The following is a 56,412-nucleotide window of genomic DNA, read 5'->3' as shown; positions in this document are numbered from 1 at the left end:
CGTCGACGATGCGGTGGTCGAACGAGAGCGACAGGGTCGCCACCTTGCGCACCGCCAGCTCGCCGTCCACCACCCACGGCAGGTCCCTGATCTGGCCCACGGCGAGGATGGCGGCCTCACCGGGGTTGATGATCGGGGTGCCGGTGTCCACGCCGAAGACGCCGACGTTGGTGATGGTGATGGTGCCGCCGGACATCTCCGCCGGTTGGGTGCGCCCCGCTCTGGCCGTCTCCGTGAGCTGGGCCAGGGCCGTGGCCAGGGCGGGGAGCGACAGGGCCTGGGCGTCCTTGATGTTGGGGACCAGGAGGCCGCGGGGGGTGGCGGCGGCGATGCCGAGGTTCACGTAGTGCTTGACCACGATCTCGCCGGACTGCTCGTCCCAGGCCGAGTTGATCAGCGGGTGGCGTCTGACCGCCGTCAGGACCGCCCTGGTGACCAGGAGCAGCGGGGAGACCTTGACCTCCGCGAAGTCCGCCATCGTGCGCAGGCGGCGGACCGCTTCCATGGTGCCCGTCATGTCCACCTGGAGGAACTCGGTGACGTGCGGGGCGGTGAAGGCGCTGGTGACCATGGCCTGGGCGGTCGCCTTGCGTACGCCCTTGATGGGGATGCGCTCTTCGCGGCGGGGGGATGTCGTGGGTGCCGGCTCCTCGGCCGGGGCCTGGGCAGCGGCGTGGACGTCGTCCCGGGTGATCGAGCCCTGGGGGCCCGTGCCTGTCAGGGAGGCCAGGTCCACGCCCAGGTCCTTGGCCAGTTTGCGGACCGGGGGCTTGGCCAGGACGGCCACCCGGCTGGGCGCCGTGCCGCTTTTCGCCGGCCCGGCGCCGGGAGCGGCCGCGACACCCGCGCCCGCCGCGCCTGCTTCCTCTGAGGGGGTGGAGGGCGGGCCGTCCACTTCCACGCGGGACGGGTTGGCGACCGGGTTGGCGGCGATGCCGCGGGACGGTTGCTTGCGGGGGCGGCGCTTGGTGGTGCCGGTCTTGACGCCGTAACCCACCAGGACCGCCTGGCGCTCCTCCTTGGGGGCCGGGCTGCCGTGGGCGCCGGGCTCCACCGCGCCCTCCGCCGGCGGCTTCGGGACCATGTCGTCCGCCAGGGCGGCGAGGTCGCGGGAGGCCTGGGCGGGCGTCTCGGCGCCGGACGGCACCCCCGAGGCGGAAGGAGCGGCGGGTGCGCCGCCCTCCTCGGTGGTGTCCACGGCGATGATGGTGACGCCGACGTCGATCGTGTCGCCCTCCTCGGCCATCAGGCCGGCCACCACGCCGTCCCACGGGATGGGCAGCTCGACGATCGACTTGGCCGTCTCGATCTCCACCACGATCTGGTTGACCTTGACCGTGTCGCCCGCCTTGACGTGCCAGCGGACGATCTCGGCCTCCGTCAGCCCCTCGCCGACGTCAGGAAGCTTGAACTCGCGTCGCATCGCGCAACCCCCTCAGTACCCGAAGGTCCGGTCGACGGCGTCGAGCACCCGGTCCAGGTCGGGCAGGTAGTGCTCCTCCAGCTTGGACGGGGGGTACGGGGTGGAGAAGCCGCCGACCCGCAGCACGGGCGACTCCAGGTGGTAGAAGCACTGCTCGGTGATCCGGGCGGCGAGCTCGGCGCCGAAGCCGCTGTTGACGGGGGCCTCGTGGACGACCACGACCCGCCCGGTGCGGCGTGCGGAGTCCATCACGACGGGCTCGTCCAGCGGGTTGAGCGAGCGCAGGTCGATGACCTCCAGCGAGCGCCCGTCGTCCTCGGCCGCCGTGGCCGCCTCCAGGCACGTCTTGACCATGGGGCCGTAGGCCAGCAGCGTGACGTCGGATCCGGGACGGACGACCTTGGCGGCGTGGAGCGGGGTCCACCAGTCGGTGGAGGAGGTGTCGATGTCGGCCTTCTCCCAGTAGCGGCGCTTGGGCTCGAAGAAGAGCACCGGGTCGTCGCTGCGGATGGCCTGCTGGATCATGGTGTACGCGTCGGCCGGGTTGGAGCAGGCGACGACGCGCAGGCCGGCCGTGTGGGTGAAGTACGCCTCGGGCGACTCGCTGTGGTGCTCGACCGCGCCGATGCCGCCGCCGCAGGGGATGCGTACGACGACCGGCAGCTTGATCGCGCCCAGCGAGCGCATCGGCATCTTGGCGAGCTGCGTGATGATCTGGTCGGCGGCCGGGAAGACGAACCCGTCGAACTGGATCTCGCACACCGGCCGGTACCCGCGCAGCGCAAGCCCGATCGCCGTGCCGATGATGCCCGACTCGGCCAGCGGCGTGTCGATCACGCGGTCCTCGCCGAAGTCCTTCTGCAGCCCGTCGGTGACGCGGAACACGCCGCCCAGCTTGCCGACGTCCTCGCCCATGATGAGGACCTTGGGGTCGTCCTCCATGGCCTTGCGCATGCCCTCGTTCAAAGCCTTCGACAACGAAAGAACGGTCACTTCTCGAACCCCTCCAAGTACGCGGCGAACTGGGCGCGCTCCTGGTCGATCAGGGCGTGGGGCTCGCGGTAGACGTGGTCGAAGATGTCGAGCGGCTCGGGATCCGGCATGGCCAGGCAGCGCCTGCGCAGGTCCGCGCCGAGCTGGTCGGCCTCGGCGTCGACGGAGTCGAAGTAGGCCTGGTCGGCGTGCTCGTTCCTGAACAGGTACGCCTTGACCCGCTCGATCGGGTCCTTGAGCTTCCACGCCTCCAGCTCGCTGGCCACGCGGTACCGCGTGGGGTCGTCGGTGGTGGTGTGGGCGCCCATCCGGTACGTGTACGCCTCGATGAGCGTCGGCCCCTGCCCGGTACGGGCGGCTTCGAGCGCCTTGCGGGTCACCGCGAGGCAGGCGAACACGTCGTTGCCGTCGACCCTGATGCCCGGAAAGCCGAACCCGGAGGCCCGCCGGTAGAGGGGGATGCGGGTCTGCTTCTCCAGCGGCTCGGAGATGGCCCACTGGTTGTTCTGGCAGAAGAACACGATCGGCGCGTTGAAGACGCTGGCCCAGATGAACGACTCGTTCACGTCGCCCTGGGAGGTGGCGCCGTCGCCGAAGTAGACGATGGTGGCGGCGCTGGCGTCGTCGCGCTGGATGCCCATCGCGTAGCCGACCGCGTGCAGGGTCTGGCTGCCGATCACGATCGTGTACAGGTGGAAGTTGTGCTCCTTGGGGTCCCATCCCCCGTGGTTGACGCCCCTGAACAGGCCGAGCAGCTTGACGGGGTCGACGTCGCGGCACCACGCCACGCCGTGCTCGCGGTAGGTGGGGAACGCCATGTCGGTGTCGGTCAAAGCGCGGCCCGAGCCGATCTGGGCGGCCTCCTGGCCGAGCAGCGAGGCCCAGATGCCCAGCTCGCCCTGGCGCTGCAGCGCCACGGCCTCCAGGTCGATCCGCCGGACGAGCACGAGGTCGCGGTAGAGCGACCTGATCTCCTCCGGGGTCAGGTCGATGTCGTAGTCGGGATGCTCGACCCGCTCGCCCTCGGGGGTGAGCAGCTGGACGAGCTCAGGAGATGCTCCCGAGGCGTCTATGGTCATGCGCCACTCCTGCTGGTCAGGGGCCGGACTATGGATGGGGTTGCCACCTTAGGCCAGCCTTACCTAACGACGAACCGCTAGGTGGTGGTTCGTACGCGTTTGGGGCCATCGTGGCAGACGTCACAGCCCTGTGCGCAAGCCCCATGTCCTCCCCGTTCCCGTTGTAGTGACAGCCACACGCGCCGGTAGGCTGTGCTTCCCATCCACCCACCGCTCCCAGGAGGAACGCAGTGGCCCGCGTCATCGTGGACGTCATGTTGAAGCCCGAGATCCTCGATCCGCAGGGCCAGGCCATCGCCAGGGCGCTGCCCAGGCTCGGCTTCTCCGGCGTCTCGGCCGTGCGCCAGGGCAAGCGCTTCGAGGTCGAGCTTGACGGCCCGGCCGACGAGGCGGCGCTCGACGAGGTGCGCAAGATGGCCGAAACGTTGCTCGCCAACACGGTCATCGAGGACTACAGCGTCCGGGTCGAGGGCTAAGGCACATTTGCCGCCCCGATTTCCCCTGGGGCGGTTAAAGCCCGGTTGTGACGTGCCACAATGCCACGGGCGTGCCAACACTAAATAACAACAACGTGATTTTGCGGTTAGCCCCGTTTTCTCAGGGAAACCTACTCCAGGTGAGATTCCGGCACCCGGAGGAGTCCGGTGGATATTGAGTTCTCGTTGGCACTGCCTCGGGATGCGATCGGCATACCGATGGTCAGGCGAGTGCTTGGCGACGCCATGCGTTCACTCAACGTGAGCGAGACGTGCATCGCCGACATGCTGCTCGCCGTGTCCGAGGCGTGCTCCAACGCGGTCCGGCACGGAGGGCCGGCCAACCGGTACGAGGTGACGGCCGCCATCGGCGCCGGCCAGTGCGACGTGCGCGTGGCCGACAACGGTGACGGTGTCCCGACGATGCCTCACTCCTTTCCGCCTCCGGACACCGAGAACGGCCGCGGCCTGCTGATCATGCGCTCCGTCGTGGACGAGATCTCCTTCGGCGTCACCCCGGGCCGGGGCACCACGGTCCACCTGCGCAAGCACCTCGCCTGGGACGACGGCGCCGACGCCCGTCCCCGCGAGCTGGCCGCCGTCTGAGCCGGCCGTCTGAGCTGCGCGTACGCGTGCCGGGCGAGCCGATGCGGACCACCTGGGAGCACCCGATAACCTGAAGACACCGCCGTCCGCCCCGAAGGGACGGTGGTGCGCGCGCGCATTCCTCCGGAGGGGACGACAGTCATGAGCGCTGCCCGTGTGGGCGTAGTCACGTTTCCAGGAACTCTCGACGACCAGGACGCCGCCAGAGCCGTGCGCCTCGTGGGCGCGGAGGCGGTCCCGTTGTGGCACGCCGACCACGACCTGAAGGGAGTCGACGCCGTCTTCCTGCCCGGCGGCTTCTCCTACGGCGACTACCTGCGCTGCGGCGCCATCTCGCGTTTCGCGCCGCTCATGGAGGAGCTCGTCCCGGCCGCCAGGGCGGGGCTGCCCGTGATCGGCACCTGCAACGGGTTCCAGATCCTGTGCGAGGCGCACCTGCTGCCCGGCGCGCTGACCCGTAACGCCTCGCTCCACTACGTCTGCCGCGACCAGCGGCTCAAGGTGGAGCAGACCGCGACCGCGTGGACGAACTCGTTCACGCCCGGCCAGGAGATCGTGCTGCCGGTCAAGCACGGCGAAGGCCGCTACGTGGCCTCCGACGACACGCTGGCCGCGCTGGAGGCGGGCGGCCACGTGGTGTTCCGCTACGTCGGCAACCCCAACGGCTCGCTCAACGACATCGCCGGCATCCGCAACGAGGCGGGCAACGTGGTCGGCCTCATGCCGCACCCCGAGCACGCCGTCGAGGACCTGGTCGGCGCCCCGAGCACCGACGGTCTCGGCATCTTCACCTCCATCCTGAAGAACCTGGTGAACGCATGACAGACAGTGTGAAGCGGGCGGCGGAGACTCCCGACGAGCCGATGCCCTTCGCCGAGCTGGGGATGAAGGAGGACGAGTACGACCGGGTCAAGCAGATCCTGGGCCGCCGTCCGACCGGCTCCGAGCTGGCCATCTACAGCGTCATGTGGTCCGAGCACTGCTCGTACAAGTCGTCCAAGGTGCACCTGAAGCAGTTCGCCACCAAGGCGCCCAAGTCCGAGGCGCTGCTCGTGGGCATGGGCGAGAACGCCGGCGTGGTCGACATCGGCGACGGCTGGGCCGCCACGTTCAAGATCGAGTCGCACAACCACCCGTCGTACGTCGAGCCGCACCAGGGCGCCGCCACCGGCGTCGGCGGGATCGTGCGCGACATCATGTCGATGGGCGCGCGCCCGATCGCGGTCATGGACGCGCTGCGCTTCGGCGCCGCCGACGCCGTGGACACCCGCCGCGTGCTGCCCGGCGTGGTGGAGGGCATCAGCAGCTACGGCAACTGCCTGGGCCTGCCGAACATCGGCGGCGAGGTCGTCTTCGACCCCTGCTATATCGGCAACCCGCTGGTCAACGCCCTGTGCGTGGGCCTGCTGCGCAAGGACCAGATCAAGCTGGCCACCGCGCCCGGCCCGGGCAACAAGGTCGTGCTGTTCGGCGCGTCCACCGGCCCCGACGGCATCGGCGGCGCGTCCGTGCTGGCCAGCGCCACGTTCGAGGACGAGTCGCAGGCCAAGCGGCCCGCCGTGCAGGTGGGCGACCCGTTCATGGAGAAGCTGCTCATCGAGTGCTGCCTGGAGCTGTACGCGGCCGACGTGGTCGTCGGCATCCAGGACCTCGGCGCGGCCGGCGTCTCCTGCGCCACGACCGAGCTGGCCGCCAAGGGCACCGGCGGCATGAACGTGGACCTCAACCTGGTTCCGCTGCGCGACCCCTCGCTCAGGCCCGAGGAGATCCTCATGAGCGAGTCGCAGGAGCGCATGATGGCCGTCGTCCGGCCCGACGACATCCCCGCGTTCATGGCGATCTGCGAGAAGTGGGACGTGCCCGCCACCGTCATCGGCGAGGTCACCGACACCGGTCGCCTCGTCATGACGTGGGACGGCGAGATCATCGTGGACATCCCGCCGGGCACCGCCGCCGACGAGGGCCCCGTCTACGAGCGCCCCTTCCACGAGCCGGCCGGGCAGGCCGCGCTCAACTCCGACACGCCCGACCGGCTGGAGCGGCCCGCCGACCTGCGGGCGACCCTGCTCAAGCTGCTCGGCTCGCCCAACCTGGCCTCCAAGGCGTGGGTGACCGACCAGTACGACCGGTACGTGCGCTCCAACACCGTGCTGGCCCAGCCGGCCGACGCGGGCATGCTGCGCATCTCGGAGGCCATCGAGGGCGCCGAGCCGACCACCCGGGGCATCGCGCTGTCCACCGACGGCAACGGCCGCTACGCCAAGCTCGACCCGTACGCGGGGGCGCAGCTCGCGCTCGCCGAGGCGTACCGGAACGTGGCCGTCACCGGCGCCAAGCCGCTGGCCGTCACCAACTGCCTCAACTTCGGCTCCCCCGAGGACCCCGAGGTGATGTGGCAGTTCGCCGAGGCCACCCGCGGGCTGGCCGACGCCTGCAGGGCGCTCGGCGTGCCCGTCACCGGCGGCAACGTCTCCTTCTACAACCAGACCGGCTCCACGGCCATCCACCCGACGCCCGTCGTGGGCGTGCTCGGCGTCATCGAGGACGTGGCCAAGCGGGTGCCGTCCGGGTTCACCGGCGAGGGGCTGCGGGTCGTGCTGCTCGGCGACACCGGCGCGGAGTTCGGCGGCTCGGAGTGGGCCCACGTCGAGCACCGCCACCTGGGCGGGCTGCCGCCGCACGCGGACCTGGAGGCCGAGCAGGCGCTGGGCACCGTGCTGGTGGAGGCGGGCCGGCGGGGGCTGCTGGAGGGCTCGCACGACCTGTCGGACGGCGGGCTGGCCGTCGCGCTGGCCGAGTCCTGCCTGGCGCGGGGCGTCGGGGCGGAGGTCGAGCTGACCGGTGACCCGTTCACCGACCTGTTCAGCGAGTCGGCGGCGCGGGCGCTGGTCGTGGTGCGGCCCGAGGCCTACGACGAGTTCGCCTCGCTGTGCGGGCGGCACGACGTGCCGTGCTACGGGCTCGGGATGACCGGCGGAGAGTCGCTGGTCGTCAAGGACGTGTTCGAGGTCTCCGTGGAGGAGCTGCGGGAAACGCACACGGCCGCGCTTCCCGCGCTGTTCGGCTGAGGCCTTCCTGGAGGGCCGGCACGGGGTTCCGTGCCGGCCCTTCGGCGTTACGCCTTCTTCAGGCAGACGACGTAGATGTTGCCGCTGACGCTGGTGCCGTTGCCGCCGTGGCCGTAGGTCTGCGCGTCCTTCTCGGCAGGGGCGTTCGTGGGCGAGGCCGACGGGGCGGCGGCCTGCCTGTCGTAGTCGTTGCCGCCGCCGTTGTCGTCCTTGGCCACGGTGACCGTCCAGCTGGAGGCGCCCGAGGGCGCGCTGCTGGTCACGATCGCGTTCTTGAACGTGGTGAACGAGAAGCCGCCGCCCGTCACCACGCCGTTGCCGCAGCTCACGGTCTCGGTGCCGGTCCCGTTGACGAACTCCTTGACGACGTGGGTCGTGTAGGTGGCGCCGTTGCCGGGCTCGCCCTTCTCCCCCTTGTCGCCCTTCGGACCCTGAGGTCCGGCGGGGCCGGTCGCGCCGGTCTTGCCCGGCTCGCCCTGCGCGCCGGTCTTGCCGGGCTCACCCTGTGGGCCGGTGGCGCCCGTCTTGCCCGGCTCGCCCTGCTCGCCCTTGGGCCCCTGCTCGCCCTTCGGCCCTTGCTCGCCCTTCGGGCCCTGCGGGCCCGCGACGCCCTGCTTGCCCTGCGGCCCGACGGGCCCCGTCTCGCCCTGGACGCCCTGCTTGCCCTGAGGGCCGGCCGGGCCGCGCTCGCCCTGGCGGCCCTGCTCGCCCGTCTGGACGGTGGTGGTCGAGGTGCCGGAGCCGCCGATCAGGATCCGCTCCTCCGTCTTCCTGCACTTCGTCGCCGGGTTGACGATGCGCGCGTACCGCGTCTTCTTGTGCACACAGGCGTGCACCTCGGCGGCGGTGGCGGACGACGCGGTGGCGACGCCACCGACGGTGAGGAGCGAGGCGGCCAGCGCCCCGACAGCGGCGAGCGTGATCGCGCGCCCGCCACGAACCTTGATAGCCACGGCTTTCCTTCCCAGGGAACGAGTGATGCTCATGTTGTGCATGAGATTCACGCTTCGAACGTTCCAAGGGATGACAGGAACTACATAACGTATACATCACGAAACAGAGCGTTACTGACCGGATTGACGGATTGTCTCCGACTTGGGTGAGTAAAAGGACGCATTGGAGACACCGGGCGCCCGTGGATAATCAGGTCTGTGCCAACGCGCGGTTCCACGCCCTACCTTCCCCCGGCCACCCAGCCCGTACGCGGCGTGGTCTGGGCCATCCATCTCCTCCTGCCCCTGCTCGGCCTCTGGCTGCTGCTGGCCCAGCCGCACATCAACGTCTTCTGGCAGCACAACGCGAGCCACTTCTGGCTGATCCTCCTGGTCGCCGGCGTCAACGTGGCGCTCGGCGTGCTCATCAGCGAGGCCTCCAGGCGCCGGCAGGACGCGCGGCTGTTCCTGGTCTCCATGGTCTTCCTGAGCAGTGCCGGGTTCTTCTTCCTGCACGGGCTGGCCACGCCGAAGGTCATCCTGCCGACCGGCTCCATCGGGTTCGACCTCGGGCAGCAGGTGGGCCTCACGATCGCCTCGGCGTTCGCGTTCGCCTCGGCGCTGCCGCTGCGGGAGCAGGCCGCCAAGGCCGTGCTCGGGGCGCAGCACTTCGTCCGGGGGGCGCTGGTCGGGTTCATGGTGCTCTGGGGTGTGGTGTCGCTGGTCCCGGGCCTGACGGCGCTCAGCGAGCCGCCCATGGTCTCGCCGATGGACTGGCTGGTGTGGGCCTCGGTGCCCGGCCTGCTGCTGTACGTGGCGGCGAGCGTGATGATGTTCCTGCTGCACCGGCGGCGGCCGGCGGCCATGCTGATCAGCCTGATCACCGCGTACGCGCTGCTGGCCGAATCCATGATCGCGGGCATGTCGCAGCTCAACTGGCACCTGTCGTGGTGGGAGTGGCACATCCTGCTCACCCTGGCCTTCGTCTTCGTCGCCTACAGCGCGTACCTGCAGTTCAGGCGGGAGGGGTCGAGCGCGGGCCTGTTCGACTCGGTGGCGCTGTCGGCGACCGTACGGCGCATCCAGCGCGACTACGACGAGGCGCTGGAGGAGCTGGTCGAGCACGTACGCCGGGGCGAGCCGCTGGCCGCGACCCGGCTGTCGGGCAAGTTCCGGCTCAACGAGGGCCAGGCCGCGGTGCTCGACCGGGCGGGCGAGGCGCTGGCCAACGAGCGGGAGCTTTCGGAGCGGCTGGCCGCGCTGGTGGCGGTGAGCGCGCAGACCAAGGTCGGGCTGCCGGAGAACGAGCTGCTGACGGTGTCGCTGGAGCGGGTACGGCAGGCGTACGGGGACGTCAAGATCGCCCTGGTCTCGGAGGGCAGGACGCAGATCGGCTCGCGCGACTACGCGTTCACCGACGGCAACCCGATCAGGCGCGACCAGCTCCTGGCCTTCCCGCTGACCGTCAAGGGCAACCTGGCGGGCGTGCTGGAGGTGCCGATCGGGCGTACCAGCCAGGACGAGGCGCTGGCCGCGACGCTGGCCGGGCAGCTGTCGATCTCCCTGGAGAACGCCCGGCTCTACCAGGAGCTGCACACGCTCTTCCACCAGTACATGTCGCCGGACGTGGCGCACGCGCTGCTCGCCGACCCCGCGCAGGCGGAGCTGGGCGGCCAGCTCAAGGAGCTGACCGCGCTCTTCGCCGATCTCAAGGGCTTCACCACGTTCTCGGAGAAGGTCACCCCCGGCGAGATCGTCGAGATGCTGAACCGCTACCACACGGCCGCCGTCCCCTGCATCCTGAACAACGGCGGCACGATCGTGCAGTTCGTCGGCGACGCGCTGCTGGCCCTGTTCAACGCCCCCGCGTCGCAGGACGGGCACGCGCGGCAGGCCTGCAAGGCGGCGCTGCAGATGCAGCAGGCGGCGGCCGAGATCGCCGAGGAGATGGCCTGGAAGGTCGACACGGTCGAGTGGCCGACGTTCCGGGTGGGCGTCAACACCGGGCCCGCCCTGGTCGGCAACATCGGCAGCCCGGAGCTGCGCGGCTTCAACGCCATGGGCGACGCCGTGAACGTGGCCGCCAGGCTCCAGACCCTCGCCGAGCCGGGCACGGTGGTGATCGGCGAGACGACGTACGGGCAACTGGGCGAGGGCGCGAAGGTGAAGCCTCTGGGGCCGCTCAACCTCAAGGGCAAGGAGGAGCTCGTCACGGCCTACGTTCTGACGGAAATGACATAGTAGGACGGTGCAGGTACCGACATAATCGGGCGCATGGATTCAGAGCCCGGAGAGTTCCTCACCATGCTGACGGCCGAGGAGGTCGAGGCGCTGCGCTCGGCCGGCAGGCTGCGGCGCTGGGACCGGGGCACGACCATCATGACCGAGGGCGACACGTCCGACTGGGTGCTCGTGCTGATGGAGGGCAGGGTCAAGTGCTCCTCCCACACGAGCGGCGGCACCGAGGTGGTGCTGGCCGTACGCGGGCCAGGCGCGCTGCTCGGCGAGCTGTCGGCCATCGACGGCTCACCCCGCTCGACCACCGTGACCGCGCTGGAGCCGATCGCCGGCCTGGTGGTACGTGACTTCCCCGGCTTCCTGGAGAGCCACGGCCGCATCGCCGTCCTGCTCATGCAGCTCATCAGCAACAAGCTGCGCGACTCCGACCGCAAGCGCATCGAGTACGGCGCCTTCGACACCACGGGCAGGGTGGCGACGCGGCTGCTGGAGCTGGCCGACCGGTACGGCGAGAAGACCAACAGCGGCGTACGCGTGGCGCTGCCCCTGTCGCAGGACGAGCTGGCCGGCTGGACCGGAGCCTCCCGCGAGGCCGTCAGCAAGGCGCTGCGCACGCTGCGCGACCGGGGCCTGATCGAGACGGGCAGGCGGCGCGTGGTGATCCACGACCTGGAGGGGTTGCGCAAGAGAGCAAGGTGACCCCTGGGGAGAAACCGGACGTACGCCGTACGTCATAGTGGAGGGCATGGTCGCACTCACCCCCCAGGACGACACCCGCCTGCGTTACGCCTGGCAGGTGTGCGCGGTCACCAGCCTGGGCCTCGTCCTCATCGGCATCGCCGGCAGCACGCTGAACGTGGCGCTGCCGACGGTCGTGCGGCACTTCCGGGCCGACGCGCTGGAGTCGAACTGGATCCTCCTGTCGTTCCTGCTGGTCAACACGGCGAGCCTGGTGCTGTTCGGCCGGGTGGCCGACCTGCTCGGCAGGCGTGAGGTATATCTCGCGGGGTTCGCGCTGTTCACGGTGGCCTCGCTGCTGGCCGGGCTGTCACCGGACGTGTGGTTCCTGATCGCGATGCGGGTCCTGCAGGCGATCGGCGCCGCGATGATCCTCGCGAACGGCACCGTGATCATCACTGACGCGTTCCCGCCCGAGCGGCTCAGCCAGGGCATGGGCGTCTACATCGGCACGCTGTCGGTGGCCCAGCTCGCGGGCCCCACGCTCGGCGGCCTGATCGCCGAGGCGGCCGGCTGGCAGTGGATCTTCTGGGTGAACGTGCCCGCCGGGCTCCTGGCGCTCGGCGTGGGCGCGGCGATCTTACGCAAGATGCCCAGGCAGCCGAAGGAGCCGGTGGACGCGCTGGGCAACGTCCTGGTGTTCGCGGCGCTGTCGGCGCTGCTGCTGGCGCTGTCCACGGCGGGGTCGAGCGGGCTGTCCAGCCCCGTGGTGCTGGCGGGGGCCGGCGCGTTCGTGGTGCTGGTGCCGCTGGTCGTGCTGGCCGAGCGGCGGGCCCCGAACCCGGTGCTGGACCTGCGGCTGTTCGGCGGGCGGCTGCTGGCCTACGCGAACCTGGCCTCGTTCTGCAACGCGCTGGCCCGCTCGGCGCTGATCCTGGTGGTGGCGCTGTACTTCCAGGCCGCCCGGGGCGTGGACGCGTTCACGGCGGGCCTGAGCGTGCTGCCGGTGCCGGTCGGGATCGGGCTGGCCTCGCCGATCGTGGGCATGCTGGGGCAGCGGGTGTCGCCGTACGCGCTGTCGATCGGCGGCGCGGTGCTGAGCGCGGCCGGGCTCGGCACGCTGATGCTGACGGCCGATCCGGCGACGCCGTACTGGGTGATCGGGATCGGCCTGTTCGTGGCGGGCTGCGGCAGCGGGACGTTCCTCACGGGCAACACCACGCAGGTCATGCGGGCGCTGCCGACCGGCAGCCTGGGGGTGGTCAACGGGTTCCGCGTGATGGTGATGAACGTCGGCATCGTGATCAGCGTCGGCCTGTCGCTCAGCGTGCTGACCGCCTCCGTGGGGCCCGGCGTGCGGGCCCAGGTGTACGCGGGAACCCTGTCCACGCTGTCGCCGGTGGCGGTGGGGCAGCTCATGGACGGGTTCCAGCGGGCGTACGCGGTGCTGTTCGGGGTCGCGCTGCTCGGCGCGCTCCTCGCCGCCCTCGCCCGGCCTCAGAGAGCGGCGGCCAGGCGGGACTCGACGTCGCGGTAGCGGGCGACCGGGACGAGGTGCACGCCGGCGAAGGCCCCGGAGTCGCGCAGCGCGAGGACCTGCTCGCAGGCGGCCTCCACGCCGGCCATGCGGTCCGCGGCCACCCTCGCGACCAGCTCCTCCGGCAGGGCGATGTCCGGGATCGCGGCGGCCAGGGTGCGCGCGTGCCGCTCGCTGGCCAGGACCATGACGCCGGCGTAGACGGGCACGTCGACCGGATGCTCCTCACGCCACCGGAGCTGCTCCTCCACCGAGAAGCTGACCTGGGAGAACAGGAAGTCGGCCGTACGCTTCCACGCGGGCAGCGCCCGCAGCCCGGCGGCGGCCCCCACGCGCAGGTCGGGCGAGAACCCGCGGGCCTCCTCGATCATCGAGCGCACGTTCAGGTCGCTCGTCCGGTTGCCGCTCGTCGGCTTGTCGCCGTAGACGAAGAGGAACTGGTCCACCCCGTACGCCGCCGCCGTCAGCAGGTCGCGGCGGAAGCCGAGCAGGTTGCGGTCGCGCGAGTTGAGGCAGGCGATGCCGCGCCCGCCCATCGCCTCGACCTCGTGCGCCACGGCCACGCTGGAGACGGTCGCGCGGCCGATGTGGTTGTCGGGGATGAGGAACGCGTGGGCGATCTTGCTCAGGGTGCCGATCTGGTGCCGTACGTGCTTCAGATCGGGCTTGGTGGGCGGTTCGATCTCGCAGATCAGCTCAAAGGGCATGATCTGGACTCTAACGTCCGGCCGCGAGCGCCTCTATGCCGGCCAGCACGAGATCGACCCCGAACGTGTCGTACAGGGCCGGGTCCATGTCCCCCGCGAGCGGCGAGGCCATCTCCACGAGGTGCGGATACCTCTCCAGGGGCAGCGTCTGCAGGCCGACCTGCTTGGTCCTGATCCGCTCGCCCCATGCGGGATCGGCCCGCCCGTGGACCGGCGCGTCGGCGATGGCGATGGCGCTCTGCAGCAGGTACTTGGTGATCAGGCAGCTCTCGTCCACGCTGAAGCCCGCCGAGCGGGCCAGCCCGAGCGCCCGGTCCCAGACGGCCAGGAAGTGGGGGACCTCGACGGGATCGATCTGCTCCAGCACGTTCTTGGCGCAGGGGTGCGTGCGCAGCGTCCTGATCAGGCCCTCGGTCAGCTCGCGGAGCTGGGCCTGCCAGGGGCGCTCGTCGGCGGGCGAGGGCGCGAAGCCGCCGATCAGGTGGTCGGCCATGCCGACGAGCAACTGTTCCTTGTTCTTGTAGTGCCAGTAGAGCGCCATCGGGGTCACGCCGAGATCCGTGGCCAGGCGGCGGATGGTCACGGCGTCGAGGCCCTCGGTGTCGCCGATCTCCAGGGCTCGCTCCGCGATCGCCTGCGCGGTCAGTTTTCCCATCACGGTTGACAACTATACGTCGTACAAGTTCCACTATACGGCGTACAAGTACGCTGTATAGGAGGGAATCACCATGCGATGGTGGGCACTGGCTGCCGTGACCCTGGGCACGTTCATGACGTATCTGGACAACAACGTGGGCAATGTCGCGTTGCCGACGATCCAGCGGGACCTGGGGCTGACGATCTCCGGGCTGGAGTGGATCGTGAGCTCGTACATCCTGGTCTTCGCCGGGCTCATGCTGGCCGGCGGGCGGCTCGCGGACGTGCTGGGCGCCCGCAGGGTCTTCCTCGCCGGGCTGGCCGTCTTCACGCTGGCCTCGCTCGCGGCCGGGCTGGCCACCTCCGGCGGGATGCTGATCGCGGCGCGGGCCGTGCAGGGCGTCGGCGCCGCGCTGCTGACGCCGACCACGCTGTCGCTGATCAGCCAGATCTTTCCCGACCCCGCCGAGCGCGGCAGGGCAGTGGGCATCTGGAGCGCCTCGGGGGCGCTCTCCATGGCCCTCGGGCCCACCCTGGGCGGCCTCATCAGCGAGAACCTGCACTGGGGCTGGATCTACCTGATCAACGTGCCGATCGGGGTGGTCACGGCCGGCCTCGCGCTCTGGGCCGTGCGGCCGGCCGTCACGCGGGTGCGCCACAGCCTCGACCTGCCCGGTCTGGCCCTGTCGGCGCTGGCCCTGTTCGCGCTGACGTTCGCGCTCATCGAGGGCGAGGCACTCGGCTGGGGCTCGGCGCCGATCCTGGCCGCGTTCGGCGTGTTCGCGGCGGCGGTCGCGGGCTTCGTCGCGGTCGAGGCGCGGGCGGCCGAGCCGATGATCGCGATCTCGCTGTTCAGGTCGCGCGTCTTCACCGGCGGCGTGCTGACCAGCGGCATCTGGACGTTCGGCGTGTTCGGGATCTACTTCTTCAGCGCCCTGTGGCTGCAGAACGTGCTCGGCTTCACCCCCACCCAAGCAGGCGCGTCCTTCGTGCCGATGGCGCTGGTCATGGGCGTGGTGGCGATCCTGTCGCAGCAGGTCAGCGCGCGGCTCGGCATCGGGCGCACGGTCGCGCTCGGGATGGCGCTCATGGGCACCGCGATCTACCTCATCTCCCGCGTCGGCGCCGGCGCCGGCTTCGCGGACGTGGCGCCCTGGTTCATCCTGTACGGCCTCGGCGGCGGCCTGCTCGTCCCCCTGACCTCCGCCGTCGTCAGCGGCATGCCCAGGGAGCGCTCAGGCGTCGCCTCTGGCGTGCTCAACGTCTCCCGCGAGGTGTTCGGGCTGCTCGGCATCACCGTGCTGGGAGCGCTGCTGACCGCCAGGCAGAACGCGAGCGGCCTGGCACCGCTGCCCGCGTTCCTCGACGGCTACCGGTTCACGCTGGTCGTCGCCGCGGTCGTGGTGCTGGCGGCCATCCCGCTCGCGCTCTACTCGCTGCGCCCCCAGCAGGCGCCGCCCGGGGAGCCTCAGGCCGCCGCGACCCCGGAGACCGTCGGGTCCTCGAACTGAGTGCGGTACAGCTCCTCGTAGCGGCCCCCGGCGGCGAGCAGTTCGCCGTGCGTGCCGCGCTCGACCACCTGGCCGTCCTCGATCACCAGGATCAGGTCGGCGGCGCGGACGGTGGACAGCCGGTGCGCGATCACCACGGCCGTCCTGCCCTCCAGGGCCTCGCCCAGCGCCGCCTGTACCGCCGCCTCGGAGGTGGAGTCGAGCGCCGCGGTGGCCTCGTCCAGGATCACCACCCTCGGCCTGGCCAGCAGGAGGCGGGCGATCGTCAGCCGCTGGCGCTCCCCGCCGGACAGCCGGTAGCCGCGCTCGCCCACGACCGTGTCGAGCCCGTCGGGCAGCGACCGGATGAGCGTGGCCAGCCGGGCGCGGGTGAGCGCGTCCCAGATCTCCTCCTCGCCCGCCTCCGGCCTGGCCAGCAGCAGGTTGGCGCGGATCGTCTCGTGGAAGAGGTGACCGTCCTGGGTGACCATGCCGAGCGTGTCGCGGATCGAGTCCGCGGTCAGGTCGCGTACGTCCACGCCGCCGAGCCGTACGGCGCCGGAGTCGACGTCGTACAGCCTGGGCAGGAGCTGCGCGATCGTGGACTTGCCCGCCCCCGACGAGCCGACCAGCGCCACCATCTGCCCGGGTTCGGCCCGGAACGAGACGCCGTGCAGCACCTCGACGCCGCCGCGCGTGTCGAGCGTGGCGACCTCCTCCAGCGAGGCCAGCGAGACCTTGTCGGCCGAGGGGTAGGCGAAGCGCACGTCGTCGAACTCCACCGAGACCGGGCCTTCCGGCACCTTCCGGGCGTCCGGCTTGTCCTGGATGAGCGGCTCCAGGTCGAGCACCTCGAAGACGCGCTCGAAGCTGACGACCGCGCTCATCACGTCCACGCGGGCGCTGGCCAGGGCCGTCAGGGGCGCGTACAGGCGGGTCAGCAGCATGGCCATGGACACCAGCGCGCCGGGGGCGAGCTGCCCGGCCAGGGCGTAGAAGCCGCCGAGGCCGTACACCAGGGCCAGCGCCAGCGCCGAGACCAGCGTCAGCGCGGTGACGAAGGCCGACTGGGTCATGGCAGAGCGCACCCCGATGTCGCGCACGCGGCGGGCCCTGCCCGCGAACTCGGCCGACTCGTGGGCGGGCCGGCCGAACAGCTTGACCAGCGTCGCGCCGGGCGCGGAGAACCGCTCGGTCATCTGGGTGCCCATGGCCGCGTTGTGGTCGGCCGCCTCCCGCCGCAGCCGGGCGATCCTGGTGCCCATCCGCCGGGCCGGCAGCACGAACACGGGCAGGAGCAGCAGCGCCAGCAGCGTGATCTGCCAGGAGATGCCGATCATCGCGACGAGCGTCAGCATGAGCGTCACGACGTTGCCCACCACGCCCGACAGCGTGTCGGTGAAGGCGCGCTGGGCGCCGATCACGTCGTTGTTCAGCCGGCTGACCAGCGCGCCGGTGCGGGTCCGCATGAAGAACGCGATCGGCATGCGCTGCACGTGGTCGAAGACGGCCGTACGCAGGTCGAGGATCAGGTCCTCGCCCAGGCCCGCTGACAGCCACCGGTTCACCAGGCCCAGGCCCGCCTCCGCGATCGCCAGGCCCGCGATCGCCAGCGCCACCGTGACGACCACGCCGAGCGGCTCGCCGGCGAAGACGGCGTCCACCACCCGCCCCGCCAGCAGCGGCGCTCCCACCGCCAGGCCCGCCATCACCACGCTGAGCAGCAGGAACAGCGCCAGCCTGCGCCGGTGGGGGCGCGCGAAGGCGCCGATACGCCTGAGCGTCGCCCTGGATACAGAGCGACGCTCAGGCCGGTTGTTCATCGAGTACAGCTGATGCCAGGCGGTCACTTCCATGCTCATGGCATGGACGCTATGGCCTCAAGTTAAGTTGAGGTCAAGACCCGATCTTCTTGTTCCTGGCGTGCCAGACCACGGCCACGGACGGGCGGGGCTGGCTGCTGCCGCCGTCGGGCCAGTGGCTGCTCGGGGTCTCCGGGCTGGCGTCGTCCGTCTCGCCCGGGTGCTGCACCGCCACGAAGACGCTGCGCTGGTCGCTGGAGACGAGCGGGCCGCAGGTCTCGGCGCCGACCGGCACGGTGAGGAACTGGCGCACGTAGCCGCGCTCCTTGCCCCTGACCGGCATGACGAACAGGCCGTCGTTCTTCTCCAGGGCGTTGCCGTCCGTGGAGATCCAGAGGTTGCCGTCCTTGTCGAACGTCACGTTGTCCGGGCAGGAGATCGGCGAGACCTTGGACTTGTCGAAGCCGGCGAAGTAGGTGCTGGCGTCGTTCGGGTCACCGCAGACCAGCGGCAGCGACCAGGCGAACGTCTTCTCGCTCGCGTCGTTGCGCCGCTCCACGATCTCCAGGACGTGGCCGTGCTTGTTCGACGGGCGCGGGTTGGCCTCGTCCACCTGGGCCGCGGTGCGGTTGGTGTTGTTGGTCAGGGCCACGTAGACGCCGCCGGTGACCGGGTTGCGCTCGACGTCCTCGGGGCGGTCCATCTTCGTCGCGCCCACCTTGTCGGCGGCCGAACGGGTGTAGACCAGCACCTCCTCGGCGGTCATGCCGTCCACGAACGACCTGTCGCCCGAGACCAGCGGGATCCACTCGCCGGAGCCGTCGAACTGGCCGTCGGCGGGCAGCTTGCCGGAGCCGTCGATCTCGGTCTTCGGGCTGTCGCCGGTGAACTTGGCCACGTACAGGGTGCCCTCGTCCAGCAGCTCCCGGTTGTGGCGGTCGAAGCCGGGGATGTAGCGGTCCTTGGAGACGAACTTGTAGATGTACTCGAAGCGCGAGTCGTCACCCATGTAGACGACCAGGCGGCCGTCGCGGGCCAGCGTCGTGGTGGCGGCCTCGTGGGCGAAGCGGCCGAGCGCCGTGCGCTTGATCGGCGTGGAGTCGGGGTCGAACGGGTCGATCTCCACGATCCACCCGAACCTGTTGACCTCGTTCGGGTGCTTGGCCAGGTCGAAGCGCTCCTCGACACGGTCGAACCGGCGGCTGGAGGAGGGGGTGCCGGTCGTGATCGCGTAGCGGGCGATGTACGGCTTCTGCGCCTCGGGCACCTTGTCGCCGTTGACGAAGTACTGGTTGAAGTTCTCCTCGGCGGTCAGCACCGTGCCCCACGGGGTGGTGCCGCCCGCGCAGTTGTTCAGCATGCCGATGGGCGTGCTGCCCTTGGTGTCGGCGGCCGTCTTGAGCAGGTCGCTGCCCGCGGCGGGGCCGCTGAACCGCATCTCGGTCTGGGCGGTGATGCGGCGGTTGTAGCGGCGGCGGCCCCTGGTGACCAGCTTCCACTCGCCGGTGTTGCCGGCCCGCTCGATCTCCACGACCGAGCCGCCGTGAGCGGCCAGGCCGATCTTGATCTGCTCCTCGGTCGCCGCCGCGCCGCCGGTGTAACCGCGGAACATCAGGCTCTCGTCGGAGTACTCGTGGTTGACCCACATCAGGGCGCGGTCCCGGCCCATCGGGAAGACGGTCACGAAGTCGCAGTTGTAGCCGAACTGCTTGCTCTGGGCGTCGGCGGTCTGGTTGTCGAAGTCGAACTCCGGCGCGTCGGGCAGCACCGGGTCGCCCCAGCGGACGACCACGGAGGACTTGTAGCCTTCCGGGACGGTCAGCTGGTCGTCCGTGTTCGGCTGAACGGCGGTGAAGCGGATGTCGCTGCCGCCGCCGCCGTTCCAGCCGTGCTTGGCGGCCGCCTCGGGCTCGTCGGCCAGGGCCGGCACCGCACCCGCCACGCCCGTGCCCACCACGATCGCGCCGAGCGCGCCCGCGCGCAGCACGCCACGGCGGGACAGCGCCTCCTTCACCACGTCGCCGAAGTAGGCGTTGTCGGCGGTGTTGGCCACGTCATGCGCGCACGCGTTTCCGCAGCGGAACTGACAGGTCAACGCGGAACGGCCACCTTTGTGCGGGGTGGAAAGCAGCGGCAGTAGCCGCGGCCCCGCGTTGGGGTTCGCCACAGGTCCTCCATATATGTGCGCGGTTGTACCGCCGGGAGGCTACGTTCGCCGTCGAAACCGGAGGTGAACGATGACCTCCGTCTCGATGAACGCTTCCCGGGAGAGAATGGCAGGGTGCCACCACGCAAGATGGATCAGGAAAAGCTGAGAGCGGCCCTCGACGGCCAGCTCGTCGCGCTCGACGAGCCCCCGTACGACGGGCCCGCGTCCGCGCTGCCCGACGCGCTCGTGGCCGCCGTGCTGGCCGCCTACGACCGCGGGCTCCAGCCCGAGCGCGACGCCGGGCGGATGGCGGTGCGTCACCTGCTCGACCGGCTGGCGAGCGCGGCGCCCGGGCGGACGGTCGAGGTGCGCGTGCCGCCGTACGCGGCCGTCCAGGCCATCGCCGGGCCCCGGCACACGCGGGGCACGCCGCCGAACGTGGTGGAGATGGACGGGCGGACCTGGATCGAGCTCGCGCTCGGGCGGTTGACCTGGGACGAAGCCATGGCCAAAGGCGCGGTGTCGGCCAGCGGCTCCCGAGCCGACCTTTCCGAATATCTGCCGCTTTAGCGGGTGCCGCTCATCCAGGGAAACTTGTCCTCGAAGCACCGGTCGGCGAGCTGGCCCGGCAGGTGGGCGCACTCCTGGACCACGTTCCAGAACCAGATGGCCACGATCGCGAACAGGATCAGCGACAGGACGCTGATCACGATGCCGGCGATGGCCCGGCCCTTGCCCGCGCGCTTCACCAGTGCCACCCAGCCGAAGACGATCGACAGGATCGCGGTGATCAGGCCGGTGAAGCAGACGAACACCAGGAAGGGGCTGGCCACGCCGAGGACGAGCGAGGCCGTGGCCAGGCCGCTGCCGGGCTTCGGCTGCTCGTACTGGCCGTAGGGGCCGTACTGGCCGGGTTGGCCGGGTTGCCCGTACTGGCCGTACTGGCCGGGTGGGGAGCCGTAGGGGGCTCCTGGGGGCGGGGGTGGCGGGTAGCCGGGCGGGCCGCCGTACGGGCTGGAGGGCGTCGTGCCCGGCACCGTCGGGTCCGGCTCCTGTCCCGGCGGAACGGTGTGCTCCCGGTCGGGCGGCCGGCCGGGCGGCGTGCCCTCCTGACCGCCCTGGGCCTGCGCGCCGGCTACCGGTATCCCTCCGGGCGGCGTGCTCTCCCACGCCGCCGGGCCTTCCCCTGACGGGGTTCCCGCCCCTGGCGGCGCGAAGTACGGCTGGTCGCCCTGCTCGTAGCGCGAGGGCCCCTGCCTGGCGGGCGGCTCCTCCTGCGGCGCTCCGCCCCAGCCCGGATAGGACGGGGTGGCGCCGGGGATCGGGTACACCTGGGTGGCCTCCGCGTCGCCGCCCGTGGGCTCCGGCGTCTCCGGCGAGGTGGGCAGGTCGGGATGGGACGGCTCCCCGGCCGGCCTGGGCTCGTGCGTCGGCGGCACGTCGGGACGGGGCACCACGGGCGGAACGGGCGAGATCGGCTCCTCCTCCCCCGGCCCGTGCCCGGGCACACCCCCAGGCTCCCGCTCAGGCGCGCCCCCCGGAGGCTGGTCGCCGCCCGTGGGCCCGCCCGCGTACGGCTCGTACGGCCGGAGCGCGGGCGGCCGCTCGTCCTCCGGCAGCGTGCCCTCGCTCCACCACTCGGGCTCGTGCTGAGGAGGTGCGCTCTCGGGTTGGCCCTCCCGCGGCCGGTCCTCGCGCGGGCGCTGCCCCTCGCGGGGCTCGTTCGGGTCCTCAGGTGTGGTCACGTCTGCGTCTCCCGAGGGTCTGCATGCCGGATACTTCACCCTTTCGCGGAAGCCGTCGGCTAAACCACGCGACACGGTAAAAGGCGCCTCATCCTTGGGTCACCATGCGCCAAAGCGCCAGGCGGGAGGCAAGATGAGTGCATGCTGGACGAGACCCTGACGTACGCGCTCATCAAGCTCATGAAGGCCCACCGCAACCAGCTCGCCGCCGCGCTGATCCCGCTCGGCCTGCACGTGGGCCAGGAGCTGCTGCTCAACCAGCTGTGGCGGGAGGACGGCCTGACGCAGGGCGAGCTGATCGCCAGGCTGGGCGTCGAGCCGCCGACCGTCACCAAGACCCTCCAGCGCCTGGAGCGCTCCGGGATCGTCTACCGCGCCCCCGACCCCGACCGCCCCCGGATCGGCCGCGTGTACCTCACGGAGACGGGCAAGGCCCTGCGCGAGCCGGTGGAGGGCATCTGGGCCCAGCTGGACGAGGACCTCCAGCGCGGCTTCACGGCCGAGGAGCGCGAGCTGCTCGCCCGGTTCCTGCGCGCCACGCCCCGCTTTCACTGCTAGCGAAACGCCCTTGTCCGTTCGGCAGCACATGCACTTAGCTGGCTAATTAGTCGGCTAATAAAGGAGTTCACATGCACGTACTCGTCACCGGCGGCTCGTCCGGCATCGGCGCCGCCACCGCGCTCGCGTACGCCAGAACCGGCGCGGACGTCACGATCACCTACAACACGGGCGCCGACCGCGCCGCCGAGGTCGTCAAGCGCATCGAGCAGGAGGGCACCCGGGGCGCGGCCGTCCACCTCGACCTGGAGGACCACGCCACCATCGCGCCCGCCGTGGCGCAGGCGGGGCCGGTGGACGCGCTCGTCGCGAACGCCGTCCGCTGGGGGAACGTCCAGCCGGGCAGCATGGCGTTCGAGGACGTGCCCGCGGCCGAGTGGTCCGCCGCCATGCACGCCAACGTGGTCGGCAACGCCCTGCTCGTCCAGGCGGTGCTGCCGGAGATGCGGCGCAGGCGGTGGGGGCGGATCGTGCTCGTCTCCTCCGGCATCGCCGAGGAGGGCGTGCCGGGGCCCGGCCCCTACGGCACCGCGAAGATGGCCCTGCACGGCCTGGCCAGGGCCCTGGCCTGGGAGGCGGGCAGGGACGGCATCCTGGTGAACGTGGCCGTCGCGGGCCTCACGGTCACCGGCGTCCGCGAGTTCCCGCAGGACGTACTCGACCGGCTCGCGGCCCGCACGCCCACCCGCCGGCTGTCCACCGCCGACGACATGGCGGCGCTGATCGTCTTCCTCGGCTCGGCGGCCAACCACAACCTCACGGGAGAGATCATCCGAGACGGTTCGAATGCGGGCAGGTCAGCCCACGCCATCTGATCTCACCCCGGGTGTGCGAGCACGGAAGCGGCCGACCTAAACTGAGGCATGTGCTGAAGGGCGACGGCCGGCTCGGCCATGACCTGGACCCCCATGACCGCGCTCCTAAAGACGCCTGCGGTGTCTTCGGCGTCTGGGCTCCGGGCGAGGAAGTTTCCAAACTCACCTACTACGGGCTGTACGCGTTGCAGCACCGCGGCCAGGAGTCCGCGGGCATCGCGGTCAGCGAAGGCAGCCGCATTCTCGTCTACAAGGACATGGGGCTGGTCGCCCAGGTCTTCGACGAGTCGGTGCTCAGCACCCTGCGCGGTCACCTGGCCATCGGCCACTGCCGCTACTCCACGACCGGATCCAGCGTGTGGGAGAACGCGCAGCCCACGCTGAGCTCCACCGAGGTGGGCGGCCTGGCGCTGGCCCACAACGGCAACCTCATCAACACCCCGGAGCTGGCCCAGCGCCTGGCTCCCGGCTCCATCCGCGCGACCACCGACACCGAGGTCCTGACCACGCTGCTCGCGCAGGACCGCAGCCGCTCGGTCGAGGACGCCGCCGCCGAGCTGCTGCCGCAGGTCAAGGGCGCCTACACGCTGGTCTTCATGGACGAGAAGACGCTCTACGCGGCCCGCGACCCGCAGGGCATCCGCCCGCTGGTGCTGGGCCGCCTGGAGCGCGGCTGGGTGGTGGCCTCGGAGACGGCCGCGCTCGACATCGTGGGCGCCACGTTCGTCCGCGAGGTCGAGCCCGGCGAGCTGCTCACGATCGACGAGCAGGGCGTCAGGTCCCGCCGCTTCGCGCTGGCCGAGCCGAAGGGCTGCCTGTTCGAGTACGTCTACCTCGCCCGCCCCGACACCACCATCGCCGGGCGCGGCGTCCAGGTCACCCGGGTCGAGGTCGGCCGCGTGCTGGCCCGCGAGCACCCGGTGGAGGCCGACCTGGTCATCCCCACGCCGGAGTCGGGCACGCCCGCCGCCGTGGGCTACGCCCAGGAGAGCGGCATCCCGTACGGCCAGGGCCTGGTGAAGAACTCCTACGTGGGCCGCACGTTCATCCAGCCCTCGCAGACCATCCGCCAGCTCGGCATCCGGCTCAAGCTCAACCCGCTGCGCGAGGTCGTGGAGGGCAAGCGCCTGGTGGTCGTGGACGACTCGATCGTGCGCGGCAACACCCAGCGGGCCATCGTCAAGATGTTGCGCGAGGCGGGGGCGCGCGAGGTGCACGTACGCATCTCCTCGCCGCCCGTGAAGTGGCCGTGCTTCTACGGCATCGACTTCGCCACCAGGGCGGAGCTGATCGCGGGCTCGCTGTCGGTCGAGGAGATCCGCGCCTCGCTGGGCGCCGACTCGCTCGGCTACATCTCCCTGGAGGGCCTCACCAAGGCCACCACCATCCCGGCCGACCGGCTCTGCCGGGCCTGCTTCACGGGCGAGTACCCGATCCCGATCGACCAGGACAACGTGGGCAAGTTCGTGTTGGAGAGCAAAGCGTGAGTTCCTATGAGGCCGCCGGCGTGGACATCGAGGCGGGCGAGCGGGCCGTCGAGCTGATGAAGGACAAGGTGGCGCGCTCGCGGCGGCCCGAGGTGGTCGACGACGCCAGCGGCTTCGCCGGCCTGTTCGACGCCTCGGCCCTGCTGAAGTACCGGCGCCCGCTGCTGGCCACCTCCACCGACGGCGTGGGCACCAAGGTCATGATCGCCCAGCGGTACGGCAAGCACGACACGATCGGCATCGACCTGGTCGGCATGGTCCTCGACGACCTGGTGGTCTGCGGGGCCGAGCCGCTGTTCATGACCGACTACATCGCCTGCGGGAAGGTGGTGCCCGAGCGCATCGCCGAGATCGTCGGCGGCGTGGCCGAGGGCTGCCGCCTGGCCGGGGCCGCGCTGGTGGGCGGCGAGACGGCCGAGCACCCCGGCGCGATGGGTCCCGACGAGTACGACCTGGCGGGGGCGGGCACCGGCGTGGTGGAGGCGTCCGCCATGCTCGGCCCTGAGCGGGTGGCCGCCGGGGACGTGGTGCTGGGGATGGCCTCCTCGGGGGTGCACTCCAACGGCTACTCGCTGGTCCGCCACGTGCTGCGGGAGAGCTCCCTGTCGCTCGACACCGTCCTGCCCGAGCTGGGCCGGCCGCTGGGCGAGGAGCTGCTGGAGCCCACGCGCATCTACTCGCTGCCCTGCCTGGAGCTGGCCCGGGCGGTCGAGGTGCACGCCTACGCGCACATCACCGGGGGCGGGATCGAGGGCAACCTCTCGCGTTCGCTGCCGACGGGGCTGGACGCGCTGCTGGACCGCTCGTCGTGGACGCCGCCGGCGATCTTCGGCGTGCTGGCGTCGTACGGGAAGATCGCGCAGCGCGACCTGGACCGCACGTTCAACCTCGGCGTCGGCATGGCTGCCGTGCTGCCCGCGGATGCGGCGGACGCGGCCATCCGGTTGCTGGCCGGTCACGGCCTGGACGCCTGGGTGATGGGCGAGATCGTGCCTGGCAGCGGGCAGGCCCGCTACCGCTGAGCCCTCGGCGGACGCCGGGCCGGGCGCACGGACGCCGGCCCGGCGCACGCGGGGAATCCACGAGCGCCCGAGCCCGTGCACGCGGAACAGGACGCATCACTCAGGTGATCGTGATGCGTCCTGTTCGCTGCTTTCCGACCCACGTGACGAAAGCCCCACGGTTGCCCGTGGGGCCCGACGAGCGTGAGCGAGGATCCCGGCACCTGCGCCGCCGGGCCCCTCGGCCACCTCACTCAGGAGAACGGCTATCGGCGGCCGGACGTACGGCCATCGTCGTCGTCTCCGGCACCATAGTCATCGGCGTAATCGGCATAGCGATCCGCCAGCTCATCGTTGAGGTCGTCGGCGTCGTCATTGCGGCTGGAGTCTCCGACCCCGAGTTCGTCGCGAAGACGGTCAAGATCCGTGCCACCGCTGTTGTACTTCAGCTGGCGAGCAACCTTGACCTGCTTGGCCTTTGCTCGGCCGCGCCCCATTGGCTCGACCCCCTCGTGTGGGGTCGTCCCCGACCCCTCGTCGCTAACGCACCACACACTGACGCCGCCTGACTACGGGCGTCAGCCTATCGTTCGCCTATTACCGTACCTGTTTTGTGCCCAGCTCGGTACGCCGTATGGGCGCGGGGCGTCAGCGGCCTAGCCAAATGGACCGAATACGCCCGACTTCCGACATTCTGCGCTCGGCCAGCCTATCTGCTGCGACCGCGGGTGGAACGCCCTCATCGGCCGCGATTCCGAAGATCTTCAGAGTCGTGTCGTAGATCTGGGCAGCCTTCGACCTGGCCCGATCCATGTCGAAGCCCTCGATCTCGTCGGCGACCTGGATCACCCCGCCGGAATTGACGACGTAGTCGGGCGCGTACAGGATGCCGCGCTCGGCGAGTTGCTTCTCCACGCCGGGGTGGGCGAGCTGGTTGTTGGCCGCGCCGCAGACGATTTTCGCGCGCAGCGTAGCCACCGTGTCGTCGTCGAGCGCCCCGCCCAAGGCGCACGGGGCGAAGACGTCGAGGTCGGCGGCCATCAGCGTGCGCGCGTCGGCCACCACGTCCACCTCCGGATGGCGCACCCGCACCCGCTCCACCGCCCTGGGGTCGACGTCGCAGACCACGACCTCGGCGCCGTCCTCGCGCAGGAGCTCGACCAGGCGGTGGCCCACCTTGCCGACCCCCTCGACGCCCACCCGCCTGCCGTGCAGGGACGGCGTGCCGTAGACCCGCTCGGCCGAGGCCCGCATGCCCTGGAACACACCGAACGCCGTCAGGATCGAGGAGTCGCCCGCCCCGCCGTGGGCCAGCGTGCGGCCGGTCACGAAGCGCGACTCGCGGGCCACGATGTCCATGTCCTCGCTGTAGGTGCCCACGTCGCAGGCGGTGATGTAACGGCCGCCGAGCGACTGGACGAACCTGCCGTACGCGCGCAGCAGCGCCTCGCTCTTGTCGCGGGCCGGGTCGCCGATGATCACGGCCTTGCCCCCGCCCAGGTCGAGGCCGGCCAGCGCGTTCTTGTACGCCATGCCCTTGGCCAGGTTGAGCACGTCGGCCAGGGCCGCGGACTCGCTCTCGTAGGGATAGAACCTCGTGCCACCCAGGGCCGGGCCCAGCGCCGTGTTGTGGATGGCGATGATGGCACGCAGGCCGCTCTGCTCGTCGGCGCAGAACACGACCTGCTCGTGAACGTCTTTGTGAGACGCTCCGAAGACGTCGGTCACGGTAGTGACTCCCTGTCCGGTCCGCCGCACCGTCGCGGCGGAGATCGCTTCACAGAGTAGTAAGCCTCGACGGTGCACGCAGGTTCGCTTCGTGACACGATGCCTCCGTGCTGCCCTATGCCGCCTACCTCCGTGTCTATGAGCCACTGACCGCGTTCGCCGAGTCCGAGCGCAAGGTGTGGGCCGACTACGCCGACTCACGTGACCGCCCGCGCCGCGCGAACGCGCTCAATGCGGAGCACGGCGAGTCCGTCATGCGCCTGCTCGGCATGCCCCCTCAACCCGTTCCCGCCCAGGAGAGCCCCAACGCCTATCTCCGGCGCGTTGAGGACCGGCTCTATGTCTGTCCCTGGCAAACCCGTTTGCGCTCGTGGCTGGCGTTCTCACGGCTTCGTGGCAGCACTCCCGCGAAACTGATGGACCATCTGGTGCCCAAGCCGATCGCCGAGCAGACGGCCGACGACTTCGACCGTTACAAGCGGCAGGCCGGTTCCGACGCGCTGCGCACGCACATCCGCACCACGGCGTGGCACGTGCCGCCATCGTGGTTCGTGCCGTTTGATGGGAACGAGCGCTGGCTGGTGCTCGGCTCCGCCAACCCGGGACAGGACGTGACCACCACTACCGGGCGTAACCTGATCTACGTCACCTCCATGGCCCAGGCCAGACGGCGCGCGGCACGGGCGCTGAGCGTGCTGCGCAGGCATCTGGGCGACGTCGCGGCCAACTTCGACGTGGAGGACGTCGCCAGGTGGCTGGAGGAGTTCCACCCGCACTCGCTGGTGGAGCTCGACTACGGCGGGCTCGTCCACCTCATGGACGACGACGCGCTGCAGGCCGACCAGTCCGTCGCGGAGCTTTCCGCGGCTCTGACGGGCCTGGACACGGGTCAAGAAGAACTTGCCTACGCCATGTACCAGAGGGTCATCCTGCGGTGGAAGTCAATGCAACTGCTGGAATCTGCCAACTGAGCCCCAATACGGCCGTCTGACCTGCATGAGTAGGTCACGTCTCGCGGCTGCTCTCTTCTGCGAACTGAGTAGTTTGCCGTTTTCACTGCGATACCACGAACCGTGTCGCTAGAATCACCGAGCGTGACATGGCCACGGGGGCGGGCAGTTGGGTCAAAGAAGGGCTCGCCAATCGCTCTGCGTGGCGGTATGGTCACATCGGGTGATGCCGCATATGGCTCAGAAAAGCCGCACGCTCTGCGCCATAGGGGGACATCCGTGACACGCGCAAAGGCAGTCACAGGATCGCTACGCCGGTCCACACGGAGGAGAGGCCGCACAAATGTCAGCTCGTACACCCGAGGCCGAGCCACTGCTCACGCCCGCTGAGGTCGCGACCATGTTCAGGGTCGACCCCAAGACCGTTACGCGGTGGGCCAAGGCGGGCAAGTTGACGTCGATTCGTACCCTCGGCGGTCATCGGCGTTACCGGGAGACCGAGGTTCGCGCGCTGCTCGCGGGGATTCCGCAGCAGCGTTCCGAGTAGCGGGAGGTCGGTACCGACCTCAGGGGGGTTTGAAGGGGGTGGACCAGGTCGCCACGTGGCCCGGTCCACCGCTGTGACGACGGGGAGGATGGCGCCGCCCGCGCCGGCGCCACTCTTCCCTGCCGCTACGCCCCCGTCACCTGCTCACGCCAGCCGCTCCAGCAGCCTGGCGACGTCGCCGTCATGGGCGGCCGCGACCCCGAGCAGCGCGGCCATGTGCTCCACCAGCATTTTCTCCAGCATCGGCCGTTCGAGGTCGCGATGCTCCAGCCAGTCGAGGCCCGCCGTCTCGACGGAGGCGATCCACGACCGCAGCGTCGTGCGCAGCACCGGGCTCGGCTCCTCGACGCCCATCTGCTTCTGGATCAGGCGGAAGAGCCGCCTGCGCACCCCGTCGACGATCTCGCCGACCTCGCCGGTCCTGTTCGCGGGGCCGCCCCGCAACAGCGCGGCGAAGCCCGCCGCGTGCTCCTCGACGAAGTCGAAGTAGCGCTCCAGCCCGGAGGCCAGCTCCTCCAGCGGCCTGCCGCCCCCCTGGGGCCGCAGCCGGGACTCCAGCTGCTCCGCCGCGCTCCTCAGCGCGGCCACGTAGAGCTCCTGCTTGCCGCCGAAGTAGTGGTAGACCAGGGCCCGCGAAGCCCCCGCCGCCGACGCCACGTCGTCGATCGAGACGTCCTCCGCGTCGCGGGTGCTGAACAGCTCCAGCGCCGCCGCCATGAGCTCTTCCCGACGCCGGTCCACGCTGAGCCTGCGCCGCGCCGGCCGTGCCGTCTCGGCTGACTTCCCGGGTGTCACATCTGTACGGTATCCGACGCCGTACCCAATAGCTGACGTGGAAGCTTTCAGTCAATGTCCGGCTTTCGTAGCCGAGGTTGAGGCAATCCGTAACGAAGGCCGTACCCTGCGGCTAACTCGATCGTTTGGTCAGACAGGTGCCCATATCCGCATCGCGGGGGAGACACATGTCAGGACCGCCCGTCAACACTTCAACCATCACTGAGCTAAGAGAGGTAGACGCACTGCCTCGGCCCAGACCGACCATCCGTAACGTCGCCGAACGAGCCGGCGTGTCGAAATCGCTGGTCTCACTCGTGCTGCGCGGATCCCCGCACGTGAGCGAGCACCGGCGCCAGGCCGTCTTGCAAGCCGCCCGAGAGCTCGGCTACCGGCCGAACGCGGTCGCCAGGAGCCTGGTCGAAGGCCGTACCCATCTGGTGGGCGCACTCGTCGCCGACCTGCACAACCCGTTCTACGCGGAGTTCCTCGACGGCCTGCAGGAGAGCCTGCACGGCGACGGGCTGCGCATGCTGATCGGGAACAGCCAGTGGGACCCGGCGTTCGAGGACGAGGCCGTGGAGGCCTTCCTTGAACTGCGGGTCGACGGGCTGGTCCTGCTCGGCATCCCGCCGACCAGCGAGACGCTGATCGAGGCCACCGCGTACACGCCCACGGTCGTCGTGGGGGAACGTGACATCGAGCTCGACGGCGTCGACATCGTGGTCGACGACGACCAGCTCGGCGCCCGTCTGGCCATCGACCACCTGGTCGAGCACGGCCACAAGAGAATCGCGCACATCGAGGGCCGGCGATCGTCGCGCTGCGAGGGTTATCTCGTGGCGATGCGCAGGCACTCGCTGGCGCCGTACATCATGGTCGAGGCCGCGGACTCGACCGAAGAGGGCGGCAGGGAGGCGGCGATGGCGCTGCTGACCCGCGACCCCAGGCCCACGGCGATCTTCGCCGCCAATGACGTGGTAGCGCTCGGCGTGCTCTCGGCCGCCGGCGAGCTGGGCCTGCGCGTGCCCCAGGACCTTTCGGTGGTCGGCTACGACAACACGCACCTGTCGGCCTCCCACCACATCTCGCTGACCTCGGTCGACCAGGCCCGCCGCAGCATGGGCAGGTCGGCGGCGGCGTTGCTGAGCGACCGGATCGGGGATCCCGCCAAGGTCGCGCGCATGCGCGAGGTCCGCCCAGAGCTGATCGTGCGACGGAGCACGGGACCTGCCTAAGGATGCCCCAAGGCTGGGTCAAGCCGTGTGGCGGCGCGGCCACACGGCGGTTTACTCGTCAGGGTCATGCTAAATGTGGCCGGATCCGGTCCGGTCACGGTCTGATCCGGGGGAACAGTCATGCGTGATCCGGAACTGGTGTCCTGTGCCCAGCGCGCGGCGGCCGAGCTCGAGCGCGCCTGGGGTCAGTGGCGGGCGGGCAGGGGACGCGGCGCCGACGGCGGCGCCGAGTCCGTCGCCAGCTACGTCGCCCACTCGCTGGACCATCCGTGGGGCCGCCCCCGCGTCGTCCTCGGGCTCGACGCCGAGGACGCGCGGGAGCTGGCCGCCCTGCTCGAACGGCAGGAGGCCGGCGAGCGCGTCTGGTGACTTCGTCGTACTGGTGACGATCACAGGGACTCGCCACACTTGGCATTAGACGGGCTGCAGCTCCCGCTCTGCCGTAAGTTGGACGGCATGCGTGCTCTACCAGCCTCAGTCCTCGCCGTTTGCGGCCTGATCGCCTCCGCGTGTGGCGGCACCGGATCCGGTGGCGCCGCGGCAGGTCAGGCCGCCCTCACGACCACGCAGGCGCAGGCTTCGCCCTCCTCGGCACCCGCCAGGGAGGCGCCACCGGACGCCAAGCCGCTCGACGGCAAGGTCATCGTCATCGACCCCGGCCACAACGGCGCCAACTACCGCCACCCCGCCGAGATCAACCGCAAGGTCAACGTGCTGACTCAGTGGAAGGCCTGCGACACCACCGGCACCCAGACCCGCAGCGGATACACCGAGGCGGCCTTCACCTGGGACGTCTCCCAGCGGATGAAGAGGATCCTCGAACGCCGGGGCGCCACCGTGAAGCTGACCAGGGACAGCAACAACGGCGTCGGGCCCTGCATCACCGAGCGGGCCGCCATCGGCAACAGGGCCAAGGCCGACGCCGCGATCTCCGTGCACGCCGACGGCTCCAACAACGCCAGGCACCGCGGCTTCCACGTCATCCTGCCCAAGAAGATCAACGGGCCGGTCGACAAGGTCGTGGGCGCCTCCGGCAAGCTGGGGATCGCCGTGCGCGACGCGTACAGGAAGGGCACGGGGATCCCGTACTCCAACTACATCGGCAAGAACGCGCTGGACTACCGCAGTGACATCGGCGGGCTCAACCTCTCCACGGTGCCGAAGGTGCTGTTCGAGAGCGGCAACATGCGCAATCCCGACGAGGCGGCCAAGTTCCAGAGTCCGCAGTTCCGGCAGAAGATCGCCCTGGCGCTGGCGAACGGGTTGCAGCACTATCTGGAAGCATGATTCCTCGCCCTCAACTGCTCAGTGATCTCTCCGCTTCCTACACGCTGACCTCGGGCGCCACGGTGTCCGGCGACCTGGTGGACTCCGTACGCGCGGCTCTGGCCCGGCTCGACCCGCTGCCCGGCGACTCCGGCGAGATCGACGTCCGGCGGGATCCCGGGCTGGGCGAGGAGGCCTACCGGCTGACGGTCGGCTCCCGGGGCGTGGAGATCGCGGCGGGCGGCCGGGCGGGCGCGTTCTACGCGGCGCAGTCGCTGCACCAGTTGCTGCCCGACGCCTCCTACCGGTTCTCCGGCGGCGGGTCGTGGCCCGTTCCCGGAGTGCGGATCGAGGACGCGCCGCGCTTCGCCTGGCGGGGGCTGCACCTCGACGTGGCGCGGCACTTCTTCCCCAAGCGGGAGGTCCTGCGGCTGATCGACCTGATGGCCGCGCACAAGCTGAACCGGCTGCACCTGCACCTGGTGGACGACCAGGGGTGGCGGGTGGAGAGCCGGGCGTACCCGCTGCTGCACGAGGTCGCCTCGCACCGGCCGCGTACGGCGACCAACTACTACCGCGAGCCGGAGACCTACGACGACGTGCCGCACGGCGGCTTCTACACGCTCGACGACCTGGCCGAGCTGGCCGCCTACGCCCGCTCGCGCTGCGTCACGATCGTGCCCGAGATCGACGTGCCCGGGCACGCGTCGGCGATCCTGGCGGCCTACCCCGAGTTCGGGGCCACCGGGGAGCGGCACGACGTGCTCGACCGCTGGGGCATCTCCCCCGCGATCCTGTCGCCGCTGCCGCCGACCGTGGAGTTCCTGACGACGATCTTCGACGAGCTGCTGGGGGCGCTGGGCGAGACCCCGTACGTGCACATCGGCGGCGACGAGGTCGTGCTGGACCACTGGACGCGGTCGCCGGAGATCGCCGCCTACCGCGAGTCGCTGGGGCTGGAGACCGCCAACGACCTGCAGGCGTGGTTCCTGCGGCGGCTGGCGGACGCGCTGGCCGAGCGGGGCGCGCGGGCCGTGGTGTGGGACGAGGCGTTCGTCAGCGGCGGCCTGCGGCAGGACACGATCGTGATGCCGTGGCGCGGCATGAACGTGGGCCGCCGGGCGGCCGCCGCCGGGCACGACGTGGTGGCGACGCCGGTGTTCCCGCTGTACTTCGACTACGCCGAGGCCTCCTCGCCCGACGAGCCGATGGCCATCGGCGACGCGATCACCGTGGCGGACGTGGCGGCGTTCTCGCCGGCGCCCGCCGAGTGGACGGAGGAGGAGCGGGGCCGCGTCCTGGGGGTGCAGGCGCAGCTCTGGACCGAGCGCGTGCCCGACGCCCGCACGGTGGACTACCGGCTGTGGCCGCGGGCCTGCGCGCTGGCGGAGGTGGCCTGGTCGGGCGAGGTCTCGGCGGACTTCGACGGGCGGCTGGCCGAGCACCTGGGGCGGCTGGACGCGCTCGGGGTCGAGTACCGGCCGCTGAGCGGGCCGCACCCGTGGCAGCGGCGCCGCCCGCACCGGCCCAGCGGCGTACGCGTCACCGAGGTGATGGCCCGCATCGACGCCATGACCCACCACGCGGAGTCGACGCGGCCCAGCATCTGATCAGAAGGCAGGGCGGTCGTTGAGTATGAGCTGGTACTGCCGGTGGTCCTGCCACCGGCCGTCGATCTCCAGGTAGCGCGGAGCGGTGCCGAACAGCTCGAACCCGCACTTGCGCAGCACGCTCTGCGACGCCTCGTTGCCCAGCAGCGTGGCCGCCGCGACCCTGTGCAGGCCGAGCTCCTGGTCGGCGATCCTGCACACCTCGCGCACCGCCTTCGTGGCCAGCCCGCGGCCCAGGTACTCGGCGTCGATCCAGTAGCCGAGGTGGGCGTTGAGGAACGGGCCGCGGACGATGTCGTTCAGCGTCATGCGGCCCACGACGCGATCGCCGTCGGCCAGCACCCAGGCCACCGCCTGGCCCCTGGCCTGCTGCTCCAGCAGGGCCTTGAGGCGCGTGGCCTGGCCCTCCACGGTGAAGAACTCGTCCGGCCTGCGCGGCTCCCAGCGCGCCAGGTGGTCACGGTTGCGTACGTAGGCGGCCTGCAGCGCCTCGGCGTCGTGCTCGGTCACGAGGCGGAGGACGACGTGGTCGTCGAGCTGAACTGGTTCGATCACCGTCACCACGATAGGGGCTTCAGGCCGTGCGGCCGATGGCCTCCGTGACCGACTTGAGGCCGTGGCGGCGTACGCGGCGCAGGAGCTGCCGGTGGATGCGCGCGGCCCACAGGGGGCCGCCGTAGATCCAGCCCGTGTAGCCCTGGACCAGGGTGGCCCCGGCCAGCAGGCGCTCCCAGACGTCGTCCACGTCCTCCACGCCGCCCGCCGACACCAGCGTGATGCGGTCGCCGACCTTGGCGCGCAGGCGGCGCAGCACCTCCAGGGAGCGGGCCTTGAGCGGGCGGCCCGACAGGCCGCCGGTCTCGCCGCCGTGCTTGATCGTGGTGTTGGTCGCGATGATGCCGTCGAGCCCCAGCTCCAGGGCCAGCTCGGCGACCGCGTCGACGTCCTCGTCCGCCAGGTCGGGGGCGATCTTGACGAGCAGCGGCGTACGGCGCGGCGTCCCGTCGGCCACCTCCTTGACGGCGGTGAGCAGGGGCCGCAGGAGCGAGACGGCCTGGAGGTTGCGCAGCCCCGGCGTGTTGGGCGAGCTGACGTTGACCACGAGGTAGTCGGCCAGCGGGGCGAGCTGCCTGGCGCTGGCCACGTAGTCGGCCGTGGCCTCGGCCTCGGGGACGACCTTGGTCTTGCCGATGTTCACCCCGACCACGACCGGCACGCCGCGCGTACGGCGCAGCCTGCGGGCGGCGGCCACGGCACCGGCGTTGTTGAAGCCCATCCGGTTGATCACCGCGTGCTGCGGCACCAGCCGGAACAGGCGGGGGCGCGGGTTGCCCGGCTGGCCGTGGGCGGTGATGGTGCCGACCTCGACGTGCCCGAAGCCGAGCGCGGAGACGGCCTCGGCGCAGGCGGCGTCCTTGTCGAAGCCGGCGGCCAGCCCGAGCGGCCCGGGGAAGTGCACGCCGAACGCGGTCACGCGCAGGGCCGGGTCGTGCGGCGCGAGCACCCGGTGCAGCAGCCGCTTGACCAGCGGCAGCCGGGCGAGGAGCGCGAGGGCGCTCACGGTGAAATGGTGCACGGCCTCGGCGTCGAGACGCCGCAAGACCTGCGAGAACACGAGGCGATACATCACGGGTCAGGCTACCAAGCCGGCCTCGTGGGCGATGATCGCGGCCTGGACGCGGTTGCGCACGTCGAGCCGGGTGAGGATGGCGCTCACGTACGCCTTCACCGTGCCCTCCACGATGTGCAGTTCGCGGGCGATCTCGGCGTTGGACAGGCCCGCCCCCACCAGGGCGAGCACCTCGCGCTCGCGGTCGGTGAGCGCCCCGATGCGGTCGCGGGCCAGCGCGCCCCTGGCCATCCTGCCGCCCGAGAGCTGCGCGATGACCCGCTGGGCGACCTTGGGCGACAGGTAAGCGGCCCCGCCGGCGACGGCGTGGATCCCGGCGATGAGCTCGCGCGGGTCGCCCGACTTGAGCAGGAAGCCGCTGGCCCCCAGGTCGAGGGCCTTGGCGATGTAGTCGTCCTCGCCGAACGTCGTCAGCATCACCACCGCCGTGCCCGGCGCGGCCCTGCGCATCTCGGCCGCGGCGGCGAGCCCGTCGAGCCTCGGCATGCGGATGTCGAGCAGCGCGACGTCGGGGTGGTGGCTGATGGCCAGGTCGACCGCCTGCCTGCCGTCGCCGGCCTCGGCCACGACCTCCAGCTCGGGGTCGGACTGCAGGATCGCCCGGACCCCTGCCCTGATCATGGCCTCGTCGTCGGCCAGGAGTATGCGGATCACAGTCCTCTATATTGTCCGACCATGGCACAGGTGAAGGTGTACGGGCGCAGGGACGTGTGGGCCGGGCGGCAGCGGGAGCTCTCCGATCTCCTCCAGTCCTGCCTGGTGAGCGCGTGGGGCATGCCGGAGGACAAGCGGTTCCACCGGTTCCTGCTGCTGGACGCGGACGACTTCGTCTGCCCGCAGCGGAGTGAGCGTTATCTCATCATCGAGGTGCTCTGCTTCACGGGCCGCAGCGACGACGCCAAGCGGGCGCTGATCCGGGCAATCTACGACAAATCGGGATTCGATCCTGAGGACGTGGAGATCAACATCATCGAGACGCCCAAGGTCAACTGGGGAATACGCGGTGTTCCCGCAGATGAGCTCACCCTGTCGTACAAGGTGGAGGTCTGAGGTCAGGGGCAGAGTCAGGCGAGCGGTATGGTCCGACTCATGAGCACTCACTATGACGTCGTCGTTCTCGGCGCGGGTCCTGGAGGATACACGGCCGCGGTCCGCGCCGCCCAGCTCGGACTGCGCACCGCGGTCGTCGAGGAGAAGTACTGGGGTGGCGTCTGCCTGAACGTGGGCTGCATCCCGTCCAAGGCGCTGCTGCGCAACGCGGAGCTGGCCCACATCTTCCACAACGAGGCCAAGACCTTCGGCATCAGCGGCGAGGTCACCTTCGACTACGGCGCGGCCTTCCAGCGCAGCCGCAAGGTGGCCGACGGGCGGGTCAAGGGCGTTCACTACCTGATGAAGAAGAACGCCATCACGGAGTACGACGGGCGGGGCACGTTCCTCGACGCCAACACGCTCCAGGTGAACGGCGAGACGATCACGTTCTCCCACTGCATCATCGCGGCCGGCGCGACCACCAGGCTGATCCCCGGCACGCAGCTGTCGGAGCGCGTGGTGACGTACGAGGAGCAGATCCTCACCGAGGAGCTGCCGGGCAGCATCGTCATCGCGGGCGCCGGCGCGATCGGCGTGGAGTTCGCGTACGTGCTGCACAACTACGGCGTCAAGGTGACCATCGTCGAGTTCCTCGACCGGGTCGTGCCGCTGGAGGACGAGGAGGTGTCGGCCGAGCTGGCCAAGCGCTACAAGCGGCTCGGCATCGAGGTGCTGACCTCCACCCGCGTGGACTCCATCGAGGACACCGGCTCCGGCGTCAAGGTCACCGTCACGCGCGGCGACCAGACGCAGGTGCTGGAGGCCGACAAGGTGCTGCAGGCCATCGGGTTCCAGCCGCGCGTCGACGGCTACGGGCTGGAGAAGACCGGCGTGGCGCTGACCGAGCGGGGCGCGATCGCGGTCGACGGGCGCGGGCGTACGAACGTGCCGCACATCTACGCCATCGGCGACGTCACGGCCAAGCTCATGCTGGCGCACGCCGCCGAGTCCATGGGCATCATCGCCGCCGAGACGATCGCGGGCGCGGAGACCATGGAGCTCGACTTCGTGATGATCCCGCGGGCCACGTACTGCCAGCCGCAGGTGGCCAGCTTCGGCTACACCGAGGCGCAGGCCCGTGACCTGGGCTATGACGTGAAGGTGGCGAAGTTCCCGTTCACGGCCAACGGCAAGGCCCACGGCCTGGGCGACTCCGCCGGGTTCGTGAAGATCATCAGCGACAACACGCACGGCGAGCTGCTCGGCGCGCACCTGATCGGGCCCGAGGTGACCGAGCTGCTGCCCGAGCTGACGCTGGCCCAGCAGTGGGACCTGACCGTGCACGAGGTGGCCCGCAACGTGCACGCGCACCCGACGCTCGGGGAGGCCGTCAAGGAGGCGATCCACGGGCTCGCCGGGCACATGATCAACATGTAAAGGCGCTTCGAGGCTGATCGGTACGGCCCGGCGGTCGTACCGATCACAGGGTCCTGCCGGCGGCGACGGCCTCGCGCAGGGTGGCGGCCAGGGCGTCCGCCTGGGCGGCCAGAGCGCGCACGCCCTCCGTGTCGCCCGTCTGGGCCAGCAGGTCCAGGTACCTGCCGTTGCTCCGCTGCAGCTCGCTCGCCCGTAACGCGGAGTCGGCCGCGCGGACGCGGGAGGCGTACGACTCCAGCTCCCACACCCGCTCCGTGACCGCCGCCACCGAGCGGCGCAGCGCCTCCTGCTGGGGTTCGAGCACGGCGGTCAGCTCCGGGGTGATCACCTCGGTCAGCGCCTGGCCCTGCTCGGCGCGCAGGTCGGTGTGGATGCGGACGAGGCGGGCGATCTCCCACAGACGGTCGGGCAGCACGACGTCGTTGGCGATGGCGTCGAGCAGGCCCTGGCGGTGCACGCGGGAGCCGGTCACGTCCAGGACGGCTCTCCTGGCCCTGGCCAGCAGGTCGAGGGCGGGCTCGTCCAGCTCGGCGGGGATGACGTAGCGGCCGGCGTACCGGCGGGCCAGGCGCTCGGCCGGGTTCGGCAGGGAGATGCCGACGAACAGGACCCCGGTGAGGAAGGCCAGCATGGCGGCCAGGCCCGAGGTCCCGTGGCCGGTGTCGAGCGACACCAGGCCGAGAACCGCCCCTGACACGGCGGCGCAGAGCCCGCCGAAGCCGAACAGGTACCGCACCCAGCGCGGCGGCTCGGGGTCGGTCCGCCCGAGCAGGAGCGACAGCGCGACGGGCAGGCGCCGCCCGTCCCGCCCGGGAACGGCGGGATCGGTGATCGGCTGATCGATCCAGTTCTCCAAGCGCGGCACCCCCTCGTGGACGTCTCCTTCCGAGCACACCCCGCACGGCCCGCGCACTCCACCAGGCCCGTGTGCGAATGTCGTGAAGATGTCGTGCAGCCCTCCCCTCCCGGCGACTTCTCACCAGATCTTCAGAATTCGCCCAGATTCCTCTGAGGATGCCTGGAGACGTTTGAGGCGACCTCGGAAGAGACCTCGCATCGGACGGTGGTCCCGCACATGACCTCAACTCCCCCTCAGACGACCGCGCGGCACTCGCGCCGGCTCGCCACCCCGGGCACCCCACTGCTCAGGCTCGGCCTGCTGGCGCTGGTCGCGATCGGCATCGTGGGCGCCGCGCTGGAGCTCGCCTTCGAACGCCACTGGGAAAGCCCCGTGCAGCTCATCCCCTGGGTGGCCCTGGCACTCCAGGTGGCCGGGCTGGTGCTGCTCCTGCTGCGCGACGCCGGGCCGGCGCTCACGGTCGTGCGCGTGCTCGCGGCGATCGTCCTGCTCGCCTCGCTGTACGGCGTCTTCACGCACGTGTCGGTCAACCACGGCATGGGGGCGATGGATCCCCAGTGGGACACGTACTCGCCGCTCACCCAGTGGTGGAACGCGCTGACGAAGTCGGTCGGGGCGGCGCCGCCGCTCGCCCCCGGCATGCTCGCCCAGAGCGCGCTGCTCCTGCTGCTGGCCAGCGTCACGCCGAAGAGGCGGCAGGACTGACCCTCGCTTCCCGGTGCCGGCGTCCTCGCTCGGGGGCGCGCCGGCACCGGGCTTTTCTGAACGTTCGCTGAACAATTCGGAACCTTCACCGCATTTCTCGCGTCTCACCCAGGCAAAAGCACTGTGACAGGTGAGGCTGGTGAGGTTGTGGCGTTACGTCGCACAGTTCTGGCGGCGGCCGTGATGGTGGCCACCGCGTTCAGCACCGATGGGGCGGCGGCCACGGTCTCGCCGCCCCGCCCGGCGGTCCAGCAGGCCCGGGCGGTGGCCACCGCCGAGCCGGCCCGGGTGACCGAACCGGCCGCCACGTCCACGGCGTCCGCCGCCGAGCCGGTGTGCGTACGGCTCAAGGGCGCGGAGGCGTGCGTCGGCCCCGACGGGAGCGACCGCCCCGGCATCACGATCGAGGACACGGCCGACGACCACCGCCATCCCGCGGTGGAGTACTACCTGAACGGCTACCTCGGCACCAAGTACGTCATCCACAACCTGGGCCGCGAGGGCGAGGTGCGCGGCAGCCGCGAGATCGGCAGGGTCGTGACGTTCCGCGCCGCCGTGTACTCGGGCAACCGCCGGGTCAAGTTCGGCCGCTGGAAGACCGTCCGAAATGTCGCGAAATATCCGGTTAAGCGGGACACTCGCACCACCCCCGCCGAGGCCCGCGCCAAGTCCAGGACGTGCACCTCGACGAAGGCCGCCGCGACCGTCTGCTTCGCCGAGCGCAAGACGTTCGTCTACGCCTGCGACACGAAGGCCGACGAGTACCAGGCCCGCGCCGAGTACTTCGTGGCGGGGGACCCGACCACCCGCTACGAGATCCACCAGCTCGCCGGCCTCGGGACCTGCGGCAAGGCGGAGCACGGCGACCTGTCCATCAGCATGTACCGGGCCTCGGTGTTCGACCACGGCCGGCGCAAGGCCACGAGGCTGTACAGGTACAACTAGAAGGGGGCGATGATCTCCCGCACCTCCTCGGCGCACTCCCTGGCGTTGTCGTCGTGGGCGATGCTGCTCAGCAGCTCGCGCAGGTGGTAGAGCCGCATGCGCCCCTGCCAGCCGTCCGGCAGGGGCGCGGTGGCGGCGTACACCTCGAAGAAACGCGCGGCGGCCGGTGGGCGCGGCGAGCACCACAACATGCTGAGGTCGGCCTCCGCCCAGCTGTAGGAGACGGCCGGGTCGATCAGCGCGGGGCCGCCGGCGGGGCCGCAGAGGACGTTCTCGCGCCACAGGTCGCCGTGCGTGAGCACCGGCGGGGCGGGCGGCAGCAGGTCGGGCAGGGCCGCGCAGAGGCGTTCGAGCGCCAGGCGCTCCTCGCGGTCCAGCGCCGCCTCCACCAGCGGCTCCGGCAGCCAGCGCAGGATCCGGCGCTCGGCGAACCAGGCGTGCCCGTCGCCGTCCCAGGTGTTGTCCTGGCGCAGGCGGCCCAGCCAGCCGTCCCGGTGCCAGCCGAACCGCTCACCCACCGTGCCGGCGTGCAGGCCGGCGACCGCGAGCGCCAGCTCCTCCCAGAACCGCTCGTCCTCGTCGCGGCGCGGCGGCAGCGGCTCCAGCACGAGCAGGTCGGGGGTCACGGCCAGCACCTCGGGGGTGGTGACGCCGCCCAGCTCACGCAGCGCGCGCAGCCCCGCCGCCTCGATCTCGAACAGGTCCGAGGCGGCCGTACGCAGCGTCTTGGCGAACACCTGGGACCCGTCGCGCAGCCGCGCCATCCCCGCCGACGCCACCACGCCGCCGGGCGCCGCCCGTACGGACTCGGCCTCGAACCCCGCCGCGCGCAGCCGGGCCAGCAGCAATTCCATGATCAGACTCTAGATCACGCCTGTTTCAGCCGCCCTGGAAGGTCGAACACCGACCCCAGCCGCCGCTCCTCCGGCACCCCTGGCGCCCGCCGGTCCGGGTCGATGAGGTAGGCCGTCATGCCGCACCGCTCGGGGCCGGCGAAGTCGGGCCCGTACGTGTCGCCCACGAACACGGCGGACCCGGCCGTGGTCCCCAGCGCGTCCAGCGCCGTGGCGTAGATCTCGGGATGCGGCTTGCGCCATCCCACCTCCACCGAGGTGACGACCGCGTCGAACGCCTCCAGCAGCCCCATCGCCGCCAGGTGGCCTGGGACGAGCGTGGCCAGGTGCGTGTTCGTCACGACGGCGAGCCGGTAGTCCGCCGACAGCTCCTCGACGAGCCCGGCCAGCCCGGGAAGGTAGTGCACGCCCGCGTTCCACTCCCCCACGTACGCAGTGACGAACTCCTCGACCTCGTCAGGGCCCGGCTCGCGCGCCAGCACCTCGCGGAGGAACGCCGTGCCCGCCTGGGCCATCGAGAACTCGCGGTCGTCCCGGTCGCTGAGCCGGTCGAACGCGGCCGACACCCGCGACCAGGTGCCGAGGAACTCCTCGTACGGCAGGCTCGCGCCGAGCCGGCGCAGCAGCGCGTACGTGGAGTCGTAGCCCTGCTCGGTGCGGCTGGCCGAGTACTCGACGAGCGTGCCGAAGAAGTCGAAGAGGATGTGGGTGCGGCGCATGGGGCCATCCTGCCGTGCGACCGGGAGGGCCCGCAGGCTGTCATGTTCACGACATGTCGCTGTTTACCCAGGCAGAAGGGGCTGCTCCGAGCAGGCATGATCCCGCATTCTCGTGTGCGAGCACAGCAGCACGACAGATCGGTTCGCTCATGAGATGGATTCCCCGCATCGCCGCCGCCTCGGGCCTGGGCCTGGGCCTGGCGATGTTAGCCGTCCCCGGGCCGGCCCGGGCCGCCGCGCCCCTGCCCGCCGGCGAGGAGCACCGGGTAACGCTGATCACCGGTGACGTGGTGACCGTGCGGGAGTTCGCCGGTGGCAAGCGCGCCGCGACCGTCGAGCCGGGCAAGGGGCGCGAGGACGTCAGGTTCTTCACCGAGGAGGAGAACGGCGACCTGGTGATCACGCCCGCCGACATGGTGCCGTACGTCTCCCGCGGCCTCGTGGACGAGCGGCTGTTCTCGGTCGGCGAGCTGATCGAGCAGGGCTACGACGACGAGAGCAGCGACGTGCTGCCGCTCATCCTGTCGTACGCGGACAGCGGCGCGAAGGCCATCACGCTGCGCAGCGTCAACGCGCGCACGCTGCGTGCCGACAAGGACGCCCTGCCCACCCTGTGGAACGGCGGCGGCGAGCCGAAGCTGCGTGACGGGCTGGCCAAGGTGTGGCTCGACGGCAAGGTCAAGGCGTCGCTGGAGCACAGCGTCCCGCAGGTGGGCGCGCCGCAGGCGTGGCAGGACGGCTACGACGGCAAGGGTGTCAAGGTCGCCGTCCTCGACACCGGGATCGACGAGGCCCACCCCGACGTCGCCGGGAAGATCACGGAGACCCGCAACTTCACCGGCGACCCCTCGGCCAAGGACGAGCACGGCCACGGCACCCACGTCGCCGCCACCGTAGCGGGCACCGGCGCCGCCTCGGGCGGCCTGCGCAAGGGCGTCGCCCCCGGTGCCGACCTGGCGATCGGCAAGGTGCTGGACAGGAACGGCAGCGGCTCCGAGTCGCAGGTGCTGGCCGGCATGGAGTGGGCCGCCAGGGACAGCGGCGCCGACATCGTCAGCATGAGCCTCGGCGGCGGCCCCACCGACGGCACCGACCCGCTCAGCCTCGCCGTGGACACGCTGACGGCGCAGACCGGCGCCCTGTTCGTGATCGCCGCGGGCAACGACGGCGACGAGTACACGGTCGGCTCGCCCGGCGCGGCCACCTCCGCGCTGACCGTCGGCGCCGTGGACGCCGCCGACGCCCTCGCGCCGTTCTCCAGCCGCGGCCCCCGCCTGGACGAGGCGATCAAGCCCGACATCACCGCGCCCGGCGTGAACATCACGGCCGCCAGGGCGAGCGGCACCGGCCTCGGCACGCCCGTGGACGACCTGCACACCAGGCTCTCCGGCACGTCCATGGCCACGCCGCACGTGGCGGGCGCGGCGGCGATCCTGGCCCAGCGGCATCCCGGGTGGAAGGCCGGGCAGCTCAAGGACGCCCTGGTCTCCACGGCGAGGACGATCGACGGGCAGACCCCGTACGAGCAGGGCGGCGGCCGCCTGGACGTGGCCCGGGCCGTACGCCAGCCGGTCACCGCCACCGCCTCCCTCAGCCTCGGCGTGCACGAGGACGGAGAGACGGGCACCCCCGGCGGCACCATCACCTACACCAACCACGGCCAGTCCCCGGTGACGCTCACGCTCACCCCCGCCCTCACCAACCTGGACGGCACCGCCCCCGGCGAGGGAGCCGTCACCCTGTCGGCCACCACGCTCACCGTCGAGGCGGGCGCCAGCGCGTCCGTCGAGGCCCGCGTGGACCTGGGCAGGCTCGCCCACGGCAGGCACGCCGGCTATGTCACCGCCTCCGACGGCTCCTCGGTCGCGCACACCACGCTCGCCCTGACCAGGCGCGGCAGGACGCACCGGGTGCACTTCACCGCCGTGGACCGCGACGGCAGCCCGGCCCGGGTGCCGCTGATCGCCATGTACGGCGCCGCGAGCAGGGACGACGCGTACGGCTACATCATGCGGGAGCACGAGGGCTGGACGGTCGAGGTGCCGGAGGGCACGTACCACACGCAGGCGATCATCGGCGAGAGCAGCGACGAGCTGCCCGTCGACACCCTCGTCGTCATGCCCGAGCTGCAGGTCGGCGCGGACCTGGAGGTGGTGCTCGACGCCAGGACCGCGGTGCCCGTCGAGATCAGGACCGCGCAGCCGGTGATGCAGGAGGGCATCTCCACCTACTTCACCCACCGCACCTACGGCTCCAGGAAGATCTCCCTGGGCGCCATGAACTTCCCCTCCGTAGAGGGCCTCGCCGTCACCCCCACCCGGCAGGTCACGAATGGCACGTTCGAGTTCGCCTCGCGCTGGCAGCTCGCCGCGCCCCGGGTCCAGGCCCGGCTCGGCCGCGACCCGCTCGTGGTCCGGCCGGCGATCAGGTCACCGGAGATCGCCGGCAGGCAGCGCTGGACGCTGGCGAACGCCGATGACCCCGACCTGAAGGGCAAGGCCGCCGTGATCACCAGCAAGGTGTTCGGCGACTGGACGTCCAAGCTGGACGACCTGGCCGCGGCCGGGGCGGTGGCGGCGATCGTGGTGGGGCCCGACGGCCGCGCCATGTGGCAGCCGTGGCAGCCGACCGGTACCCGGGACCCGCTGCCCACGCTGCTGGTCACGCACGACCGCGGGCAGGCGCTGCTGAAGGGCGGCGTGCTGGAGGTCACGGGGACGTTCGCGACGCCGTACCTCTACGAGGTCATGCAGGTCTCCACGGGCCGAGTGCCCGAGCGGGTCGTGCACGACGTGAGCCGGCGCAACACCGCGCTGGTCAGCTCCGGCTACCACGAGTCCGGCGGCGCCCGGTACGGCAAGGACCAGCGGTTCGGCTGGCGGCCGTGGCAGCAGTACGACCTGGACCTGCAGATGGAGACGCAGCGGATGGTGCCGACGCCGCTGCGCAGGGCCGAGTACGTCAGCTCGGGGGACACGCAGTGGCAGCACGTGGTGCAGCACATGCTCACCTGGGAGTCGCAGAGCCGGTTGCGTGGCGGCCTGACCGCCGAGCCGAGGACGTACCGGGCGGGTGAGCGGGTCGAGGAGAGCTGGTTCGCGCCGGTCGTGCGCCCCGCCGTCCGCACCGCGACCCGGGCGGGGGACGTGCTGTCGCTGCACGTGCCCGAGTTCGTGGACGCTGCCGGGCACGCCGGGTACAAGGGCGGCAGCGGCGACAAGGACACCGCCGTGGCCCGGTTCTACCGCGACGGCGAGCTGGTGGAGCAGCGCGACAGCCTGCGCGGCGACTTCCCCGCCGCCGAGGGCGAGGCCGAGTACCGCCTGGAGCTGGACACCACCCGCACGTCGGAGAACTGGCGCTACGCCACCGCCACCCGCACCGCGTGGACGTTCCGGTCCGCGCGCGGTGACGGCCCGCTGCCGCTGCTCGGCGTGGACTACGACGTGCCCGCCGACCTGGAGGGCCGGGTCCGCCGGACGCTCCCGGTCTCGCTCGGCTTCACCGCCCGCGACGCCAGGACGCTGACGGCCGAGCTGTCCTACGACGACGGCACGACCTGGCGGAGGCTGCCGCTCCTGCCCCTCGGCCACGGCCGGTGGACCGCGCTGGTCTCCCACCGGGCCACCGAGACGGGCGTGTCGCTGCGGGTGACCGCGACGGGCGCCTCGGGCGGCCGCTTCGAGCAGACCGTCACCAGGGCGTACGGGGTCAAGTAGTTCGAGCAGACCGTCACCGGGGCGTACGGAGTCAGGTAAGGGCTCACAACCAGCGCTCGCGGGCCGCATGCCAGGCCAGTTGCATCCTGGTCTGCGCGCCCGCGAGCCGCATCAGGTGGTAGACGCGGCGCTGCACCGTACGCAGGCTGAGCCCGAGCTGGCTGGCGATCGTCTTCTCCGGCACGCCGGCGACCAGCAGCGACAGCAGGTACAGCTCGTCGGCGTCCAGCGGGCAGGACGGGGTGTCGGTGACCTGCCCGTCCTCCAGGAACCTGATCGGCGTGGCCCGCTCCCACTGCGCCTCGAACAGCGCGATCAGCGCCTCCAGCAGGCTGCTGCCCCGCACCAGCGCGGCCGTCGTCTCGGTCACCCCCTCCGCGTGCTGCACCAGCGGCAGCAGCGCGATGGACCGGTCGGCGATCATCATCCGCACCGGCAGCGCGCGTACGGCCCGGGCCTGCTCGCCCAGCTTGATCCCGTAGGCCACGTTGGCCACCATGCCGGGCTCCTCCAGCAGGGCCTGCTCGTAGATGACCCGGTAGCCGACGCCGCGGCCGAGCGCCTCCAGCTCCTCGGTGTTGTCCACCGAGGGCATGACCACGTGGCCGGCGCGGCAGAAGTACAGCACCTCCTCCCGGGCGCTGTCCTGGAGATGGCGGACCTGCTCGCGGAGCGCGGCGCGGCTCGGCAGCACCTCGATCAGCCGGTCGGCGTCGCTGCGGCGCAGGCTGGCGCGGTACTCCTCGGCGAGCTGCTCCACGGCCTGCCGCGCCCAGTCGATCGTCTCCTGCCGGCGTACCAGGCGGGGGCCGAGCGCGACCTCGGGCGCCACCGGCGCGTACCTGCCGGCGGCCACCTCGCGGGCCAGGCCCGCCTCCCGCATGCCGGCCAGCGCGGCCCGCGCCGACTCCGTCGTGATTCCCAGCTCCTCGGCGAGGCCGGCGGCGTCCGCCTCGCCCGCCCGTACGAGTAACCGGTACGCCCGTTCCTCCAGTTCATCCAGCCCGGCTGCCTCCAGCATGCTGTCCATCATGGCAGGCGCGTGAAAGTTTCAGCCTCGATTGACGCCCGTGCGGGCACCGCCCATGATCATGATGCTTCCTGGTCAGGAGGAGGCGTCGAGCTGAATACCCGCAAATCCAGCACGAGGTGCGCCGATGCCGAAGATCCCCCTGCGAGCCACGTTGGCAGCCCTGCTGACGCTGACCGCCCTGAACGCTCCCGCCGCGTACGCGGACGAGCCCGCCGCCGTCGAGGTGACGGTGAACGCCCGCGCCGCACTGGCCACCGTCCCTGAGACGGGCCTCGGCACCAACCACGCGATCTGGGATACCAACCTGGGTACGAACGAGACCGCCGACCTGCTCAAGGACGCGGGCATGAAGCTGCTGCGCTACCCCGGCGGCTCCTACTCCGACATCTACCACTGGGCCGACCACACCGCCCCCGGCGGCTACGTGGCGCCGAACACCGACTTCGACTCCTTCATGAGCGGCGTCCGCCGTACCGGGGCGCAGCCGATGGTCACCGCCAACTACGGCACCGGCACCGCCGAGGAGGCCGCGGCCTGGGTACGCCACGCCAACGTCACCAAGGGGTACGGCGTCAAGTACTGGGAGATCGGCAACGAGAACTACGGCAACGGCCACTACGGCTCCGCCTGGGAGGCGGACGACCACGCCGACAAGAGCCCGAACGAGTACGCCCGCCACGTCGTCGCCTACGCCGACGCGATGAAGGCCGTCGATCCCACCATCAAGATCGGCGCCGTGCTGACCACGCCCGCGAACTGGCCCGACGCCATCGTGGCCGAGGGCGACAGCGGCTCCTGGAACAAGGTCGTGCTCTCCACCGCCGGATCGAAGATCGACTTCGTCATCCTGCACTGGTACCCCGGCGCCCTCGACAGGACCGGCCACATCCCCGACATGATCCAGCTCACCCGCGAGCAGCTCGCCAGGTACGCCGGGCCGGGCTCGGAGCGGATCGGCATCGCGATGACCGAGTTCAACACCGGCTCCAGCAGCAACGGCACCAACACCCAGCCGGGCGCGCTGGCCGCCGCCGACGCGTACGCGACGCTGCTGGCCAACGGCGTGTTCACGGTGGACTGGTGGAACGTGCACAACGGCATCGGCACCGTCACCGAGGTCGAGGGGCACACCGACTACGGCGACTTCGGCCTGCTGTCGAGCGGAGGGTGCACCTCCGACGGCAGCGTCTGCGAGCCGGCGCTGAACACCCCGTTCGCGCCGTACTACGCGTTGCAGATGATGAGCAGGTTCGCCCGCCCGGGTGACCGCTTCGTCCGCGCCGCGACGGACCAGCCGGAGGTCACCGCGCACGCGGCCCGCCGCCCGAACGGCGACCTGGCCGTCATGATGATCAACACCTCGTCCGACACGTCGTACCCGGTCGAGCTCGGCTACTCCGGCTTCGCCCCCGCCGCTGGCGCGCCCACCGTCCTGTCCCACACGAACGGCGCGACCGGCATCACCACCTCCACCTCCGGCACCGCGACCACCCAGACGCTGCCGCCCCTCTCCCTGACCACCGTCATCCTCAAGCCGTCGTCGGTACAGGCGGGCCGCCCCGGCACCCCCGGCCAGCCGGCCGTCACCGCCGTCACGGACCGGACCGCCACGATCACCTGGCCCGCCGCCAGGCCCGGCACCCGCCCGATCGCCAAGTACGAGCTCCACCGCCAGCACGGCGCCGTCTCCGAGCAGCTCGGCGAGACCACCGGCACCACCCTCACGGTCCGCAACCTCAAGCCGGGCACCCGCTACACGGTCAACGTGATCGCCAGGGACACCGGCGGCGCCTCCTCCGACCCCTCGCCCCCGCTCACCTTCACCACCGGCACCCCCGCCACCAGCTCCTGCTCCGTCAAGCTGACCATCCAGACGGACTGGGCCAGCGGCTACGTCGGCTCCATCGACATCACCAACCACGGCGCCCCGATGAACGGCTGGACCCTGTCGTTCAGCTGGCCCCGGCCGTGGCAGAGCTTCGGGAGCGGCTGGAGCGCCGTCTGGACCCAGTCCGGATCGGACGTCAAGGCCGTCAACGAGCCCGCCAACCCGTCGCTCGCCACGGGAGCCACCACCACGATCGGGTTCGTGGGCAACTACAGCGGCCCCAACGTGCTTCCGTCCGTCTTCACATTGAACGGCACGGTCTGCACCAGTCAGTGACCCTCGCCCCGGAGCACGCGGACGACCGCCGCCGCGTGCTCCGGGTCGGTGGCGGCCGCGGTGAGGTGCACGTCGTACGCGGCCTTGCGCTCATCTGACAGGAACGTGTCGCGGACCGCCGTGGCCGCCCGCCACCGGGCGCGGGCACTGTCGCGCTCCTCCCCGCTCGGCCGCCGCCACGGCGTGCAGGTCGGGCACGTCCGCTCTCCCGTCCGGGAGTCGACGAACGTCACGCTGTACCTGCCGCCCGGTGACCGGTGGGACTCGGCGCACGGGTCGGCGATCCACTCACCGGTCTCCCGATCGATCGGCTGCCCCGTGAGGTCGGCCTCCCAGAGGCGGACGAGCCGGTCCATGCCCCGCTCGTCCACGCTCTCCCCGCGCTGCGCCCGGCCCAGGGCCTCGGCCAGCACCGGATGCTCCTCGACCCCCGCCACCCGGCACAACCGCCGCGCCTCCGCGATCACCGCCACCCGCCGCACCCCGGGATCGGCCGCGTCGATCGCCTCGGCCAGCTCCGCGTCGTGCCCCCGCAGCGGATGGCCCGCCAGCGGATCCCCCGTCGGCGGGTCGTCCGGCACCGGGGCGGTGATGATCCCGCCGAACATCGGCTCCCCCAGCACCTCGGTGTCGAACAGCACCCCGCTGATCCGGCCGGCCAGGGCCAGCGAGGCCGGCACCACCTCGTCCCAGGTGTCGAGCTCGTCCTCCGGCTCCGTCGGCAGCCCCAGCTCCGCCATGTGCCCGTTCAGCGCGTCGGGCCGCGTGCCCCACCGCTCCTGCGGCCACTGCGGGCGGAAACCCGTCCGCACCTCACCGTCCACGGCGTGCATGAACCGGTGGGAGGCCGCGTAGTCGTGCCGCATGACCGCCACGGCCTCGCCGCCGCGCGACAGCTCCCGCAGCGTCACCCATCTGACGCCCTCCCAGCCGCGGAGCTCGAACGCGACCGTCCAGTCGCCCGCGCGCGCCGCGACGACCACGTCACAACACCCGTCGGTCTCCTCGACGCGCTCCCATAACTCCTCCCAGGAGTACGGGCGCATGTCCTGCTCGGCAACGCCGAACCTGCGCAGCGTCTCGCGCTCGTCCAGCCCCAGGACGAACGTGACGGTGTAGATCTCCTCCCAGCCGTGCTGCCATGCGTAGTCCTCGGCGGTGGCGTGCGACATGCGGGCTCTCCTCGATCGGTGCCGGGGTAGCGTGGAAGCTACCGGACGCCACCGACACCCCCGTCAGTCGTTCTCCACGGTGAGCAGCCCGCGCCGGAAGGCCGTGGCGACGGCGGCCGCGCGGTCGTTGACCCCCAGCTTGGTGTAGATGTGCAGCACGTGGCTCTTGACCGTGGCCTCGCTGATGAACAGCCGCGCGGCGGCCTCGCGGTTGGTCGCGCCGTCGGCGATGAGCCGCAGGATCTCCAGCTCCCGGGCGCTCAGCGGGTCGGCGGGGGTGCGGACCTGGCCGAGGAGGCGGGTGGCGACGGACGGGGAGAGTACGGCCTCGCCCCGCGCGGCCGTACGGACGGCGCGGACGAGTTCGTCCCTGCCGGTGTCCTTGAGGAGATAGCCGGTGGCGCCGGCCTCGACGGCCGGCATGACGTCGCGGTCGGTGTCGTAGGTGGTCAGGACGAGCACGCGGGCCGCGCTGCCCACCCTGGCCAGCTCCTTGATGGCCGCGACGCCGTCCATGCCCGGCATGCGCAGGTCCATGAGGATCACGTCCGGGCGCAGCGCCTGCGCGAGCGCGACGGCCTGCGCGCCGTCGGCGGCCTCGCCGAGCACCTCGAAGCCCGGGTCGCCGGCGAACATGCCGCGCAGCCCGTCGCGGACGATGGGATGGTCGTCGGCGATGAGCAGCCGGATCGGGGCCTCAGCCACGGGCCACCGCCGGGAGGCTCGCCGAGATCGCGGTGCCCGCCCCGGCCTCGGACTCGATCTCCAGCGTGCCCGCCAGCCGGTCCACCCGCTTGCGCATCGCGGTCAGGCCGAACGCCGTCAGCTTGGGGTCGAAACCGACGCCGTCGTCGCGTACGTCGAGAGTGACCAGGTCCTCCATGTACGACAGGGTCAGCCCGACCCTGGAGGCGTTCGCGTGCTTGGCGACGTTGGCCAGCGCCTCCTGCGCAGTACGCAGCAGCGTCTCCTCGACCTCTGGATGCATGGGTCGGACCGTACCAGTGATGGTGAATTCGGCCGGGGTCCCGTGGAGCTCGTTCCACCGGTCGACGACCTCCTCGAGCGCCTCGGGCAGCGGCGCGGCCTCCAGCTGGCCGGGGCCCACCGCGTTCACGGAGCGCCGGGCCTCGGCGAGGCTCTCGCGCGCCAGCCGTACGGCGAGGTCCACGTGGTGCCAGTCCTGGCTCTGCCTGGCCGCCTGGAGCTGGGTGATGATGCCCGTCAGCCCCTGGGCGAGGGTGTCGTGGATCTCGGCCGCCATGCGCTGCCGCTCGTCGAGCACCCCTGCCTCGCGGGCCTGGACCAGGAGCTGGGCGTGCAGGCCGGCGTTCTCCCGCATGGTCTGCTCCAGCTGGGACACCATGCGCTTGCGCTCGGCGCTGCGCTCGGCCGTGATCTCGCCGACGAAGCTGAACAGCCCGACCCCGGCCACGATGGCGCCCGTGAAGAACAGGAAGGTCAGGATCGAGAACGGCGTGGGCTCCGGCAGGCCGCCGCTGTAGGCCGCGCTGCTGATCGCCGCCGTGCCGGTCACTCCGGCGAACCGCCACTTGCCCTTCAGGTACTGCCAGGAGTGGAGGTACCCGGTGAAGCCGAAGAAGCTGGCGAACCACACTCCCTGCGTACAGAGCGCGCCGATCAGTAGGACCAGCCCCGCCACGTACACCGCGCCCCGCGGCACCAGCCACAACCACCCGCCGGCGAGCACGGCCAGCCCGACGGTTAGCCACGGCCGCGCGCCGGTGAGCAGGCAGAGGACCGTGGAGATCACCAGCAGCACGTACGGCGCCGCCGCGAGCTGGCGCTCCAGCAACTGTTCCCACCGGTCGAGGCGACCGACCATCCTTCACTCCCAGCGGAAGAACTTGGTTGCCGCGAGGCCGATGACCAGGGTGTAGGCGGCCATCACGCCCAGCGTCACGAGGCTGGGAGCACTACCCGCCCAGACGTCCCGGAGGCTCTCCACGAAAGCACCCAGAGGGGTAAATTTCCCGACGAGCGCCACCATATCCGGCAGTTGATCCACCGGCTGCATGAGCCCGGCGAGATAGGCCATCGGGAAGTACAGCAGGACACCGATCCCGTTGGCCGCCCTGCCGTTCGGCGCCAGGGCCGCCACCAGCGAGCCGATCGCGAACATGCTCGCCGTACCGAGCACGAAGGCGAGCACGCCGGAGAGCACCAGGCCGGGCAGGTGCGCGCCCAGGACCGTGCCCGCGACGGCCATCAGCAGCCCGCACGCGGCCACCACCAGCACGAGCTGGAGCAGCAACTGCACCACCAGCAGCCTGCCCGGATGCACCGGCGTGATGGACAGCCTGCGCAGGATGCCCCGTTCGCGGTAGGTGGCCAGGGTGGTGGGGAGCAGGTACAGGCCCACCAGCCCCACGGCGATGGCCAGCGCCATCGGCAGCAGCACGGTGTCTCCCGGCTGGATCGAGCTGCCGAACACCACCAGGATGAACAGCGGGATGAGCAGCGAGAACAGCGCCCCCGGTTCGCGGGTGAGCAGCTTGGTCTCCACCAGGGCGAGCTTCATCATGATCGTTCTCCTCAGAAGGACTGGCCGGTCAGGGCGGTGAACGCGTCTTCCAGCGTCCGGTTGTCGATGCGCAGGTCGCTGACCAGCACGTGGTGGCGGGCCAGGTGGGCCGTGACCGCCGTGGCGAAGTCCCCGCGGCCCGTGACGATCACGCGGTTCCCCGTCCTGGACACCCCGGTCACCCCCGGCAGCCCCGCCAGGTCGCCCAGGTCCCTGGCCTGTACCGTGAACCGCATCCGCTGCTCGCCGCCGACCAGCCCGGACGGCGTGTCCACCGCCACGACCCTGCCGCGGTCGAGCACCATGACCCGGTCGCACAGCTCCTCCACCTCGTCCATGAAGTGGCTGACCAGCACCACCGTCACCCCACTGGCCCTGATCCGCTTGATCAGCTCCCAGGTCGTCCGGCGGGCCTGCGGGTCCAGCCCCGTGGTCAGCTCGTCCAGGAACGCCACCCTCGGGTTCCCCACGAGCGCCAGCGCGATGAACAGCCGCTGCTTCTGGCCGCCGGACAACTTGCCGAACCTGGCGTTCCGCTTGTCCGCCAGCCCCCACTCCTCCAGCAGCTCCCGCCAGTCACGCGGCCGGGCGTAGAACGAGGCGTACAGGTCGAGCGCCTCCCACACCTTCAGGTTCTCCGGGAGCTGCGCCTGCTGGAGCTGCACCCCGATCAGCTCGTGCATCTCCCGCGCGTCCCTGACCGGGTCGAGGCCGAACACCTCGATCGTCCCGCTGTCGGGGCGGCGCAGCCCCTCCACGCACTCCACGGTGGTGGTCTTGCCGGTGCCGTTCGGGCCGAGCACGCCGAAGATCTCGCCCTCCTCCACGGAGAACGACACCCCGTCCAGGACCGTCTGGCCCGCGTACGCCTTGCGCAGGTCCGTGACCTCGATGACTGCCATGGCTCAAGCATGCTGCCGGGGCCCCGCCCGCCGAATCGACCTGTCAGCCACAACAGGCGGGGGATGATGCTGACCGGAGAATCCACCGAACGGTGGATGGACTCACCTCGGGAAGCCGTACTCGTCGGCCAGCGCGGCGACGGGCAGCGTCCGTCCGGAGTGCCGCCCCACGTCGGGATCCTCCAGCAGCGCCCGCACCGCCCGCCCGGGGAACTCCACGGAGTCGCCCTCGGTGACGTCCTCGCCCAGCTCCGCCAGGATCGCCTCCGTACGCGTGAACCCCGGCGAGATGGCCAGCGCGGTGACCCGGTGCGGCCGCAGGTCGTGGGCCAGCGAGCGGGCCAGCCGGCTGACGCCCGTCATGGCGAGATCGTAGAAGAGGTGCCCGGCGATCACCTCGGCGTCCGGGTCGGCGTAGCCGGTGAGCACGATCAGGCCGCCCCGCTCGATCAGCAGCGGCGCGGCGTACCAGGCCGAGACGAGGTGGCTGCGCACCCCGACGTCGATCATGTTGTGCCAGTGGTCGAGCGGGAGCGTCCAGAACGGGCCTCCCCTGAACGGCAGCGCGTTGCCGGCGCACGCGTTCGCGACCAGCAGGTCCAGCCCGCCGTGCTCGGCGCGCACCCGGGCGAACAGCTCCTCCACCGCCCGGTCGTCGGCATGGTCCACCCGGACGGGCACCCCCGTGCCGCCGCGCCCGCTCACCTGCTCGGCGGTGTCCTCCACCGTGCCGGGCAGCTCGGAGTGGCGTCGCTCGCGGCTCTCGCGGTCGGTGACGTAGACCGTGGCCCCCGCTTCGCCGAGCACGAGGGCGATCCCCCGCCCGATCCCGCGCGCCGCTCCGGTGACGACGGCGACCGTGCCGGTCATGCGGGCCTCCTCCGCTCAGGTCTACAGTGGGGTTACCCGGCTCGTGAACGGCGACCCTCCCGGGAGGCGGTCATGCGCACAGGCATCGTGGTCCCGGCCCGGCCCGGCGTGGACGAGCTCGCCGCGCAAGCCGAGGAGCTGGGCTTCAGCAGCTTCTGGGTCTACGACACGCCGATGCTGCACGGCGACCCGTTCGTGGCGCTGGCCCTGTGCGCGAAGGCCACCCGCCGCATCAGGCTCGGCATCGGCGTGACCTCCCCGGCCCTCCGGTCGGCCCCGGCCGCGGCCGGCGCCTTCGCCGGCCTGAACGCGCTGGCTCCGGGCCGCGTCATCTGCGGCGTGGGAACCGGGAACACCGCCCGCCGCTCCCTGGGCCTGCCACCGGTCACCACGTCCGAACTCGAGACGTTCACCGCCACTCTCCAGGACCTGTGCGCCGGCCGGACCGCCGAGTACCGCGAGGCCGGCCAGGCCCGCGACATCCGGCTCCTGCACACCGGCGGGCACGTGAACACCACCGACCCGATCGAGTTCCTGATCGCCGCGAACGGCCAGAAGGCCGCCGCCGTCGCCGGCCGCCGCGGCACCGGCCTCATCTCCTTCGGCCTCCTGGACCCCGCCGCCTGGCACGCCCTCCACCAGGCCCGCCGCCAGCCCACGGGCCAGCCCCGGGGCACTCAGTCGTACGTCATGACCGCCCTGCACGTCCTCGCCGACGGCGACGACCCCCACGGCGACGCGGCGCGGGACGCGACCGGGCACATCGTCATGTCCCTGCTGACCTTCGCCGCCGAGAACCCCGCCTTCGCCGAACGGCTCGGCCCCGGGGAACGCGACGCGGTGCACCGGCTCCTCGACCGTCGAGGCATCACCGCAACCACCCCGGCCCGGCACCTCGCGCTCTACCCGGGCTACCTGGAACGCATCGCGGCCGCGGATCGGGACCTGATCCTGCCATCGCTGATGGACGCGCTCACCCTGGTCGGTACCCGGGACGACCTGCTCGGCCGCATCGCCGCCCTGGAGCGGGCCGGGGTCGACGAGCTCGTCGTCCAGCCGGTGATCGACCCCTCGGCGGAGATGGCCGAGCTCGCGAAGCTGACCGGCTGACCCCGATCATGCCAGTGACTCGATTCGCCGGCGTGACCAGGGACTAGAACCGTGGCGTCATTCCCGGCGGGGGACCGGAGGGCCATGACTGTGCTCACCGTACGCGCGGCGTAGAGCAGCCCGTACGGGGCGCGGATCAGACGTTGCACTCTTCATTCAGTAACCCATGCCGCCAGCAGCCGCTCGGTCGTCTCCTGAACGGTCAGCCGCGTGGTGTCCAGCCATAGATCGACCACGGCCATCGATCGCTGCTCCCGATGGAGCATGGCGAACTCATCCCAGGTGATGTAGACCGGCCGCCCCTCAGCACGCTCCCGAGCCCGCCCGTACGCCACGTGCAGATGCACCACGAGAACACCGTCCAGCGACGCCCGGTACACGGCAAGCGTCTCCTCATTCAGGACGTCGGCGACGACGACGTCCATCCCCGCCGTGACGAAGTTCCTGGCCAGACTGCATGCGTTGACCGCGCTGAGCCTCCGCTGCCGCCACCCCTCCGAGCCCTCCCAGGGAGCGGCCGCACCGGCGACCACGAGCTGCCGCACATCGTCCACGTCGATGAAGGCGCACCTGGTTCGTGTACTCGCCAGCCGCCGCCCCAAGGTGCTCTTCCCCGCTGCCGGCGGACCGGACAACACCAGGACCCTCATGATGATCTACTACCCGCATGGCATCAGAACCACAAAAACGCCCCGGAGCGGTGACCGCTTCGGGGCATCTCAGTCATTCAAAACTGGTGGTCAGGGGCAGGGTCGAACTGCCGACCTTCCGCTTTTCAGGCGGACGCTCGTACCAACTGAGCTACCTGACCCAGAGCGGTCCTGACGGGACTTGAACCCGCGACCTCCACCTTGACAGGGTGGCGAGCACTCCAAACTGCTCTACAGGACCTTGCGTCTTGCGTTTCGTTCTGTTTGCGCTCGCTTAGCTTACCAGCTCTTCGGTGGTCTTCGACCGGCCGTTTTGCGGGTGCGCTAGGCGCTCGCGGTGCCCCCAACGGGATTCGAACCCGTGCCGCCGCCTTGAAAGGGCGGTGTCCTAGGCCGCTAGACGATGGGGGCTTAGGTTTCCCTGTCGCCTTCCGTCGGGGACCTCTGAAGCATAGGGGACGATTGCCCTTGATGCCAAAGTGGCGGACCGGCGGCCGGCGAGGCGGGGGTGCCAGTGAGCGATCCCGTTGGCG

The 56,412-nt window shown here is 71.1% G+C and carries 53 protein-coding genes and 3 tRNA genes (2 of these 56 only partly in view); 26 read left to right on the top strand and 30 right to left on the bottom strand.

Features of this window, described 5'->3' with window-relative positions; translation table 11 throughout:
- The 3 genes in view from HD593_RS01585 to pdhA are tightly spaced (at most 12 nt apart) and all read right to left on the bottom strand, a layout consistent with a single transcriptional unit that may run on beyond the window.
- Nucleotides 1–1,423, bottom strand: partial view of a dihydrolipoamide acetyltransferase family protein gene (locus tag HD593_RS01585; protein WP_185100357.1) — the 5' portion only. Its footprint begins 77 nt before the window's first position; the window shows 1,423 of its 1,500 coding nt (coding positions 1–1,423); the start codon lies at nt 1,421–1,423; the stop codon falls past the left edge of the window.
- A 12-nt stretch (nt 1,424–1,435) separates the two neighbouring features.
- Entirely contained in the window at nt 1,436–2,416 is a 981-nt protein-coding gene (locus tag HD593_RS01580) for an alpha-ketoacid dehydrogenase subunit beta (protein WP_185100356.1), read from the bottom strand.
- On the bottom strand, nt 2,413–3,495 hold the full coding sequence (pdhA, locus tag HD593_RS01575) for a pyruvate dehydrogenase (acetyl-transferring) E1 component subunit alpha (RefSeq protein ID WP_185100355.1): 1,083 nt from the start codon (nt 3,493–3,495) through the stop codon (nt 2,413–2,415). The genes HD593_RS01580 and pdhA overlap by 4 nt, the downstream gene beginning before the upstream one ends.
- A 230-nt stretch (nt 3,496–3,725) precedes the next feature.
- Between pdhA and purS the strand changes: the two genes are divergently transcribed.
- The 4 genes from purS to purL all read left to right on the top strand — a co-directional run bounded on the left by purS (nt 3,726) and on the right by purL (nt 7,645).
- Nucleotides 3,726–3,971 carry a phosphoribosylformylglycinamidine synthase subunit PurS gene (gene purS / locus HD593_RS01570; RefSeq protein WP_185100354.1) on the top strand — a complete coding sequence of 82 codons (246 nt, stop codon included), beginning with the start codon at nt 3,726–3,728 and terminating at the stop codon, nt 3,969–3,971.
- Between the two features lie 219 nt (nt 3,972–4,190).
- Nucleotides 4,191–4,577, top strand: a complete 387-nt coding sequence (locus HD593_RS01565; protein WP_185100353.1) for an ATP-binding protein — start codon at nt 4,191–4,193, stop codon at nt 4,575–4,577.
- A 141-nt stretch (nt 4,578–4,718) separates the two neighbouring features.
- Nucleotides 4,719–5,399 carry a phosphoribosylformylglycinamidine synthase subunit PurQ gene (gene purQ, locus HD593_RS01560; protein ID WP_185100352.1) on the top strand — a complete coding sequence of 227 codons (681 nt, stop codon included), beginning with the start codon at nt 4,719–4,721 and terminating at the stop codon, nt 5,397–5,399.
- A complete protein-coding gene (gene purL / locus HD593_RS01555) occupies nt 5,396–7,645 on the top strand; it encodes a phosphoribosylformylglycinamidine synthase subunit PurL (protein WP_185100351.1) in 2,250 nt (749 codons plus the stop codon). The genes purQ and purL overlap by 4 nt, the downstream gene beginning before the upstream one ends.
- 47 nt (nt 7,646–7,692) lie before the next feature.
- Here the strand turns inward: purL and HD593_RS63190 are convergent, their stop codons facing one another.
- Complete coding sequence (locus HD593_RS63190) at nt 7,693–8,598, bottom strand: collagen-like protein (RefSeq protein ID WP_221524565.1); 906 nt, start codon at nt 8,596–8,598, stop codon at nt 7,693–7,695.
- A gap of 198 nt (nt 8,599–8,796) precedes the next feature.
- On the opposite strand from HD593_RS63190, the gene HD593_RS64190 reads away from it, so the two are divergent.
- Genes HD593_RS64190 through HD593_RS01535 form a run of 3 tightly spaced genes read left to right on the top strand, consistent with a single transcriptional unit; the run spans nt 8,797 to nt 13,030 of the window.
- Nucleotides 8,797–10,818: an adenylate/guanylate cyclase domain-containing protein gene (locus HD593_RS64190; protein WP_312903305.1), complete on the top strand. Its 2,022-nt coding sequence runs from the start codon at nt 8,797–8,799 to the stop codon at nt 10,816–10,818.
- 33 nt (nt 10,819–10,851) lie between these two features.
- Nucleotides 10,852–11,514 (top strand): Crp/Fnr family transcriptional regulator, encoded by a 663-nt coding sequence (locus HD593_RS01540; RefSeq protein ID WP_185100350.1) that lies wholly within the window; start codon nt 10,852–10,854, stop codon nt 11,512–11,514.
- A 46-nt stretch (nt 11,515–11,560) separates the two neighbouring features.
- The gene (locus HD593_RS01535) at nt 11,561–13,030 is read left to right on the top strand and encodes an MFS transporter (protein ID WP_185100349.1); all 1,470 of its coding nucleotides are present in this window, start codon (nt 11,561–11,563) and stop codon (nt 13,028–13,030) included.
- Here the strand turns inward: HD593_RS01535 and HD593_RS01530 are convergent.
- A complete protein-coding gene (locus HD593_RS01530; protein WP_185100348.1) occupies nt 12,991–13,737 on the bottom strand; it encodes a methylenetetrahydrofolate reductase in 747 nt (248 codons plus the stop codon). The genes HD593_RS01535 and HD593_RS01530 overlap by 40 nt on opposite strands.
- Before the next feature lie 10 nt (nt 13,738–13,747).
- Nucleotides 13,748–14,392: a TetR/AcrR family transcriptional regulator gene (locus tag HD593_RS01525; protein ID WP_246547407.1), complete on the bottom strand. Its 645-nt coding sequence runs from the start codon at nt 14,390–14,392 to the stop codon at nt 13,748–13,750.
- A gap of 73 nt (nt 14,393–14,465) precedes the next feature.
- Here HD593_RS01525 and HD593_RS01520 point away from each other — a divergent pair, with 73 nt between their 5' ends.
- Entirely contained in the window at nt 14,466–15,884 is a 1,419-nt protein-coding gene (locus HD593_RS01520) for an MFS transporter (RefSeq protein ID WP_185100346.1), read from the top strand.
- On the opposite strand, the gene HD593_RS01515 is transcribed toward HD593_RS01520, so the two are convergent.
- Nucleotides 15,842–17,725, bottom strand: coding sequence for an ABC transporter ATP-binding protein (locus HD593_RS01515; RefSeq protein ID WP_185100345.1), 1,884 nt, complete (start codon nt 17,723–17,725; stop codon nt 15,842–15,844). The genes HD593_RS01520 and HD593_RS01515 overlap by 43 nt on opposite strands.
- Before the next feature lie 34 nt (nt 17,726–17,759).
- Complete coding sequence (locus tag HD593_RS01510) at nt 17,760–19,832, bottom strand: PhoX family protein (RefSeq protein ID WP_185100344.1); 2,073 nt, start codon at nt 19,830–19,832, stop codon at nt 17,760–17,762.
- 129 nt (nt 19,833–19,961) lie between these two features.
- Here HD593_RS01510 and HD593_RS01505 point away from each other — a divergent pair, with 129 nt between their 5' ends.
- Nucleotides 19,962–20,384 (top strand): sterol carrier family protein, encoded by a 423-nt coding sequence (locus HD593_RS01505; protein ID WP_185100343.1) that lies wholly within the window; start codon nt 19,962–19,964, stop codon nt 20,382–20,384.
- Here HD593_RS01505 and HD593_RS01500 read toward each other — a convergent pair.
- Nucleotides 20,381–21,559, bottom strand: coding sequence for a DUF4190 domain-containing protein (locus tag HD593_RS01500; protein WP_185100342.1), 1,179 nt, complete (start codon nt 21,557–21,559; stop codon nt 20,381–20,383). The genes HD593_RS01505 and HD593_RS01500 overlap by 4 nt on opposite strands.
- Nucleotides 21,560–21,700: 141 nt before the next feature.
- Here HD593_RS01500 and HD593_RS01495 point away from each other — a divergent pair, with 141 nt between their 5' ends.
- From HD593_RS01495 to purM, 4 genes are all read left to right on the top strand, one after another.
- Nucleotides 21,701–22,117: a MarR family winged helix-turn-helix transcriptional regulator gene (locus HD593_RS01495; RefSeq protein ID WP_185100341.1), complete on the top strand. Its 417-nt coding sequence runs from the start codon at nt 21,701–21,703 to the stop codon at nt 22,115–22,117.
- A gap of 71 nt (nt 22,118–22,188) precedes the next feature.
- Nucleotides 22,189–22,932, top strand: coding sequence for an SDR family NAD(P)-dependent oxidoreductase (locus HD593_RS01490; protein ID WP_185100340.1), 744 nt, complete (start codon nt 22,189–22,191; stop codon nt 22,930–22,932).
- Nucleotides 22,933–22,982: 50 nt separating this feature from the next.
- Nucleotides 22,983–24,419: an amidophosphoribosyltransferase gene (purF, locus tag HD593_RS01485; protein ID WP_185100339.1), complete on the top strand. Its 1,437-nt coding sequence runs from the start codon at nt 22,983–22,985 to the stop codon at nt 24,417–24,419.
- A complete protein-coding gene (gene purM, locus HD593_RS01480) occupies nt 24,416–25,441 on the top strand; it encodes a phosphoribosylformylglycinamidine cyclo-ligase (RefSeq protein ID WP_185100338.1) in 1,026 nt (341 codons plus the stop codon). Before purF ends, purM begins: the two co-directional genes overlap by 4 nt.
- 245 nt (nt 25,442–25,686) lie before the next feature.
- On the opposite strand, the gene HD593_RS01475 is transcribed toward purM, so the two are convergent.
- Together HD593_RS01475 and HD593_RS64185 are read right to left on the bottom strand one after the other, a co-directional pair.
- Complete coding sequence (locus HD593_RS01475; RefSeq protein ID WP_080047438.1) at nt 25,687–25,917, bottom strand: DUF3073 domain-containing protein; 231 nt, start codon at nt 25,915–25,917, stop codon at nt 25,687–25,689.
- Nucleotides 25,918–26,068: 151 nt separating this feature from the next.
- A complete protein-coding gene (locus HD593_RS64185; RefSeq protein ID WP_185100337.1) occupies nt 26,069–27,148 on the bottom strand; it encodes a Leu/Phe/Val dehydrogenase in 1,080 nt (359 codons plus the stop codon).
- 107 nt (nt 27,149–27,255) lie between these two features.
- Between HD593_RS64185 and HD593_RS01465 the strand changes: the two genes are divergently transcribed.
- Nucleotides 27,256–28,119, top strand: a complete 864-nt coding sequence (locus HD593_RS01465; protein WP_185100336.1) for a DUF8083 family protein — start codon at nt 27,256–27,258, stop codon at nt 28,117–28,119.
- Nucleotides 28,120–28,441: 322 nt separating this feature from the next.
- A complete protein-coding gene (gene bldC / locus HD593_RS01460; RefSeq protein ID WP_013133571.1) occupies nt 28,442–28,645 on the top strand; it encodes a developmental transcriptional regulator BldC in 204 nt (67 codons plus the stop codon).
- Between the two features lie 144 nt (nt 28,646–28,789).
- Here bldC and HD593_RS01455 read toward each other — a convergent pair whose 3' ends face one another.
- Nucleotides 28,790–29,440 carry a TetR/AcrR family transcriptional regulator gene (locus tag HD593_RS01455; RefSeq protein ID WP_312903304.1) on the bottom strand — a complete coding sequence of 217 codons (651 nt, stop codon included), beginning with the start codon at nt 29,438–29,440 and terminating at the stop codon, nt 28,790–28,792.
- Between the two features lie 167 nt (nt 29,441–29,607).
- Here HD593_RS01455 and HD593_RS01450 point away from each other — a divergent pair, with 167 nt between their 5' ends.
- The 4 genes from HD593_RS01450 (at nt 29,608) to HD593_RS01435 (ending at nt 33,533) form a co-directional block, all read left to right on the top strand.
- Nucleotides 29,608–30,657 (top strand): LacI family DNA-binding transcriptional regulator, encoded by a 1,050-nt coding sequence (locus HD593_RS01450; RefSeq protein ID WP_246546122.1) that lies wholly within the window; start codon nt 29,608–29,610, stop codon nt 30,655–30,657.
- A gap of 120 nt (nt 30,658–30,777) precedes the next feature.
- Entirely contained in the window at nt 30,778–31,026 is a 249-nt protein-coding gene (locus HD593_RS01445) for a hypothetical protein (RefSeq protein ID WP_185100335.1), read from the top strand.
- A gap of 87 nt (nt 31,027–31,113) precedes the next feature.
- Nucleotides 31,114–31,944 (top strand): N-acetylmuramoyl-L-alanine amidase, encoded by an 831-nt coding sequence (locus tag HD593_RS01440; RefSeq protein ID WP_185100334.1) that lies wholly within the window; start codon nt 31,114–31,116, stop codon nt 31,942–31,944.
- Nucleotides 31,941–33,533, top strand: a complete 1,593-nt coding sequence (locus HD593_RS01435) for a beta-N-acetylhexosaminidase (protein WP_185100333.1) — start codon at nt 31,941–31,943, stop codon at nt 33,531–33,533. The genes HD593_RS01440 and HD593_RS01435 overlap by 4 nt, the downstream gene beginning before the upstream one ends.
- Here the strand turns inward: HD593_RS01435 and HD593_RS01430 are convergent, their stop codons facing one another.
- From HD593_RS01430 to HD593_RS01420, 3 genes are read right to left on the bottom strand one after another with little or no spacing between them, the layout of a single operon-like run.
- The gene (locus HD593_RS01430; RefSeq protein ID WP_185100332.1) at nt 33,534–34,088 is read right to left on the bottom strand and encodes a GNAT family N-acetyltransferase; all 555 of its coding nucleotides are present in this window, start codon (nt 34,086–34,088) and stop codon (nt 33,534–33,536) included.
- Between the two features lie 19 nt (nt 34,089–34,107).
- On the bottom strand, nt 34,108–35,160 hold the full coding sequence (locus HD593_RS01425; RefSeq protein ID WP_185100331.1) for a quinone-dependent dihydroorotate dehydrogenase: 1,053 nt from the start codon (nt 35,158–35,160) through the stop codon (nt 34,108–34,110).
- Nucleotides 35,161–35,166: 6 nt separating this feature from the next.
- Nucleotides 35,167–35,817 carry a response regulator gene (locus HD593_RS01420; protein WP_185100330.1) on the bottom strand — a complete coding sequence of 217 codons (651 nt, stop codon included), beginning with the start codon at nt 35,815–35,817 and terminating at the stop codon, nt 35,167–35,169.
- Nucleotides 35,818–35,838: 21 nt separating this feature from the next.
- On the opposite strand from HD593_RS01420, the gene HD593_RS01415 reads away from it, so the two are divergent.
- Nucleotides 35,839–36,213, top strand: a complete 375-nt coding sequence (locus tag HD593_RS01415; protein WP_185100329.1) for a tautomerase family protein — start codon at nt 35,839–35,841, stop codon at nt 36,211–36,213.
- Nucleotides 36,214–36,252: 39 nt separating this feature from the next.
- Nucleotides 36,253–37,632, top strand: a complete 1,380-nt coding sequence (gene lpdA / locus HD593_RS01410; RefSeq protein WP_185100328.1) for a dihydrolipoyl dehydrogenase — start codon at nt 36,253–36,255, stop codon at nt 37,630–37,632.
- Nucleotides 37,633–37,675: 43 nt separating this feature from the next.
- Here the strand turns inward: lpdA and HD593_RS01405 are convergent, their stop codons facing one another.
- Nucleotides 37,676–38,488 (bottom strand): cation:proton antiporter, encoded by an 813-nt coding sequence (locus HD593_RS01405; protein ID WP_185100327.1) that lies wholly within the window; start codon nt 38,486–38,488, stop codon nt 37,676–37,678.
- A 219-nt stretch (nt 38,489–38,707) separates the two neighbouring features.
- Between HD593_RS01405 and HD593_RS01400 the strand changes: the two genes are divergently transcribed.
- Complete coding sequence (locus HD593_RS01400; protein WP_246546116.1) at nt 38,708–39,196, top strand: hypothetical protein; 489 nt, start codon at nt 38,708–38,710, stop codon at nt 39,194–39,196.
- A gap of 147 nt (nt 39,197–39,343) precedes the next feature.
- Nucleotides 39,344–40,141, top strand: a complete 798-nt coding sequence (locus HD593_RS01395; RefSeq protein ID WP_185100326.1) for a hypothetical protein — start codon at nt 39,344–39,346, stop codon at nt 40,139–40,141.
- Here the strand turns inward: HD593_RS01395 and HD593_RS01390 are convergent.
- Together HD593_RS01390 and HD593_RS01385 are read right to left on the bottom strand one after the other, a co-directional pair.
- Complete coding sequence (locus HD593_RS01390) at nt 40,138–40,995, bottom strand: fructosamine kinase family protein (RefSeq protein WP_185100325.1); 858 nt, start codon at nt 40,993–40,995, stop codon at nt 40,138–40,140. The genes HD593_RS01395 and HD593_RS01390 overlap by 4 nt on opposite strands.
- A 14-nt stretch (nt 40,996–41,009) precedes the next feature.
- On the bottom strand, nt 41,010–41,714 hold the full coding sequence (locus HD593_RS01385; protein WP_185100324.1) for an HAD family hydrolase: 705 nt from the start codon (nt 41,712–41,714) through the stop codon (nt 41,010–41,012).
- A gap of 149 nt (nt 41,715–41,863) precedes the next feature.
- Between HD593_RS01385 and HD593_RS01380 the strand changes: the two genes are divergently transcribed.
- Entirely contained in the window at nt 41,864–45,433 is a 3,570-nt protein-coding gene (locus HD593_RS01380; protein WP_185100323.1) for a S8 family peptidase, read from the top strand.
- A 43-nt stretch (nt 45,434–45,476) separates the two neighbouring features.
- Here the strand turns inward: HD593_RS01380 and HD593_RS01375 are convergent, their stop codons facing one another.
- Entirely contained in the window at nt 45,477–46,454 is a 978-nt protein-coding gene (locus tag HD593_RS01375; protein ID WP_185100322.1) for a helix-turn-helix domain-containing protein, read from the bottom strand.
- Nucleotides 46,455–46,590: 136 nt separating this feature from the next.
- Between HD593_RS01375 and HD593_RS01370 the strand changes: the two genes are divergently transcribed.
- Nucleotides 46,591–48,630: a cellulose binding domain-containing protein gene (locus HD593_RS01370; RefSeq protein WP_185100321.1), complete on the top strand. Its 2,040-nt coding sequence runs from the start codon at nt 46,591–46,593 to the stop codon at nt 48,628–48,630.
- Here the strand turns inward: HD593_RS01370 and HD593_RS01365 are convergent.
- The 6 genes from HD593_RS01365 to HD593_RS01340 all read right to left on the bottom strand — a co-directional run bounded on the left by HD593_RS01365 (nt 48,624) and on the right by HD593_RS01340 (nt 54,119).
- Nucleotides 48,624–49,802 carry a DUF6461 domain-containing protein gene (locus HD593_RS01365; protein WP_185100320.1) on the bottom strand — a complete coding sequence of 393 codons (1,179 nt, stop codon included), beginning with the start codon at nt 49,800–49,802 and terminating at the stop codon, nt 48,624–48,626. The two genes, HD593_RS01370 and HD593_RS01365, sit on opposite strands and share 7 nt — an antisense overlap.
- Nucleotides 49,803–49,865: 63 nt before the next feature.
- Nucleotides 49,866–50,507, bottom strand: a complete 642-nt coding sequence (locus tag HD593_RS01360) for a response regulator (RefSeq protein ID WP_185100319.1) — start codon at nt 50,505–50,507, stop codon at nt 49,866–49,868.
- Entirely contained in the window at nt 50,500–51,648 is a 1,149-nt protein-coding gene (locus HD593_RS01355) for a sensor histidine kinase (protein ID WP_185100318.1), read from the bottom strand. The genes HD593_RS01360 and HD593_RS01355 overlap by 8 nt, the downstream gene beginning before the upstream one ends.
- Before the next feature lie 3 nt (nt 51,649–51,651).
- Entirely contained in the window at nt 51,652–52,347 is a 696-nt protein-coding gene (locus HD593_RS01350) for an ABC transporter permease (RefSeq protein WP_185100317.1), read from the bottom strand.
- Between the two features lie 11 nt (nt 52,348–52,358).
- Nucleotides 52,359–53,249 (bottom strand): ABC transporter ATP-binding protein, encoded by an 891-nt coding sequence (locus HD593_RS01345; RefSeq protein ID WP_185100316.1) that lies wholly within the window; start codon nt 53,247–53,249, stop codon nt 52,359–52,361.
- 102 nt (nt 53,250–53,351) lie between these two features.
- Nucleotides 53,352–54,119 (bottom strand): SDR family oxidoreductase, encoded by a 768-nt coding sequence (locus HD593_RS01340; RefSeq protein ID WP_185100315.1) that lies wholly within the window; start codon nt 54,117–54,119, stop codon nt 53,352–53,354.
- A 72-nt stretch (nt 54,120–54,191) separates the two neighbouring features.
- Between HD593_RS01340 and HD593_RS01335 the strand changes: the two genes are divergently transcribed.
- Entirely contained in the window at nt 54,192–55,229 is a 1,038-nt protein-coding gene (locus HD593_RS01335; RefSeq protein WP_185100314.1) for an LLM class flavin-dependent oxidoreductase, read from the top strand.
- 152 nt (nt 55,230–55,381) lie between these two features.
- Here the strand turns inward: HD593_RS01335 and HD593_RS01330 are convergent, their stop codons facing one another.
- The 5 genes from HD593_RS01330 to HD593_RS01310 all read right to left on the bottom strand — a co-directional run.
- Nucleotides 55,382–55,879: an AAA family ATPase gene (locus HD593_RS01330; RefSeq protein WP_185100313.1), complete on the bottom strand. Its 498-nt coding sequence runs from the start codon at nt 55,877–55,879 to the stop codon at nt 55,382–55,384.
- Nucleotides 55,880–55,963: 84 nt separating this feature from the next.
- Nucleotides 55,964–56,040, bottom strand: a tRNA-Phe gene (locus HD593_RS01325).
- 5 nt (nt 56,041–56,045) lie between these two features.
- Nucleotides 56,046–56,120: transfer RNA gene (locus HD593_RS01320), tRNA-Asp, on the bottom strand.
- Nucleotides 56,121–56,217: 97 nt separating this feature from the next.
- Nucleotides 56,218–56,290 (bottom strand) — tRNA-Glu (locus tag HD593_RS01315).
- Nucleotides 56,291–56,412, bottom strand: partial view of a metallophosphoesterase family protein gene (locus tag HD593_RS01310; protein ID WP_312903303.1) — the 3' end only. It continues 1,372 nt past the right edge of the window; 122 of the gene's 1,494 nt are visible here — the last part of the coding sequence; the start codon falls outside the window, past its right edge; its stop codon occupies nt 56,291–56,293.

Source organism: Nonomuraea rubra (genome assembly GCF_014207985.1).
Lineage (GTDB): Bacteria > Actinomycetota > Actinomycetes > Streptosporangiales > Streptosporangiaceae > Nonomuraea > Nonomuraea rubra.
This window is presented reverse-complemented; position numbering and strand designations above follow the sequence as displayed.

Coding starts and splice junctions, on each gene's coding strand:
- pdhA (WP_185100355.1), bottom strand. CDS start 3,495: ATGACCATAGACGCCTCGGGAGCATCTCCTGAGCTCGTCCAGCTGCTC.
- HD593_RS01565 (WP_185100353.1), top strand. CDS start 4,191: ATGGTCAGGCGAGTGCTTGGCGACGCCATGCGTTCACTCAACGTGAGC.
- purQ (WP_185100352.1), top strand. CDS start 4,719: ATGAGCGCTGCCCGTGTGGGCGTAGTCACGTTTCCAGGAACTCTCGAC.
- purL (WP_185100351.1), top strand. CDS start 5,396: ATGACAGACAGTGTGAAGCGGGCGGCGGAGACTCCCGACGAGCCGATG.
- HD593_RS01540 (WP_185100350.1), top strand. CDS start 10,852: ATGGATTCAGAGCCCGGAGAGTTCCTCACCATGCTGACGGCCGAGGAG.
- HD593_RS01535 (WP_185100349.1), top strand. CDS start 11,561: ATGGTCGCACTCACCCCCCAGGACGACACCCGCCTGCGTTACGCCTGG.
- HD593_RS01530 (WP_185100348.1), bottom strand. CDS start 13,737: ATGCCCTTTGAGCTGATCTGCGAGATCGAACCGCCCACCAAGCCCGAT.
- HD593_RS01525 (WP_246547407.1), bottom strand. CDS start 14,392: ATGGGAAAACTGACCGCGCAGGCGATCGCGGAGCGAGCCCTGGAGATC.
- HD593_RS01520 (WP_185100346.1), top strand. CDS start 14,466: ATGCGATGGTGGGCACTGGCTGCCGTGACCCTGGGCACGTTCATGACG.
- HD593_RS01515 (WP_185100345.1), bottom strand. CDS start 17,725: ATGAGCATGGAAGTGACCGCCTGGCATCAGCTGTACTCGATGAACAAC.
- HD593_RS01505 (WP_185100343.1), top strand. CDS start 19,962: ATGGATCAGGAAAAGCTGAGAGCGGCCCTCGACGGCCAGCTCGTCGCG.
- HD593_RS01495 (WP_185100341.1), top strand. CDS start 21,701: ATGCTGGACGAGACCCTGACGTACGCGCTCATCAAGCTCATGAAGGCC.
- HD593_RS01490 (WP_185100340.1), top strand. CDS start 22,189: ATGCACGTACTCGTCACCGGCGGCTCGTCCGGCATCGGCGCCGCCACC.
- HD593_RS01475 (WP_080047438.1), bottom strand. CDS start 25,917: ATGGGGCGCGGCCGAGCAAAGGCCAAGCAGGTCAAGGTTGCTCGCCAG.
- bldC (WP_013133571.1), top strand. CDS start 28,442: ATGTCAGCTCGTACACCCGAGGCCGAGCCACTGCTCACGCCCGCTGAG.
- HD593_RS01450 (WP_246546122.1), top strand. CDS start 29,608: ATGTCAGGACCGCCCGTCAACACTTCAACCATCACTGAGCTAAGAGAG.
- HD593_RS01445 (WP_185100335.1), top strand. CDS start 30,778: ATGCGTGATCCGGAACTGGTGTCCTGTGCCCAGCGCGCGGCGGCCGAG.
- HD593_RS01440 (WP_185100334.1), top strand. CDS start 31,114: ATGCGTGCTCTACCAGCCTCAGTCCTCGCCGTTTGCGGCCTGATCGCC.
- HD593_RS01435 (WP_185100333.1), top strand. CDS start 31,941: ATGATTCCTCGCCCTCAACTGCTCAGTGATCTCTCCGCTTCCTACACG.
- HD593_RS01425 (WP_185100331.1), bottom strand. CDS start 35,160: ATGTATCGCCTCGTGTTCTCGCAGGTCTTGCGGCGTCTCGACGCCGAG.
- HD593_RS01415 (WP_185100329.1), top strand. CDS start 35,839: ATGGCACAGGTGAAGGTGTACGGGCGCAGGGACGTGTGGGCCGGGCGG.
- lpdA (WP_185100328.1), top strand. CDS start 36,253: ATGAGCACTCACTATGACGTCGTCGTTCTCGGCGCGGGTCCTGGAGGA.
- HD593_RS01400 (WP_246546116.1), top strand. CDS start 38,708: ATGACCTCAACTCCCCCTCAGACGACCGCGCGGCACTCGCGCCGGCTC.
- HD593_RS01390 (WP_185100325.1), bottom strand. CDS start 40,995: ATGGAATTGCTGCTGGCCCGGCTGCGCGCGGCGGGGTTCGAGGCCGAG.
- HD593_RS01385 (WP_185100324.1), bottom strand. CDS start 41,714: ATGCGCCGCACCCACATCCTCTTCGACTTCTTCGGCACGCTCGTCGAG.
- HD593_RS01380 (WP_185100323.1), top strand. CDS start 41,864: ATGAGATGGATTCCCCGCATCGCCGCCGCCTCGGGCCTGGGCCTGGGC.
- HD593_RS01375 (WP_185100322.1), bottom strand. CDS start 46,454: ATGCTGGAGGCAGCCGGGCTGGATGAACTGGAGGAACGGGCGTACCGG.
- HD593_RS01370 (WP_185100321.1), top strand. CDS start 46,591: ATGCCGAAGATCCCCCTGCGAGCCACGTTGGCAGCCCTGCTGACGCTG.
- HD593_RS01365 (WP_185100320.1), bottom strand. CDS start 49,802: ATGTCGCACGCCACCGCCGAGGACTACGCATGGCAGCACGGCTGGGAG.
- HD593_RS01355 (WP_185100318.1), bottom strand. CDS start 51,648: ATGGTCGGTCGCCTCGACCGGTGGGAACAGTTGCTGGAGCGCCAGCTC.
- HD593_RS01350 (WP_185100317.1), bottom strand. CDS start 52,347: ATGATGAAGCTCGCCCTGGTGGAGACCAAGCTGCTCACCCGCGAACCG.
- HD593_RS01345 (WP_185100316.1), bottom strand. CDS start 53,249: ATGGCAGTCATCGAGGTCACGGACCTGCGCAAGGCGTACGCGGGCCAG.
- HD593_RS01340 (WP_185100315.1), bottom strand. CDS start 54,119: ATGACCGGCACGGTCGCCGTCGTCACCGGAGCGGCGCGCGGGATCGGG.
- HD593_RS01335 (WP_185100314.1), top strand. CDS start 54,192: ATGCGCACAGGCATCGTGGTCCCGGCCCGGCCCGGCGTGGACGAGCTC.
- HD593_RS01330 (WP_185100313.1), bottom strand. CDS start 55,879: ATGAGGGTCCTGGTGTTGTCCGGTCCGCCGGCAGCGGGGAAGAGCACC.